This is a genomic window from Sphingomonas sp. SRS2, from assembly GCF_000971055.1.
Taxonomy (GTDB): domain Bacteria; phylum Pseudomonadota; class Alphaproteobacteria; order Sphingomonadales; family Sphingomonadaceae; genus Rhizorhabdus.
Genome location: NZ_LARW01000104.1, coordinates 1 through 57,671, shown reverse-complemented (window position 1 = coordinate 57,671; position 57,671 = coordinate 1). Strand labels below are relative to the sequence as shown.

48 protein-coding genes are annotated in these 57,671 nt (G+C 64.4%); 29 read left to right on the top strand and 19 right to left on the bottom strand.

What is annotated here, in order from left to right; genetic code table 11:
- The first annotated feature begins 317 nt into the window (after nucleotides 1-317).
- Nucleotides 318-1,508 carry a toxic anion resistance protein gene (locus WP12_RS15775; RefSeq protein WP_046194645.1) on the top strand — a complete coding sequence of 397 codons (1,191 nt, stop codon included), beginning with the start codon at nucleotides 318-320 and terminating at the stop codon, nucleotides 1,506-1,508.
- Entirely contained in the window at nucleotides 1,508-2,224 is a 717-nt protein-coding gene (locus tag WP12_RS15770; protein WP_046194637.1) for a hypothetical protein, read from the top strand. The genes WP12_RS15775 and WP12_RS15770 overlap by 1 nt, the downstream gene beginning before the upstream one ends.
- Nucleotides 2,225-2,309: 85 nt before the next feature.
- Here the strand turns inward: WP12_RS15770 and WP12_RS15765 are convergent, their stop codons facing one another.
- Nucleotides 2,310-3,149, bottom strand: a complete 840-nt coding sequence (locus WP12_RS15765) for an ABC transporter substrate-binding protein (RefSeq protein WP_046194636.1) — start codon at nucleotides 3,147-3,149, stop codon at nucleotides 2,310-2,312.
- A 44-nt stretch (nucleotides 3,150-3,193) separates the two neighbouring features.
- Between WP12_RS15765 and WP12_RS15760 the strand changes: the two genes are divergently transcribed.
- Together WP12_RS15760 and WP12_RS15755 are read left to right on the top strand one after the other, a co-directional pair.
- Entirely contained in the window at nucleotides 3,194-4,195 is a 1,002-nt protein-coding gene (locus tag WP12_RS15760) for a FecCD family ABC transporter permease (protein ID WP_046194635.1), read from the top strand.
- On the top strand, nucleotides 4,189-4,989 hold the full coding sequence (locus WP12_RS15755) for an ABC transporter ATP-binding protein (RefSeq protein ID WP_046194634.1): 801 nt from the start codon (nucleotides 4,189-4,191) through the stop codon (nucleotides 4,987-4,989). Before WP12_RS15760 ends, WP12_RS15755 begins: the two co-directional genes overlap by 7 nt.
- Here the strand turns inward: WP12_RS15755 and WP12_RS15750 are convergent.
- Both WP12_RS15750 and WP12_RS15745 read right to left on the bottom strand, forming a co-directional pair.
- Nucleotides 4,929-5,882: a glycosyltransferase family 2 protein gene (locus WP12_RS15750; protein WP_046194644.1), complete on the bottom strand. Its 954-nt coding sequence runs from the start codon at nucleotides 5,880-5,882 to the stop codon at nucleotides 4,929-4,931. The two genes, WP12_RS15755 and WP12_RS15750, sit on opposite strands and share 61 nt — an antisense overlap.
- A gap of 32 nt (nucleotides 5,883-5,914) precedes the next feature.
- Nucleotides 5,915-7,411 carry a hypothetical protein gene (locus tag WP12_RS15745; RefSeq protein ID WP_235399164.1) on the bottom strand — a complete coding sequence of 499 codons (1,497 nt, stop codon included), beginning with the start codon at nucleotides 7,409-7,411 and terminating at the stop codon, nucleotides 5,915-5,917.
- A gap of 80 nt (nucleotides 7,412-7,491) precedes the next feature.
- On the opposite strand from WP12_RS15745, the gene WP12_RS15740 reads away from it, so the two are divergent.
- Both WP12_RS15740 and mazG read left to right on the top strand, forming a co-directional pair.
- Nucleotides 7,492-8,382, top strand: coding sequence for a LysR family transcriptional regulator (locus WP12_RS15740; RefSeq protein ID WP_046194633.1), 891 nt, complete (start codon nucleotides 7,492-7,494; stop codon nucleotides 8,380-8,382).
- A gap of 5 nt (nucleotides 8,383-8,387) precedes the next feature.
- Nucleotides 8,388-9,122: a nucleoside triphosphate pyrophosphohydrolase gene (gene mazG, locus WP12_RS15735; protein WP_046194632.1), complete on the top strand. Its 735-nt coding sequence runs from the start codon at nucleotides 8,388-8,390 to the stop codon at nucleotides 9,120-9,122.
- A gap of 33 nt (nucleotides 9,123-9,155) precedes the next feature.
- Here the strand turns inward: mazG and hflX are convergent, their stop codons facing one another.
- The 7 genes from hflX to dusB all read right to left on the bottom strand — a co-directional run bounded on the left by hflX (nucleotide 9,156) and on the right by dusB (nucleotide 18,452).
- Nucleotides 9,156-10,472, bottom strand: coding sequence for a GTPase HflX (hflX, locus tag WP12_RS15730; RefSeq protein ID WP_046194631.1), 1,317 nt, complete (start codon nucleotides 10,470-10,472; stop codon nucleotides 9,156-9,158).
- Nucleotides 10,469-11,029: an RNA chaperone Hfq gene (gene hfq, locus WP12_RS15725; protein ID WP_268794737.1), complete on the bottom strand. Its 561-nt coding sequence runs from the start codon at nucleotides 11,027-11,029 to the stop codon at nucleotides 10,469-10,471. The genes hflX and hfq overlap by 4 nt, the downstream gene beginning before the upstream one ends.
- Nucleotides 11,030-11,108: 79 nt before the next feature.
- Complete coding sequence (gene ntrX / locus WP12_RS15720) at nucleotides 11,109-12,497, bottom strand: nitrogen assimilation response regulator NtrX (protein WP_046194629.1); 1,389 nt, start codon at nucleotides 12,495-12,497, stop codon at nucleotides 11,109-11,111.
- A 3-nt stretch (nucleotides 12,498-12,500) separates the two neighbouring features.
- Nucleotides 12,501-14,759, bottom strand: a complete 2,259-nt coding sequence (locus WP12_RS15715) for a sensor histidine kinase (RefSeq protein ID WP_443027881.1) — start codon at nucleotides 14,757-14,759, stop codon at nucleotides 12,501-12,503.
- Nucleotides 14,760-14,899: 140 nt separating this feature from the next.
- Nucleotides 14,900-16,357: a nitrogen regulation protein NR(I) gene (gene ntrC, locus WP12_RS15710; protein ID WP_046194627.1), complete on the bottom strand. Its 1,458-nt coding sequence runs from the start codon at nucleotides 16,355-16,357 to the stop codon at nucleotides 14,900-14,902.
- On the bottom strand, nucleotides 16,354-17,475 hold the full coding sequence (locus tag WP12_RS15705; protein ID WP_046194626.1) for a two-component system sensor histidine kinase NtrB: 1,122 nt from the start codon (nucleotides 17,473-17,475) through the stop codon (nucleotides 16,354-16,356). The genes ntrC and WP12_RS15705 overlap by 4 nt, the downstream gene beginning before the upstream one ends.
- Nucleotides 17,451-18,452 (bottom strand): tRNA dihydrouridine synthase DusB, encoded by a 1,002-nt coding sequence (gene dusB, locus WP12_RS15700; protein WP_046194625.1) that lies wholly within the window; start codon nucleotides 18,450-18,452, stop codon nucleotides 17,451-17,453. Before dusB ends, WP12_RS15705 begins: the two co-directional genes overlap by 25 nt.
- An 84-nt stretch (nucleotides 18,453-18,536) precedes the next feature.
- On the opposite strand from dusB, the gene WP12_RS15695 reads away from it, so the two are divergent.
- Nucleotides 18,537-19,685, top strand: a complete 1,149-nt coding sequence (locus WP12_RS15695; RefSeq protein ID WP_046194624.1) for a bifunctional 2-C-methyl-D-erythritol 4-phosphate cytidylyltransferase/2-C-methyl-D-erythritol 2,4-cyclodiphosphate synthase — start codon at nucleotides 18,537-18,539, stop codon at nucleotides 19,683-19,685.
- A 15-nt stretch (nucleotides 19,686-19,700) separates the two neighbouring features.
- A complete protein-coding gene (locus WP12_RS15690) occupies nucleotides 19,701-20,237 on the top strand; it encodes a CinA family protein (protein ID WP_046194623.1) in 537 nt (178 codons plus the stop codon).
- Here WP12_RS15690 and WP12_RS15685 read toward each other — a convergent pair.
- Both WP12_RS15685 and lipA read right to left on the bottom strand, forming a co-directional pair.
- On the bottom strand, nucleotides 20,174-20,659 hold the full coding sequence (locus WP12_RS15685; protein ID WP_046194622.1) for a type II toxin-antitoxin system RatA family toxin: 486 nt from the start codon (nucleotides 20,657-20,659) through the stop codon (nucleotides 20,174-20,176). The two genes, WP12_RS15690 and WP12_RS15685, sit on opposite strands and share 64 nt — an antisense overlap.
- On the bottom strand, nucleotides 20,659-21,597 hold the full coding sequence (gene lipA / locus WP12_RS15680; protein ID WP_046194621.1) for a lipoyl synthase: 939 nt from the start codon (nucleotides 21,595-21,597) through the stop codon (nucleotides 20,659-20,661). The genes WP12_RS15685 and lipA overlap by 1 nt, the downstream gene beginning before the upstream one ends.
- Before the next feature lie 67 nt (nucleotides 21,598-21,664).
- Here lipA and WP12_RS15675 point away from each other — a divergent pair, with 67 nt between their 5' ends.
- Both WP12_RS15675 and WP12_RS15670 read left to right on the top strand, forming a co-directional pair.
- On the top strand, nucleotides 21,665-22,297 hold the full coding sequence (locus WP12_RS15675; RefSeq protein ID WP_046194620.1) for a carbonic anhydrase: 633 nt from the start codon (nucleotides 21,665-21,667) through the stop codon (nucleotides 22,295-22,297).
- A 35-nt stretch (nucleotides 22,298-22,332) separates the two neighbouring features.
- On the top strand, nucleotides 22,333-22,749 hold the full coding sequence (locus WP12_RS15670; RefSeq protein WP_046194619.1) for a hypothetical protein: 417 nt from the start codon (nucleotides 22,333-22,335) through the stop codon (nucleotides 22,747-22,749).
- A gap of 118 nt (nucleotides 22,750-22,867) precedes the next feature.
- Here the strand turns inward: WP12_RS15670 and ettA are convergent, their stop codons facing one another.
- Nucleotides 22,868-24,547: an energy-dependent translational throttle protein EttA gene (gene ettA / locus WP12_RS15665; protein WP_046194618.1), complete on the bottom strand. Its 1,680-nt coding sequence runs from the start codon at nucleotides 24,545-24,547 to the stop codon at nucleotides 22,868-22,870.
- Between the two features lie 106 nt (nucleotides 24,548-24,653).
- On the opposite strand from ettA, the gene WP12_RS15660 reads away from it, so the two are divergent.
- Nucleotides 24,654-26,036: a M20/M25/M40 family metallo-hydrolase gene (locus WP12_RS15660; protein WP_152664025.1), complete on the top strand. Its 1,383-nt coding sequence runs from the start codon at nucleotides 24,654-24,656 to the stop codon at nucleotides 26,034-26,036.
- 5 nt (nucleotides 26,037-26,041) lie between these two features.
- Nucleotides 26,042-26,911: an alpha/beta hydrolase gene (locus WP12_RS15655; protein WP_084691188.1), complete on the top strand. Its 870-nt coding sequence runs from the start codon at nucleotides 26,042-26,044 to the stop codon at nucleotides 26,909-26,911.
- Here WP12_RS15655 and WP12_RS15650 read toward each other — a convergent pair.
- Both WP12_RS15650 and WP12_RS15645 read right to left on the bottom strand, forming a co-directional pair.
- Nucleotides 26,908-27,612 (bottom strand): glutathione S-transferase N-terminal domain-containing protein, encoded by a 705-nt coding sequence (locus tag WP12_RS15650; RefSeq protein WP_046194641.1) that lies wholly within the window; start codon nucleotides 27,610-27,612, stop codon nucleotides 26,908-26,910. The two genes, WP12_RS15655 and WP12_RS15650, sit on opposite strands and share 4 nt — an antisense overlap.
- A gap of 68 nt (nucleotides 27,613-27,680) precedes the next feature.
- Complete coding sequence (locus tag WP12_RS15645) at nucleotides 27,681-29,015, bottom strand: DNA recombination protein RmuC (protein ID WP_046194616.1); 1,335 nt, start codon at nucleotides 29,013-29,015, stop codon at nucleotides 27,681-27,683.
- 134 nt (nucleotides 29,016-29,149) lie between these two features.
- On the opposite strand from WP12_RS15645, the gene WP12_RS15640 reads away from it, so the two are divergent.
- The 9 genes from WP12_RS15640 (at nucleotide 29,150) to WP12_RS15600 (ending at nucleotide 46,763) form a co-directional block, all read left to right on the top strand.
- A complete protein-coding gene (locus WP12_RS15640; RefSeq protein ID WP_046194615.1) occupies nucleotides 29,150-31,195 on the top strand; it encodes an adenylate/guanylate cyclase domain-containing protein in 2,046 nt (681 codons plus the stop codon).
- Complete coding sequence (locus tag WP12_RS15635; protein WP_046194614.1) at nucleotides 31,179-31,937, top strand: hypothetical protein; 759 nt, start codon at nucleotides 31,179-31,181, stop codon at nucleotides 31,935-31,937. The genes WP12_RS15640 and WP12_RS15635 overlap by 17 nt, the downstream gene beginning before the upstream one ends.
- 115 nt (nucleotides 31,938-32,052) lie before the next feature.
- Nucleotides 32,053-33,585 carry a cysteine--tRNA ligase gene (gene cysS / locus WP12_RS15630; RefSeq protein ID WP_152664024.1) on the top strand — a complete coding sequence of 511 codons (1,533 nt, stop codon included), beginning with the start codon at nucleotides 32,053-32,055 and terminating at the stop codon, nucleotides 33,583-33,585.
- A 126-nt stretch (nucleotides 33,586-33,711) separates the two neighbouring features.
- Nucleotides 33,712-35,361 carry an acetolactate synthase large subunit gene (locus tag WP12_RS15625; RefSeq protein ID WP_046194612.1) on the top strand — a complete coding sequence of 550 codons (1,650 nt, stop codon included), beginning with the start codon at nucleotides 33,712-33,714 and terminating at the stop codon, nucleotides 35,359-35,361.
- A gap of 99 nt (nucleotides 35,362-35,460) precedes the next feature.
- A complete protein-coding gene (locus WP12_RS15620) occupies nucleotides 35,461-36,897 on the top strand; it encodes an aldehyde dehydrogenase family protein (RefSeq protein ID WP_046194611.1) in 1,437 nt (478 codons plus the stop codon).
- A gap of 116 nt (nucleotides 36,898-37,013) precedes the next feature.
- Nucleotides 37,014-38,417, top strand: a complete 1,404-nt coding sequence (locus WP12_RS15615; RefSeq protein ID WP_084691187.1) for a multiheme c-type cytochrome — start codon at nucleotides 37,014-37,016, stop codon at nucleotides 38,415-38,417.
- On the top strand, nucleotides 38,414-40,420 hold the full coding sequence (locus WP12_RS15610) for a heme-binding protein (protein WP_046194610.1): 2,007 nt from the start codon (nucleotides 38,414-38,416) through the stop codon (nucleotides 40,418-40,420). The genes WP12_RS15615 and WP12_RS15610 overlap by 4 nt, the downstream gene beginning before the upstream one ends.
- Complete coding sequence (locus WP12_RS15605) at nucleotides 40,420-42,669, top strand: hypothetical protein (protein ID WP_235399162.1); 2,250 nt, start codon at nucleotides 40,420-40,422, stop codon at nucleotides 42,667-42,669. Before WP12_RS15610 ends, WP12_RS15605 begins: the two co-directional genes overlap by 1 nt.
- Nucleotides 42,670-42,704: 35 nt before the next feature.
- Nucleotides 42,705-46,763 (top strand): hypothetical protein, encoded by a 4,059-nt coding sequence (locus WP12_RS15600; protein ID WP_443027882.1) that lies wholly within the window; start codon nucleotides 42,705-42,707, stop codon nucleotides 46,761-46,763.
- Between the two features lie 18 nt (nucleotides 46,764-46,781).
- Here WP12_RS15600 and WP12_RS15595 read toward each other — a convergent pair whose 3' ends face one another.
- The 4 genes from WP12_RS15595 to fsa form a co-directional block, all read right to left on the bottom strand.
- A complete protein-coding gene (locus tag WP12_RS15595; RefSeq protein ID WP_046194609.1) occupies nucleotides 46,782-47,297 on the bottom strand; it encodes a GNAT family N-acetyltransferase in 516 nt (171 codons plus the stop codon).
- Nucleotides 47,298-47,300: 3 nt separating this feature from the next.
- Nucleotides 47,301-48,227, bottom strand: coding sequence for a tyrosine recombinase XerC (locus tag WP12_RS15590; RefSeq protein ID WP_084691186.1), 927 nt, complete (start codon nucleotides 48,225-48,227; stop codon nucleotides 47,301-47,303).
- A complete protein-coding gene (locus tag WP12_RS15585) occupies nucleotides 48,212-48,772 on the bottom strand; it encodes a DUF484 family protein (RefSeq protein ID WP_046194607.1) in 561 nt (186 codons plus the stop codon). The genes WP12_RS15590 and WP12_RS15585 overlap by 16 nt, the downstream gene beginning before the upstream one ends.
- Nucleotides 48,773-48,910: 138 nt before the next feature.
- Nucleotides 48,911-49,564, bottom strand: a complete 654-nt coding sequence (gene fsa / locus WP12_RS15580; RefSeq protein ID WP_046194606.1) for a fructose-6-phosphate aldolase — start codon at nucleotides 49,562-49,564, stop codon at nucleotides 48,911-48,913.
- A gap of 144 nt (nucleotides 49,565-49,708) precedes the next feature.
- Here fsa and WP12_RS15575 point away from each other — a divergent pair, with 144 nt between their 5' ends.
- The 8 genes from WP12_RS15575 (at nucleotide 49,709) to WP12_RS15540 (ending at nucleotide 57,549) form a co-directional block, all read left to right on the top strand.
- The gene (locus WP12_RS15575; protein WP_046194605.1) at nucleotides 49,709-51,877 is read left to right on the top strand and encodes a primosomal protein N'; all 2,169 of its coding nucleotides are present in this window, start codon (nucleotides 49,709-49,711) and stop codon (nucleotides 51,875-51,877) included.
- Between the two features lie 178 nt (nucleotides 51,878-52,055).
- Nucleotides 52,056-52,805, top strand: coding sequence for a flagellar type III secretion system pore protein FliP (gene fliP / locus WP12_RS15570; RefSeq protein ID WP_443027880.1), 750 nt, complete (start codon nucleotides 52,056-52,058; stop codon nucleotides 52,803-52,805).
- 14 nt (nucleotides 52,806-52,819) lie between these two features.
- Nucleotides 52,820-53,101, top strand: a complete 282-nt coding sequence (gene fliQ, locus WP12_RS15565) for a flagellar biosynthesis protein FliQ (RefSeq protein ID WP_046194603.1) — start codon at nucleotides 52,820-52,822, stop codon at nucleotides 53,099-53,101.
- A 10-nt stretch (nucleotides 53,102-53,111) separates the two neighbouring features.
- The gene (fliR, locus tag WP12_RS15560) at nucleotides 53,112-53,894 is read left to right on the top strand and encodes a flagellar biosynthetic protein FliR (RefSeq protein ID WP_046194602.1); all 783 of its coding nucleotides are present in this window, start codon (nucleotides 53,112-53,114) and stop codon (nucleotides 53,892-53,894) included.
- A gap of 1 nt (nucleotide 53,895) precedes the next feature.
- Nucleotides 53,896-55,035, top strand: coding sequence for a flagellar type III secretion system protein FlhB (gene flhB, locus WP12_RS15555; protein WP_046194601.1), 1,140 nt, complete (start codon nucleotides 53,896-53,898; stop codon nucleotides 55,033-55,035).
- A gap of 126 nt (nucleotides 55,036-55,161) precedes the next feature.
- Nucleotides 55,162-56,790, top strand: a complete 1,629-nt coding sequence (gene fliD / locus WP12_RS15550) for a flagellar filament capping protein FliD (protein WP_046194600.1) — start codon at nucleotides 55,162-55,164, stop codon at nucleotides 56,788-56,790.
- A gap of 29 nt (nucleotides 56,791-56,819) precedes the next feature.
- Nucleotides 56,820-57,218, top strand: coding sequence for a flagellar export chaperone FliS (locus tag WP12_RS15545; protein WP_046194599.1), 399 nt, complete (start codon nucleotides 56,820-56,822; stop codon nucleotides 57,216-57,218).
- Nucleotides 57,219-57,273: 55 nt separating this feature from the next.
- Nucleotides 57,274-57,549: a hypothetical protein gene (locus WP12_RS15540; RefSeq protein WP_046194598.1), complete on the top strand. Its 276-nt coding sequence runs from the start codon at nucleotides 57,274-57,276 to the stop codon at nucleotides 57,547-57,549.
- Nucleotides 57,550-57,671: the final 122 nt, after the last annotated feature.

Genomic DNA, 57,671 nt, shown 5'->3' with positions numbered 1-57,671 from the left:
CGGAACATTCTGGCCAGCGCGAGCCGCAAAGCCCGGTATTGCGGCGCGGCCCAACGGCATCGGAGCAAAAAAAGGGGCCGGTTCGTGAGAACCAGCCCTTAAGTCATTAGGAGAGGATGCCTGAAAGGCCCGTCCCTATTGCGGCGCAGCGAACGATTCGACAAATGCTGATGAAGCAACGGCGGTTGCATTTATTGCAATCATTGCGTTTTGCGAATGCGCCAGCCAGCTAAATGTTGGAGCGCGCCGTATCGCTTGAATAATGCACCTCATGCGGCCATCTTCGGTGCCAGCAAAGCATAAGGGAGATGCCGGCCATGGCCAGCACGACGACGACCACCGAAGAACCTGGCCTGGTGCTGGAGGCGCCCGCGCCGGTGAAGGTGCTCGCCCCCGAAAAAGCTGCGGGCCTCGTCCCTCTCAAGGAGGAACAACGCAGCCAGCTTGACGACAAGGTCGACGGTTTCATCGCGGAATTGGTCGCACAGGACGTCAACAGCCCCGAATTCGGCAAACGCGTTGATTCGATCAGCAATATGGGCCGGCGCGAGATTGCCGAGGCCGCCGGCCAGTCGAACCGCTTTCTTGACCGGCCGGTACGGGCAATCGATGCCGACACCGGCGTGGGTGCCGACCTCGCCCATCTCCGGCGAACGATCGAGGATCTCGATCCCGGCAGCAAGGGCGACCTGTTCACCCGCAAGAAGCTGTTCGGCATCATCCCGTTCGGCAGCCGGATGCGCGACTATTTCGACAGCTACAAGTCGGCGCAGAGCCATATCTCGTCGATCCTGAGCAGTCTCGCCTCGGGCAAGGACGAGCTCATCAAGGACAATGCGGCGATCGACGTCGAGCGGCAGAATCTGTGGGCGGCGATGGGCCGGCTCGAGCAGATGATCCACCTGTCGAAGACACTCGACGAGCGGCTTGAGGCCAAAGCGCTCGAACTCGACAGCAGCGATCCCGAAAAGGCCGGCAAGATCCGGGAGACCGCACTCTTCTATGTCCGGCAGCGCACGCAGGACCTGCTCACGCAGATGGCGGTCACGGTGCAGGGCTATCTCGCGCTCGATCTGGTCAAGAAGAACAATGTCGAACTGGTAAAGGGCGTCGACCGCGCTTCGACCACGACCGTTGCGGCGCTGCGCACTGCCGTTACGGTCGCGCAGGCGCTCACCAACCAGAAGCTCGTCCTCGAACAGATCACCGCGCTCAACACGACGACCGCGAACATGATCGATTCGACCGGCGAGATGCTCAAGACGCAGACCGGCGAAATCCACAAGCAAGCTGCCTCCTCGACCATCCCGGTCGAGACGCTCCAGCGCGCCTTCCAGAATATCTACGACACGATGGACGCGATCGACCGCTTCAAGATCGAGGCACTGTCGTCGATGAAGCAGACCGTCGGCACTCTCACCACCGAGGTCGAGAAGTCGAAAGGCTATATCGCTCGGGCCGAGGGCGCGGCTCAGAGCCAGACCGAACCGTTCAAGGCGCTCGACTGATGGTCGACAGCCGCGCAACAATGGACCGAGCTGAGGAAATCCTCGATCGCGTCCGCGCGCGCACCAGCCCGCGCCAGATAAAGGCGCATCGCCGGCGCGTCGTGGGATTCTTCCGCCGGCTGAAATACGCGTTTTTTGCCGTGCTGGGGGTGATGCTGGCGGGTGGCCTGATCGGCACGTTCATCACCCCGCTCGGCATTGGCGGTTTCTTCCTGATGCTGGTGGCGATGGCGATCGTCTTCTTCGGCATTCTCGGCTGGCCTCAGGCACCCGAGCCGACGCCCGAACAGATCGCCAAGAGCGATCTGCCGCTGCTTCCGTCGCAGACCGAACGCTGGCTGGAAGGGCAGCGCCCCGCCCTGCCCGCGCCCGCCCAGCGGCTGGCCGACGAGATCGGCATCAAGCTGGAGGCCATCGGTCCGCAATTCGCCCAACTCAATCCGCGCGAGCCCGCCGCCCATGAGTTCCGCAAGCTGATGGCCGAAGAACTCCCCGAGCTTGTCGAGAATTACAAGCGCGTGCCCGAGGCGATGCGCCGCGATGCGCGGAATGGCGGGGCATCCCCCGACAAGCAGCTTGTCGAGGGGCTGCGCGTCGTCGATGAGGAACTGCTCCGTATGAGCGAACAGATTGCCTCAGGCGATCTCAACAAGCTCGCGACGCAGGGCCGCTATCTCGAACTGAAATATCGCGGCGAAGACGGCGAGACTCGCTAAATATTCGTCGCCCAGGCGAAAGCTGGAATCTCCCTTATCTTTGTCGTGAGAAGACAATGAGATTCCAGCTTCCGCGGAATGACGGTCAACGCTCGCCGTCGACTTTCCTGATGCCCGCCGCCATCGCCTCGATCGCATCGGGGTAGGACGGTCCGCCGCAGGTCGTCAGCGCCTCGGGAATATTGATCCGCCGCGATGCTGGCACGGTGCCCGCCAACAGAGGATGTTCAAGCATCTCGGTGCCCTTGTCGCGGATCTTGCCGCCATGATCGGTGATCAGGAAATCGGGCCGCGCGACCGCCATTGCCTCGATCGAAAGATAGGACAGCATCGGGCGGTTCAGCTTCGTCGCGAGGTTGATCAGCCCCCCCCGCCGCATCATCTCGTCGATCAGAGTGCCTTGACCGGTCAGATAGCCCCGCCGCTGATAATAGGCCGCTACCCGGCCCCGGCCCGGCGGCGTTCCCACCGCCGCTATCCGTCGCCGCATTGCGGCGATAAGCGCCTCGCCCCGTTGGGGGTGGCCAACAAGCGCCGCGACTTGCCGCGTCGTGCGCTCGATACTCTCGAAGCGATCGTCCCAGGGCAGGTCGACGACTTTCACCTTGCGGCTTCGAAGCACGGCTAACGCCGCAGGCGTACCAAAACCCGAGGTCAGGACAAGATCGGGCCTGAGCGTCAGCATTTCCTCCGCGCTGCCGCGAATACCGGGAAAGGCGCGCGCCTTGGCCACTCCCCACGACATCGCCGGATCGTGCGAGAAGCGATTGAGCGCAGCGATTTGCGACGGATCGGCCAGCGCCAGCAGATATTGATCGGCGCACAGGCTGAGCGAAACGATCCGTCTGGGGGGATCGGCAGCCGCGGGCGCGGCGGCGAGCAGCGCGAGGGTCAGGCCCAGCCAGCGATAATTTCGGAAGCGCATCGCTTCTCAATCGAAGATCGCCCGGCTAGGGTCAAGCGAGTGCAATGACATCCCCCCGCATCCCACGCATCCCGCTGATCGCGGGCCTCGCCCTGGCCGCGCTGCTGCTCGCCGCCGCATCGCTGCTAACCGGACCCACACAGTTCGGATCGCGTGAAATCGCCGATATATTGGCGGGCAGCGGCGATCCGGTGCTGCGCGCGGTCCTGCTCGAACTGCGCCTGCCGCGTGCGCTGCTCGGCCTCCTGGTCGGTGGCATGCTCGGGCTCGGCGGCGCGGTGCTCCAGGGCTATCTGCGCAATCCACTGGCCGAGCCATCGGTGCTCGGCATCTCGAACGCCGCCGCGCTTGGCGCGGTGATCGCGCTCTATTTCGGTCTGGCACAAGCCTGGCCGCTCGGCCTGCCATTGCTCGCGGTCGCAGGGGCGCTGTTCGGCCTCGCTCCGCTGATGCTGCTCGCCGGGCGCGCCGAGAGCCCCCTGTCGCTGATCCTCGCCGGGATCGCGGTCGGCACGCTTGCCGGCGCGGGAATCAGCCTCGCGCTCAATCTCGCGCCCAATCCCTTTGCCGCGATGGAAATCATGAGCTGGCTGATGGGATCGCTGGAAGACCGCAGCTTCACCCATGTCTGGCTGGCGCTGCCGTGTATCCTGCTTGGCGGCGGGTTGCTGCTGTGGAACGGGCGCGCGCTCGATGCTCTGACATTGGGCGAGGACGCGGCGCAGACGCTGGGCGTCGACCTACGCGCGCTGCGCTGGCGGATATTGGCCGGAACCGCGATCGGCGTCGGCGGCGCGGTCGCGATCTCTGGCGCGATCGGCTTTGTCGGGCTCATAGTTCCGCATTTGCTGCGCCCGCTGACCGATCGATCGCCATCGGCGCTCTTGCTGCCCTCGGCGCTCGGCGGCGCGGCGCTGCTCAGCGCAGCCGACATCGCGGTACGGCTGATCCCTACCGACAGCGAGCTGCGTCTTGGCGTCCTCACCGCGCTGCTAGGCGTGCCCATATTTCTCCACCATCTGATGCGCGAGCGGCGGCTATGGTGAGCCTATCGATCGATGGCCTTAGCGCGGCGCTGGGTGGCCGCATGGTACTGCATGGGATCGATGCGCGGATCGAGCCCGGCAAGCTCATCGGCGTCATCGGCCCCAACGGTGCGGGCAAATCGACCCTGGCGCGCGCGATCACCGGTCTGATCAGGCCGACAGCGGGTGAAGTGCTGCTCGACCGAACCTCTGTGTCGAGCCTGACCCGTACGGCGCTCGCGCGCCGTATCGCGTACCTGCCGCAAGGCCAGACGGTCCACTGGCCGCTCACGGCAGAGCGGTTGGTGGCGTTGGGGCGGCTGCCACATCTCGCGCCATTTTCCGCGCTGAGTGCGGACGATCTCGCGGCGATTGATCGCTCCATGAAGAGGTGCGAAGTCAACGACTTACGAGGTCGTATCACCACCGAGCTTTCAGGTGGCGAACGCGCCCGTGTTCTCATCGCCCGAGCTCTCGCCGTTCAGGCGCCCGCGCTGATCGTCGACGAGCCGCTCGCCGCGCTCGATCCCGGCCATCAATTACAGATTATGGATTTGCTCAGGGAGGAGGCCCGCGCCGGCGCGCTGGTCATTGCGGTGCTCCACGATCTCGCCATGGCGACGCGCTTCTGCGACCGTCTTTTGCTTATCCATGAAGGGCGTGTCGTCGCCGATGGCGCGCCATCGGAGGTTCTCACCGCCGAGAACCTCCATCACTGCTACGATATCCGGGCCTGGACCGGCTCGATCGAGGATCAGCCCGTCGTGCTGCCGCTCGCGCGGTCCTCACCGCCGGGGGCAGCGAAGCCCAGATAGGCGAGCCGGCGCACCTCGCGCCGCCCGCGCACTACGGTCGCAAGGATCAGCCCGCAAAACCAGTTGAGGAAGCCGAGGATCATAAGCCCGGTCGCGAGCAAAGCGGTGGGCAGGCGCGGCACCAGGCCGGTTTCGATATAGGTAACGCCCAGCGGGATCGCGAGAACGATCGCGGCCAGACCCAGCAGTCCCCCGGTCACGCCGAAGAAAAACACCGGCTTCTCGATCCGGAATAGCGTCATGATCGTCCACAAAATCCGCCATCCGTCGCGATAGGTCGACAGTTTGGAGACCGATCCTTCGGGTCGCGCGCCATATTGAGTGACGACCTCGCCGACCGGCATCTGCAGTTCGAGTGCATGGATGCTGATCTCGGTCTCGATCTCGAACCCTGCCGACAGCACCGGGAAACTTTTTACAAAGCGTCTGGAGAATACCCGGTAACCCGATAATATATCAGAGAAAGTTCGGCCAAAAAGTTGTGCCAATATGCCGGTCAGCATCTTGTTGCCCAGCCGGTGGCCGCGACGATAGGCTTCCTCGACCTCGGACTTGCGCGCACCCACCACCATGTCGAGCCGTTCGTCCAGCATCATCTGGATCAACGCGGGGGCGGCGGCGGAGTCATAGGTCGCGTCGCCGTCGGCCATCACATAGATGTCGGCCTCGACATCGGAGAACATCCGCCGGACGACATTGCCTTTGCCCTGCATCCGCTCGGTCCGGACGATCGCGCCGGCGGCGCGCGCGACCTCGACCGTCCGGTCCGCGCTGTTGTTGTCGAAGACATAGATCCGCGCCTGTGGCAGCGCCGCGCGAAAGCCCGCGATCGTCGCGCCGATCGCCGCCTCTTCGTTATAGCAGGGCAGGATGACGGCGATATCGGCTTGCATGGTGGCGGTGATAGCTTCGCTCCTCTCGCTTGTCATCCGGCGGCAGGCCCGGCGCGGCCACGGCGATACCAGACAAGCCCTGCGATCGTCGCCAGCAGGAGCAATAGCCACATCACCCGCGCCTGATAGCGCGGCTGAGGGTCCGATACGCCGCCGCCGAGTAATGCATTTCCCGCAAGGGCGACCGACAGAAGCACCAGCCAAAGGAAGATGTCGCCCGCCCCTTCCCGTCCCATTCGCGCGTCGGCGATAACCCACGCCAGCAACAGGACCAGCGACAGGCCGACGATCGTATAATGGACCGCCGCGATCGCATCTTGCGGCCACAGGTCGCGCCCGCCCGGGCTGGCGAGCAATGCCGACCGCTCGACGGGCGGCAGCGACGACCAGCAATCGGGCTTCCCCCTGCATTTATAATCGAGCAGATCGATGTCGAAGCGCAGCATCTGCCGCCAGCCATTCCGGAGGAGCCGCCCGCCCTGCTCGACCGGATAAGCCATGAGCACCGCCAGCGCGAAGCGGCTGTCCTCGGTCGACAAGGCCCGCCGCGTCGCGGTGTCGGCGATCATGTAGGCACCCTTGCCCGGCTCCAGCGACCAGAGGAACTCTCCGACGATGACCTCCTCACGGTCGCGATAGGCGCAGGCGGCGAACCCCGCAGCAGGACAATGACGGCGGACATAGTCCAGCCCGGTTCCATCGGCGAGGAAACGCGCGGTGAGCAACGGCACCAGCAGCGGCGCTCGCCCGAAGGTGCGCTCGACAACGGTTGCGGTGAACATCACTGACAGGACGCCGACCAGCGCGATCACGGAGCTACCGCCGATCAGCGGTGCGAACTGGCTGCGCCGCCAGCCCCGGAACAATGCCCAGGCGAACAGCGTGACCGCCAATGCCGAGATGATCAATATGTGGGTGATATGCGCGAGCGCCGAGACCAGCATCAGGGCATAGAGCGACCAGCGCTCGCCGCGACCGAGCCGTTTGCGCTCGATCGCGAGCAACAGGAAGGCGAGGATACCGAAGGCTGCGAGCAAATCGGGCATAAGTAGCGAGACGAAGAAAGGCAGTGAGGTCAGCAAGGCCAGCGCTGCCACGCTGGCCGCGACGATCAGCGGCTGCGCCAGATCGAAGAGCCGCAGTGTCACGCGGATCAGTGCATAGGCAACCGCCGCCTGCGCCAGCACGAAGAGCCAGAAGCGGGTGAATACATAGCTCAGCCAGAGCAGCGCCCCGAAATAGGGGGAACGTCCCGCCATCACGCTTTCGGTTCCGAGATCGTTGACGTTCGGACTCACATGACTGGCCTGGTTGCCGATCTTGCCGCCCGGATCGAGCGAGTGACGGTAGCGATCCGTCCATTCGGTGCTGATCCGATGGCCCGAGAAGATATAGGCGGCGCTATCGGCGGCGCGGGTATAGGTGGTAGTATCGGGAAAGTAGAAGGGCTGGCCGTTCACAAAGGCGGGCCAGGCCAGTGCGAGCACACAGGCGAGATGGAACAGCAATCGCTGGAACACGGCCCCCATAGCCACTCAACTCCACCCGTGCCCGTTACATCCGGGATTAGCAGTGGCATTGCAACCAGCGATCGGGTTAGCAAGCCGTGATGCACGAGGATTATGCGCTGTTCGTGGCGATCGTCGAAGCCGGCAGCCTCTCGGCGGCGGGCCGCCGGTTGCGCATTTCGCCGGCGATGGTGTCGAAACGGCTGGCACGGCTCGAAGCGCGGCTGGGCTCGACGCTGGTTCACCGCACCACGCGGCGGCTGGTGCTCAGCGACGTCGGCCAGGGTTTCTACGAGGATGTACGCCATATCCTGGAGACCACGCGCGCGGCCGAGGCGCGTGTGGCGGGCCGAATCGGTCAACCCGGCGGCGCGTTGCGCATATCGGCGCCTACCTCCTTCGGACGACTTCACATCGCCCCCTATCTCAAGGGCTTTCTCGACCGTTTTCCCCGTATAGACATCTCCCTCGATCTCGACGATGGCTTCGTCGATCTGCTCGACGAGCGGATCGACGTGGCCATCCGGATCGCCACCGAACCGACCGGGTCGCTCAGCGCGCACCGTCTGGCCGAGAATCACCGCATCCTCTGCGCAGCACCGGCCTATCTCGCCGGACATGGCGTCCCGACCACGATCGCCGATCTCGCCGATCATCGCCTGCTCGCGGCGGTCCATCAGCTACCGTGGCGGCTGGAAGGGCCCGACGGCCCCGTCAGCATCGAAGGCGAAAGTGCGGTGCGCACCAATTCGAGCGAGGTCGCCCGCGAACTGACCATCGCCGGTCTCGGCATCGCGCTGCGGTCGACCTGGGACATCGGGATGGCGCTGCGCGACGGCTCACTGGTCCGGATATTGCCCGATATTTGCGGCGCAACTGACGTCGCGATCTATGCGGTGCAGCCGCGCGGCGCCGAAAGCTCACCTAATGCGCGAGCCTTCGTCGATCATTTTCGCGCACTCTTCTCCCCTGTCGCGCCCTGGGATAGGTGACAGCAATGATCGAAGAACTCCGTGACATCATGGCCCGCTTGCGCGATCCCGAAACCGGGTGCTCATGGGATATCGAGCAGAATTTCCGCACGATCGCGCCCTATACGATCGAAGAAGCCTATGAAGTGGCCGACGCGATCGAGCGCGACGACATGGCGGCGCTGCGTGACGAACTGGGCGACCTTCAGCTTCAGGTCGTCTTCCACGCCCGCATCGCCGAGGAGAAAGGCGCGTTCGACCTGAAGGACGTGCTCGACGGCATCAGCGCGAAGATGATCCGACGCCATCCGCATGTCTTCGGTGACGGCGCGAGCCCTGGCTGGGAAGAGATCAAGGCCGCCGAGCGCGCGGGAAATCTGGACGATGGCAGCGCGCTGGCCGGCGTTGCATCGGCCCTGCCCGCCCTGCTTCGCGCCGAGAAGCTCCAGAAGCGGGCGGCAAGGACCGGCTTCGACTGGCCAGATCCGGCCGGCGCGCTCGCCAAGATCGAGGAGGAGATCGCCGAGGTCTCCGAAGCGAGTTCGGCAGAACATCAGGCCGAGGAGATGGGCGACCTTCTCTTCGCGGTGGTCAACTGGGCGCGCAAGCTCGGCATCGACCCCGAAGCGGCGCTACGCTCGGCCAATGCCAAGTTCGAGAAGCGCTTCCGGGCTATCGAGAACATGGCGGGCGACGCCTTCCAGGGCCTTTCGCTCGATGAGAAGGAAGCGCTTTGGGTGAAGGCGAAGCTCATCCCCTGATCGTCATTCCGGGGAAGGCCGGGATGCCAAAGCCTATCTGGCTTCGAACCGGGCCAGATCCTTGTCGGACAACCGCACTTCGACGACCATGCGCTCTCCCTCGACCTCCTGGCCGATCACCTCGCCATTGGCGTGGAGCCATGCCATCGCCGCGCCGTCGCTGGTCGACACCGCCAATGTCCGCACCCGATTACCGGTCGAGAGCCTTTCGGACACCACCCGGCGCAGCGTGTCGACGCCATCGCCGGTCAGTGCGGACAGGGTGACGACATCTTCGCGCCGTCCCGCCTCGGCATCGGTGGCGTCGCGCGTCTCCGGGTCGAGCATGTCGATCTTGTTCCAGACCTCGATGATCGGCGCGCCCTCCCCGGCTTCGCCTTCCGGCGCGCGCGGGCCGACACCGATTTCGCCGAGCACGCCAAGCACATCGGCGGCCTGCGCGTCGCTGTCGGGGTGAGCGATGTCGCGGACATGGAGGATGATGTCGGCGCCGGTCACTTCCTCCAGCGTCGCACGGAAGGCCGCGACCAGCTGGGTGGGCAGGTCCGAGACGAAGCCCACCGTGTCGGACAGGATCGCCTTGTCGATGCCGGGCAAGCCGATCTGCCGCATCGTCGGATCGAGCGTCGCGAACAGCAGATCTTCGGCCATTACCTTGGCGCCGGTCATCCGGTTGAACAGGGTCGACTTGCCGGCATTGGTGTAGCCGACCAGCGCGATCACGGGCCATGGCGCGCGTTGCCGCCGGGCACGGTGGAGGCCACGGGTGCGGCGGACCTGTTCGAGTTCGCGGCGCAGCTTGGCCATACGATCGCGGATCAGGCGGCGATCGGCCTCGATCTGGGTCTCGCCCGGGCCACCGAGAAAGCCGAAGCCGCCACGCTGCCGTTCGAGGTGGGTCCAGCTGCGCACGAGCCGCCCGGCCTGATAGTCGAGATGGGCGAGTTCGACCTGAAGTCGGCCCTCGGCGGTCGCTGCGCGCTCGCCGAAGATTTCGAGGATCAGGCCGGTGCGATCGATGACCTTGGCCTCGGTCGCCTTTTCCAGATTTCGCTGCTGGATCGGGGTCAGCGCCGCATCGACGATGATCAATTCCGCCTCGCCCATTCGTGCCGCCGTGGCAATCTGGTCGACCTGACCGGAGCCGAACAGCGTAGCAGGCTTGGGATCACGCAGTTTGAAGGCGAGTTTCTCGACGACATCGACGCCGATTGCGGCGGCGAGGCCCGCCGCTTCGTCGAGCCTCGCCTCCGCACTGCGCTGACTGTCGCCGGCGCGCTCGGGCAAAGCCACGAGCGCCCGTGCGCCGCGACTCAGTCCGTCGTCTTCGTCTCGGTTAAAAACGCTCAATCGTCTTCGTCTTCATCGTCATTATCGATCTCGGCCAGATTGATTGGGTGCGCAGGCTGCACCGTGGAGATTGCATGCTTGTAGACGAGCTGGCTCAGGCCATCCCGTCGCAGCAGCATGCAGAACAGGTCATAGGCCGCAATCTCGCCCTGGAGCATCACGCCGTTGACGAGAAACATTGTCACCGGCTCGCGCGCCTTGCGGACCGCCGACAGGAAAACTTCCTGCAGCAGGTGCGACTTCTTCTCCTCGAAACCCTTGTCGATCTCGGTCATGTCGATCGGATGCGCGGGCATCACCGTCGAGATCGCGTGCTTGTAGATCAGCTGCGACTGGCCATCGCGGCGGAGCAGCACCGAGAAATTGTCGAACCAGGTGATGATGCCCTGGAGCTTGACGCCCTTGACGAGAAACATCGTGACGGGGGTTTTCGTCTTCCGAACCGAGTTCAGGAAGATGTCCTGGAGGTTATTGACCTTATCGGCCATATTACCGTTCTCCGGTCTTGGCGGGTCATGGCCCGCTGATTGCGCCGTGCTTAGCGTCGTGCAGTCCACGCCTTATGCGGGACTGGGATCATGATATCGCAGCCAACCACCGACGTCCATCTCGCAGTTGCAGCATTTTTCTAACCTCTCATTCGATCTCGTCTTCGCGCGGATCGACGAGGCCCAGGGTCTTGAGCTTGCGGTGCAAGGCAGACCGTTCCATGCCGATGAACGTCGCAGTCCGGGAAATGTTGCCCGAGAAGCGGCGAATCTGGACGCGCAGATATTCGCGCTCGAAGGTCTCACGCGCCTCGCGAAGCGGGGTGCCCATGATCGAACGCGCCGCCTCCCCCGGCGCGAGCCGCGCCTGATCGCTCAGCACTTCGGGCGGCAGCATGTCGAGCTCGATCCGTCCGATGCGATCTCCCGGCGCCAGGATGATCGTCCGCTCAACGATATTGCGCAACTGACGGACATTCCCCGGCCAGTCGTAGGTCTGCAGCGCGCCGACCGCATCCTCGGTGACGGTGGGGGTCGGCACGCGGCGCTCGGAAGCGAAGCGGGCGACGAAATGTTCGACCAGCGCGGGAATATCCTCGCGCCGCTCGTTAAGCGCGGGAATATGCACCGGCACGACGTTGAGCCGATAATAGAGATCCTCGCGGAAGCGGCCGCCCTCGATCTCATCGGCCAGGTTCCGCGCGGTCGCCGACACGACACGGACGTCGACCTTCACGATGCGCTGCCCGCCGACGCGGTTGAACGCCTGTTCGGTAAGCACCCGCAATATCTTCGCCTGCGTGGTGAGCGGCATGTCGGCGATCTCGTCGAGGAACAGCGTGCCGCCATGCGCCTGTTCGAGCAGGCCGGGGCGCAGCAATTCGCCATTCTCCTCGACGCCGAACAGCTCCTCCTCGACACGCTCGGGCTCCATCCGCGCCGCGCTGACGACGATGAAGGGCGCCTGGGCGCGGTTGCTCCACAGATGGAGAAGGCGTGCGGCAACCTCCTTGCCGACGCCCGCCGGACCGCTGATCAGCACCCGGCTGCCGGTCGCTGCAACCCGCTTCAGCGTGGCGCGGATCGCGTTGATCGGGCCCGAATTACCGGTCAGTTCGTCTTCCTGGCCGATCTGGGCCTTCAGGGTGGCGTTCTCGCGCCGCAGGCGATCGGTCTCGGTCGCGCGGCCGACGAGCAGCAGCAACTGCTCCGCCTCGAATGGCTTTTCGATGAAATCGGTCGCGCCCCGCCGGATCGCGGCCACCGCCGTGTCGAGATTGCCGTGACCCGAGATCATCAGCACCGGCAGCGTCGGATCGCGGCGCTTGATCTCGTCGAGCAGGTCGAGCCCGTCGAGGCGGGAGCCCTGGAGCCAGACGTCGAGCAGGACCAGCGACGGCCGGCGCTCATCGAGCGCGGCGAGCGCGGCGTCGCTGTCCGCCGCCGTGCGCGCGGTATAGCCCTCATCCTCGAGTACCCCCGCCACCAGCTCGCGGATGTCCGCCTCGTCGTCGACAATCAGGATTTCCAGCGCCATGCCTCAACTTGTTCCAATTCTTGTGAGTTCGGGAATTTTTGCCTGTTCGGCGTCGTGTCCGTCGCCATCGCCCTGATCCGGGTCGAGGCTGCGCAGCGCTTCGAGATCGAAATCGAGTTCGACGAGGGTGCCCCCCCCCGGCCGATCGCGGAATGCCAGCGTGCCGAGATGGTCCTCGACGATCTTGCGGACGATCGCCAGCCCCAGCCCGGTGCCGCGCTTGCGCGTCGTCATATACGGCTCGGTGATCTGGTTGCGCTCGACCGGTAGACCGGGGCCGTTGTCGGCGAGGACGAGGCGCAGGCGCCGGCCATCGGCCCGGATCGTCATTGCGATCACCCCAGGAGCCTGCTGGTCGACATTCTCCTCGATCGCCTCGACCGCATTCTTGACGAGATTGGTGAGCGCCTGGCCAAGCTGGCGGCGATCGCAGACCATGACGGGCGCAAGCTCTTCGCTGTCGAGGCTGAAGCTGATCTTCGGATGTGCGACCTCGTGAAGGAATAGCGACTGCCGTGCGATATCGACGAGCGCCTCCTCACGGAAGGCAGGCTTCGGCATGCGTGCGAAGGAGGAGAATTCGTCGACGATGCGCCGCATGTCGCCCACCTGGCGGATGATCGTCGCGGTCAGCCGCTCGAACACGCCGGGATCGGAAGTAATCTCTTTCCCGTAGCGGCGCTGGAGCCGTTCGGCCGCCAGCTGTATCGGGGTCAGCGGATTTTTGATCTCGTGCGCGATCCGCCGCGCGACATCGGCCCAGGCTGCGCGACGCTGATCGGCGAGGCGCTGGGTGATGTCGTCGAACGTCAGAACATGTGCGCCTTCAGCCGCGACACAGCGCACCGCCAGCGTGCGCGGCTCGCCTTCGACGACGATCTGCACCACCACCTCGCGATCACCACTGTCGATGACATGATCGAGTTCGGCGGAGAGATCGGCGAGCGCAACGCCTTCCGCATTCTCCTCCAGCCAGAGCATCGCCCGCGCGGACGGATTGACCAGCGTGATCCGCCGTTCCCCATCGACCGAGATGATGCCGGCGGTGACACCCGACAGCACCGCTTCGATAAAAGCGCTGCGGCTTGCCAGCTGACTGTTGGCAGCGACAAGCGCTCCGGTCTGCTCGCCCAGCTTACGGGTCATGCGATTGAACGCGCTGCCGAGCGTGCCGATCTCGTCGGGAGTCGGTGCATTATGAACCCGCGCGGTGAGGTCGCCTGCCGCGACGCGCCGCGCGGCGGCCACCAGTTCGTTGACCGGACGGACCAGCCTGTCGGCCACCGTGATCGCTACCCAGATGGCGATGGCGAGGATCAGCAGCGAGATGACCATCAGGACGATGTTGAAGCGCAGCTGCAACGACCGCGCGCGCTCGATCGTCGCGACATAGTCGCCCAGCGCCGAACGCGCCCGCGCCGCCTGCGCCAGGATGTCGCGGTCGGACTGGCGCGAGATATAAAGATAGGTCTTGCTCGCGGCGTCGAGCAGAATCGTGCCCTCGATGCGATCTCCCGCCTCGGCGGTTATCCGCGGCTGCCCGCCCTTCAGAAATTGCAACGTCTCGAGCGGGAGACGCTTGTCGAGCGGCCGCTTGTCGAGATTGGCCAGCGCGATCAGCTGCGGGGTGCCGCTACTGTCGATATTGATGATCGCCGCTTCGGACAGGCCGCGATAGACAACCTGACGCGCGAAGAAGGGCGCGAAACGCGGATCATCGACGGTCGTCGCTGTAAGCGCGCCGCGCAAATCCCCTGACGTCGCCAATATGTCGCCGAGCAAGCGCTCCTTGCTCTCCTTCACATAAGCCTGCGCGACGGCCTCCGAACTCGCCAGCACCACGCGCGCCTTGTCCGAAAACCAGAATTCGGTGCCCACCTGGAACAGCAGCGACGCGAAAACCACGACCAGCAGGGTCGGGACGGTAGCGATCAGCGAGAAAAATGCGACCAGTCGGACATGGAGCCGCGCCTTGCCGCCCAATTCGGAGCGCGCGGCGCGCTGCTGCGCCACGCGCCGCGCCGCCAGCACCATCAGGCCCATGAAGGCGATGAGATTGGCGCCGAGCATCAGAGCCACGACCGACGGCGAGATAGGCACCTCGGGTCCGCCACTTGCCGTAACGATGCGATAGCTGACCACAACGATCAGCAATGCCGCGATCGGCACCAGAAATTCGAGCAAAGAGATCAGCCGGCGCGGTCGCCACGCTGTCGCCGCACGTCTTCGAAACCGCTTATATGCGAGACCTAAATCCGCCATCGTGGCTCGATTACCACAAGGGCGTGGCTTCTGGAACACAGTATCGGTGTAGCTTGGCGACGGTAAGCCCCGCATCGGCAGCTATTCCGGCATCGGTCAGGAAAAGTCAGGTCCGATCGGCGAGCGCGCGCGCCCGCGCTTCAATCCCCGCGCCGCGCCGCGCCTGCGTCGATTGAAAGGTCGGTCAGCTTCTTGCGCAAGGTGTTGCGGTTGATGCCGAGCAGGCGCGCCGCGCGCAGCTGGTTGCCCTTGGAGGCGGCCATGCTGAGTTCCAGCAGCGGCCGTTCGACCTCGGCGAGAACGCGATCGTACAGACCATCGGGCGGCAGATCACGGCCGAAGGTGGCGAAATAACGAGCCAGATGTTGCTCGACCGCATCAGCGAGCCCGCCACCCTGCCCGCTCGGCAGCGGCGCATTTTCCATCTGCACCGGCTGCTGGAACTGTTGCTCGACAATCGTCGCGGTAATCACGTCCTCGCGGCTCAGCACCGCGAGACGGCGCATCAGATTTTCAAGTTCGCGGACATTGCCCGGCCAGCCATATTGAATCAGCCTCGTGATGGCGCCGGCATCCAGAATCTTACGCGGCAGGCCATCGGCGGCGGCGCGATCGAGGAAGAAGCGCGCCAGTTCGCCGATGTCTTCGCCCCGCTGGCGCAGCGCTGGGAGCCGGATCGGCACGACGTTGAGCCGGTAATAGAGATCCTCGCGAAAGCCGCCATCGCCGATAAGGCGCGGCAGATCCTTGTGGGTCGCGGCGATGATGCGGACGTCCGCGCGGATCGAGCGGGTACCGCCCACCGTGGTGACCTCGCCCGCCTGCAGCACCCGCAGCAGCCGCGTCTGCGCCTCCATCGGCATGTCGCCGATCTCGTCGAGAAACAGCGTGCCGCCCTGCGCCTGCTCGAAGCGGCCGGCGGTGCGCGCCTGCGCTCCGGTGAAGGCGCCGCGCTCATGCCCGAACAGTTCGGACTCGATCAGCTCGCGCGGGATCGCCGCCATGTTTATCGCGACGAACGGCGCTGCGGCGCGCGGTCCGAAATCGTGGATCGCGCGCGCGACCAGCTCCTTGCCGGTACCCGATTCGCCCAGCACCAATACGGTCAGGTCGTTGGCGACGACGCGAGCGATCGTCCTGTACACCTCCTGCATCGGCGGCGAACGGCCGATCAGCGGCAGGTCCTCCGCGCTTTCGGGATCACGCACGGCACTGCCGCTGGCGGCGCGCGCGGCGAGTGCATCGGCGACCGCTCGAGTCAGCTCGCCGAGATCGAAGGGCTTGGGAAGATAGTCGAAAGCGCCCTGCTCCGTCGCACGCAGCGCTGTCGTGAAGGTATTCTGCGCCGACAGCACGATGATCGGCAGGCCAGGGCTCTTTTCGAGCACTTCGGGTATTATATCGAGGCCGTTGCCGTCGGGCAGCATGACGTCCGTGACCAGAACCTGCGGATCGAAACTGGCGAACAGCCGGCGCTGCTCCGCGACCGAGGCCGCCGTCTCGACGACATAGCCCGCGCGGCGCAGCGCCTCCCGCACGACGGTGCGGATCGCACCGTCATCGTCGACGACGAGGACGCGCCCACCCAATATGGTCATGCAGTCACCCTCGCCCTTGGCAGCAACAGACGGAAAACGGTCTTCGCCGGGCTCCCCTCGCGTGCATATTCGATGATCCCGCCCTGATCCGACACCAGCTTTTCGACCAGTGCGAGGCCGAGCCCGCTGCCCGTCCGCTTAGTGGTGACAAAGGGATCGAACAGGTGCCCCTCGATCTCTTCCGACGCGCCAGGGCCTTCATCGATCACGCATAGCTCGATTGGCAGCGGCTGGCGCGTGTCGCCATCGGCACGGCGCATCGACACGCCGTGCCGATAGGCGGTGGTCAGCGTGATCGTGCCAGGCTCCTCACCCATCGCCTCCGCGGCGTTCTTGAGCAGGTTGATCAGGATCTGGACGAGCGAATCGCGATGACCGAGCACCGCCGGCAACGAAGGATCGTAAATTTCGCGGATCGTCCGGCCGTGCGCGAAGCCCTTCAGTGCGACCTCGCGCGCATGCCCGAGGATCGCGTGGATATTCTGCGGGGTCATCTCGATAGGTCGGGTGTCGGTAAAGCCCTGCATCCGGTCGATCAGCGCGGTGACGCGATCGACCTCCTCGCGAATCAGCCGCGTCAGGCCGCGAGACTCATCGTCGCAGGTCGTTTCAAGCAGCTGCGCGGCGCCGCGCACCGCCGAAAGCGGGTTTTTCACCTCATGCGCCAGCATTGCCGCCGCCGCGACTGCGGTGCGCGTGCCACCCTCGCGATCGGTCGACCGCGCGCCCAACGCGCTGCGCGCATGGCCATGGATCGATACAACGCGCCAGCCAAGCCGGTCGGACAAGGGCGCGACCATCAGGTCGACCCGCATCGGCCGGCGCGCTGGCAGGAATATCTCGATATCATATGCGGCGAAGGGCGCGTCGCTCGGCATCGACGTCAGCGGATGGCCGATCGCGTCGAAGATCGCGCGGCCGACGATCTGGCTGCGGCTGAGATTGAACAGCGATTCGCAGGCGGCGTTGACCTCGACAACCTCGCCGTCCGGCGCGACCACCAGCAGGGCCGTTGCCATTGCCGCCATGATCTCGCTCGCCGACGGAGGATCAAGCGGCTTTTCAGCCGCGGCGCCCCGCCGGGCGAACCGGATCAGGCCGCCGCCCGAGAGAGCCATGGCTTGTAGAATTCGCGGAGCATCCCCAGCACGACATCGGCGTCGGGCTGTTGGTTGACGGTGTTGCGGAAATCGGCCGAGCCCGGCAGACCCTTGGTATACCAGCCGATGTGCTTGCGGGCCATATTGACCCCGACTTCCTTACCGTAGAGTTCGAGCATGGCGTTGTAATGCGCTGTAATCAGGTGATATTGCTCTTCCAGGCTCGGGTCGGGCCGTTGCTCGCCCGTCTCCAGATAATGCATCACCTGCGACAGCAGCCATGGGCGGCCATAGGCGCCCCGGCCGATCATCAACCCGTCGGCCCCCGACTGGTCCAATGCAGTGACGGCATCGTCGACCGAACAGATGTCGCCGTTGACGATCACCGGAATCGACACCGCGTCCTTCACCCGGCGAACGAATGCCCAGTCCGCCGAGCCCTTGTACATCTGACAGCGGGTGCGGCCATGCACCGTGATCATCTTGACCCCGACATCCTGGGCGATCCGCGCCAGTTCGGGCGCGTTGAGGCTGTCATGATCCCAGCCCATACGCATCTTGAGTGTAACCGGCACATCGACCGCCTTGACGGTGGCCTTGACGATCTCGACCGCGAGATCGGGCGTGCGCATCAGCGCCGAGCCCGCATCGCCATTCACGACCTTGCGGACCGGACACCCCATGTTGATGTCGATGATCGCGGCGCCCCGATCCTGGCTGAGCCTGGCGGCCTCACCCATTTCATAGGGCGTGCAGCCGACGAGCTGCATCGACACCGGCTCCTCGGCCGGGTCCCACAGCGCCTTCTGGATCGACTGGCGGGTCTCACGGATCGCGGCCTGGCTGGCGATCATCTCGGTGACGTTCAGACCCGATCCATAGCTCCGCACGACCTTGCGGAACGGCAGGTCGCTCACGCCGGTCATCGGCGCGAGAATCACGGGGGTGTCGATCCTTATGGGACCGATATCGATGGGACGCAGTCTGGGAGTCATGTCAGCCATTTTGCCTAAAAAAGCGGCACACCCCTAGCTGTAAAGCGGCTGGCGGGCAAGCACCGCCTCGGCTAAGCCGCCGCGATGCAGGGCAAGCCCAGAACAGCCGCGCTGATCGTCGCCGCCGGACAAGGCGCGCGCGCGGGTGGCGATCTGCCGAAGCAATATCGAACCGTGGCGGGCAAGCCAGTGCTGGCGCACGCGGTCGATGCGCTGACCAGCCATCCCGCCATAGATATCGTCCAGGTCGTCATCGGCGCGGGACAGCAGGCGCTGTACGATAGCGCAATCGGATCGCGCGCGTTGCCCGTAGCCGTAACCGGCGGTGCGCAGCGCCGCGATTCGGTCATTGCCGGCCTCGAGGCGGTCGATGCCGAGATTGTCCTCATTCACGATGCGGCGCGCCCTTTCCTGCCCGGTGGAGTCGTCGATCGACTGATCGACGCGCTCGCGAGTGCCGATGGCGCGGTCCCCGCGCTGCCGGTTGCCGATACGCTCGCGCGCGGCGATGGCCTTCTCGGCGACAGCGTGGCGCGCGACGGGGTGTTTCGTATCCAGACGCCACAGGCGTTCCGCCGCGACGCGATCCTCGCCGCGCATCGGACGTGGGACGCGTCCCGCGAAGCGACCGACGACGCGCAGGTCGCCCGCGCTTACGGTCTCGACGTCGCAATTGTCGAAGGGGATCCCGCGCTTGAAAAGCTCACCTTTTCCGCCGATTTCGCCAGGACCGATGGAATGCAGACGATGATCAGCCGCACCGCGATGGGATTCGACGTCCACGCCTTCGCCGAGGGCGAAGCGATCCATCTGGGCGGCATTCGTATCGCGCACGATCATGCACTCGCGGGGCATAGCGATGCCGATGTGGCGCTGCACGCACTGGTCGACGCGCTCCTCGGCACGATCGCGGCGGGCGACATCGGCAGCCATTTTCCGCCCAGCGACCCGCAATGGCGCGGCGCGAACTCGGCGATTTTCGTGGCCAGGGCGCATGAGCTGCTCGGCGAGGCCGGAGCAATCATCGATCATGTCGACCTGACCATCATTTGCGAAGCGCCGAAGATCGGGCCACACCGCGATGCCATCCGCACACGGATCGCTGAAATGCTAGGGCTTTCGATCGCGCAGGTCAGCGTCAAGGCAACCACTACCGAGCGGCTGGGTTTTACCGGTCGGCGCGAGGGTATCGCCGCGCAGGCGATCGCCACCGTGCGCGTGCCGCACATCTAGGAACAGGACATCATCGTGCCCGAACATCACGACAGCATCCTTCCCGCCGAACTGATCGACGCCGCCAGGCGCGTGATCGACGCCAATCGCGCCGCGGGGCGCAAGGTCGCGGTCGCCGAAAGCTGCACCGGCGGCCTGGTCGCCGCAGCGCTTACCGAGATTCCCGGGTCGTCGGATGTGCTGGGCTCGTCCTTCGTCACCTATTCGAACGAGGCCAAGGTCTCCATGCTCGGCGTCTCGCTGGAACTGATCGAGACGTTCGGCGCGGTCTCGATCGCCGTTGCCTGGGCTATGGCGCGGGGCGCGGTACAACGGAGCGACGCCGACATCGCGGTCGCGATCACCGGCGTCGCGGGGCCCGGTGGCGGGAGCGAGAAAAAACCGGTGGGAACGGTGGTGTTCGGGCTGGCGCTCAAGGGCGGCGACTCCGAGGATATCGCCGCGGACAAGCGTCATTTCGGCGATCTCGGACGCGGCGGCGTCCGTCTTCAGGCGGCGCTATGCGCGCTCGAACTGCTGATGCCCGGCGCGGCCTTGACCGACGACGCGTAGAGCTTAGCGGCGCGCTCTTCGAACGCGCCGATCATCATCCGCAAAGCGCGGTCGAATACCTGCCCGGCCACCATTTCGAACAGCCGCGACTTGAACTCGAACTCGATCGCGAAATCGACCAGCGTGCCGCCCTGCCCGTCGCTTTCGAAGCTCCAGTCATTGTGGAGATATTTCAGCGGGCCATCCACATAATCGACGTGGATTTCGGAGGGTCGGCGCTTGCTCACCTTCGAAGTAAATTTTTCTCGCAGCGCCTTGAAGCCGACCATCAGGTCCGCGACCATTTCGCTATCGTTATTGGACCTGATACGCACCGCCGACACCCAAGGCAGGAACTGATCATAAGACGCAACGTCCGCGACCAGATCGTACATCTGCTCGGGCGTATAGGGCAGTCGGCGGGTTTCGCTGTGGCGGGGCATCAGACGGTGACGATGGCTGCCTTGCGCGCCAGTTCGGCGTTGCGGGCATCGCGCAGCTTCGCGAAGTCGTCGCCGGCATGGTAGCTCGACCGGGTCAGCGGGGTCGCGGCGACCAGCAGGAAGCCCTTGGCGCGCGCGATAGCGGCATAGGCATCGAAGGTCTTCGGCGCGACGAAGTCGATCACCTTGGCGTGCTTGGGGGTCGGCTGCAGATATTGCCCCATCGTCAGGAAGTCGATCTGCGCGGAGCGCATGTCGTCCATCACCTGGTGCACCTCGAGCCGCTCCTCACCGAGGCCGACCATGATGCCCGACTTGGTGAAGATCGTCGGATCGAGCCGCTTCACGGTCTCCAGCAGCCGCAGCGACGCATAGTAACGCGCGCCGGGCCGAATCGTGGGATAGAGCCGCGGCACGGTTTCGAGATTGTGGTTGTAGACATCGGGCCGCGCCGCGACGATCGCCTCGATCGCGGCATCCGCCTTGTTGCGGAAATCCGGGGTCAGTATCTCGATAGTGGTCGACGGCGTAGTCCGGCGCAGCGCCTCGATGACCTTGACGAACTGGCTCGCGCCGCCATCGCGAAGATCGTCGCGATCGACCGAAGTGACGACGATATGCTCAAGCCCAAGTTCGGCAGCGGCGTCGGCGACATGCTGGGGTTCGGTCGTATCGACCGCGCGCGGCATCCCGGTCTTCACATTGCAGAAGGCGCAAGCCCGCGTGCAGGTGTCGCCCAGGATCATCACCGTCGCATGCTTCTTGGTCCAGCATTCGCCGATGTTCGGACAGGCGGCCTCCTCACACACCGTATTGAGGTTCAGCTTGCGCATCAGCGCCTTGGTATCGGTGAAGGCCTGACCCATCGGCGCCTTCACCCGAATCCAGTCGGGCTTGCGCGTGCGTTGCGGGGCGGGGTTCTGCAGGGCGTCGCTCATAGGGTGCCAGATAAGGCATCAGCGGCCCACTTGCCAGCCCCTCCCGTCAGGATTAGGGCCTCACGCCATGACCGACTTTTCCGGCCTCGTCGAAGGTTATCGCCGCTTCAAAGCTACTGGATGGCAACAGCAGCGCCAGCGCTGGAGCGAATTGGCGGAGGCGCAGCATCCCAAGCTCATGGTGATCGCGTGCTCGGACAGCCGGGTCGATCCGACGATCATCTTCGATACCTCGCCCGGCGAGATCTTCATGGTCCGCAACGTCGCCAATATGGTGCCCCCCTTCGAGACGAGCCCGGGCCATCACGGCGTGTCTGCCGCACTGGAGTTCGCCGTTACCCAGCTCGAAATCCCCGAGATCGTCGTGCTTGGCCATCAAAGCTGCGGTGGTTGCGCGGCAGCGCTGAGCCAGCGGTTCGACAACAAGGCCCCCGGCGAAGGCGGCTTCATTTCCGACTGGATGTCGCTGCTCGACGAGGCCCGCGAAAGGGTCGTCGCCGCGCATGGGACCGGCCCCGAAGCCGTGCATGCCCTCGAACTGGAAGCCGTCAGGGTATCGATCGCGAACCTGCGTACCTTCCCGTGCATTCCGATTCGCGAGAATGCCGGAAAACTGCGCATTCACGGCGCCTATTTCGGCGTTGCGGACGGCGTGCTCCATATCCTCGACGAAGGGGACGGAAACTTCCACCCGGCATGATCGTTAAGGCTCCAACCAGTTGAGAGGAGCTTATCATGTTCGCCCGTTCGATCCTCGCCATCACCGCGCTGATCGCCGTCGCCCCGCTGGCGGCGCAAAGCGCCGACAAGAACGACGCTGCGCATCAGGCCGCCGATGCTCATGAAGTGCCGCAGACGCAGTCGCTGAACAATCAGGTCGGCAGCGCCATCACCCAAGCGCAGACCAACAACGCGGTCGCGCAGGCGCAGAACGATATCAATCAGGAACAATATGCCGCCGACAAGGCTGCCTATGAGCAGGCACTGCGCGATCACCATCGCGAGGTATTGTCGACCGACGCCACCTTCATCCGGCAGCAGCAGGCCTATGCCCTGGCGATGCGCGACTGGCGAGCCCAGGTCGCGATGTGCAAGAAGGGTTACAAGAGCGCCTGCGACCTGCCCGCGCCCGACCCAATGAAATATATGTAAGAGGGCTCGTGGGCCCTCCTACATATGGTATGCCAGCGCGGGCTGGCATCTCATGAGGCGGTCACCAACCTCCTCTGAGATACCAGAATCCGCCAGTATGGCGTTGAATTAAATCAGTTTATCGTGTCAGCTTCTTGTAGGCGCTCGAACCCGGCCGACCGGCGGCATCGCCCAGGCGGCGGCGCTTGTCTTCCTCATAGCTCTCGAAATTGCCCTCGAACCATTCGACATGGCCGTCGCCCTCAAATGCCAGGATATGAGTGGCGAGGCGATCGAGGAAGAAGCGATCGTGGCTGATGACCACGGCGCAACCTGCGAAATTCTCCAGCGCATCTTCCAGCGCGCGTAGCGTCTCGACGTCGAGATCGTTGGTCGGTTCGTCGAGCAGCAGGACGTTGCCGCCCTTGCGAAGCATCTTAGCCATGTGGACGCGGTTGCGCTCACCACCCGAAAGCTGGCCGACCTTCTTCTGCTGGTCGGCGCCTTTGAAGTTGAACGCGCCGACATAGGCGCGTGTCGACATTTCGAACTTGCCCACGGTCATGATGTCATGGCCTTCGGACACTTCTTCCCAGACATTCTTCTTGGCATCGAGCGCATCGCGGCTCTGGTCGACGAAGCCCAGCTTAACGGTCGGGCCGATATCGATTGATCCGGAATCGGGCGTCTCCTGCCCGGTAATCAGCCGGAACAGCGTGGTCTTACCCGCGCCGTTCGGCCCGATCACGCCGACGATGCCGCCGGGCGGCAGCGTGAAGTCGAGACCGTCGAACAGCTTCTTGTCGCCATAGGATTTGCTCAGGCCTTCGGCCTGGATCACCTTGCCGCCGAGCCGCTCGGGGGTCTGGATGACGATCTGGGCCTTGCCCGGCGCGCGGTTGTTCTGCTTTTCGACCAGCTCGTCGAACGCACGGATACGCGCTTTCGATTTGGTCTGGCGCGCCTTGGGGCTCTGTCGGATCCACTCCAGCTCTTCCTTGATCGCCTTCTGGCGACCGGCGTCCTCGCGCTCTTCCTGATCCATCCGCTTCGACTTGGCATCGAGCCAGGACGAATAATTGCCCTCATATGGGATACCGCGGCCGCGATCGAGTTCGAGCACCCAACCTACGACATTGTCGAGGAAGTAGCGATCGTGGGTGACCAGGATGACGTTGCCGGCATAATCGATCAGATGCTGTTCGAGCCATGCGACGCTTTCGGCGTCGAGATGGTTGGTCGGCTCATCGAGCAGCAGGATATCGGGCTTTTCGAGCAGCAGACGGCACAAAGCGACGCGGCGGCGCTCACCGCCCGACAGGTCGGTGACAGGCAGGTCGCCGGCAGGGCAACGCAAGGCCTCCATCGCTATTTCAAGCTGATTGTCGAGCGTCCAGCCATCGACAGCGTCGATCTTCTCCTGGAGAACGCCCATTTCCTCCATGAGCGCGTCGAAGTCGGTATCGTCCTTGGGATCGCCCATCTCGGCCGAAATGGCATTGAACCGCTCGAGCATGTCGGCGACATCGCGGACGCCGTCCATGACGTTTTCCTTGACCGTCTTGTTCGGGTCGAGCTGCGGCTCCTGCGCCAGATAACCGACGGTCAGCCCCTCGGCGGCCCAGGCTTCACCGACATATTCGGTGTCCATGCCCGCCATGACCTTCATCAGCGTCGACTTACCGGCGCCGTTGACGCCGATGATCGCGATCTTGGTCCCCGGCAGGAACTGCAGGTGGATATTGTTGAACAGCGGCTTGTTGGCGCCGGGGAAGGTCTTGGTCAGACCTTTCATCACAAAACTATATTGCACGGCCATCGGGCGTGGACCTCTTGAGGCTGGATCGGGGCTGGAAATGTGCCGCCGCCACTAACGGACAGCCGGGCAATTGGCAAATGGCGAGCGAATGGATAGCTTCAACCCCATGTTGGAATTTTCAAAGTTCGCGCTTGTCGCCTCCGCTGCCCTTTCCTTCTCGCTTTCCGCTCAGATTGCGCCCCAGGAGGCCGCAAAATTGCGCGACGCCGCGCTGACCGACAGCCTCGCCTGGGAGATCACCGAAGGCCTGACCACCGAGATCGGTCCCCGCTTCGCGGGATCGGAGGCCGAGGCGCGCGCCCGTGACTGGGCGGTGGCGAAACTCAAGGCGCTCGGTTTCGCCAATGTCCGCATCGATGCTTTCGACGTTCCCTATTGGGAACGTGGCGAGGCGGCGGCGGAGATCGTAGCGCCCTTCCCTCAGCCGCTGACGCTGGCCGCGCTTGGCAATAGCGGTGCCACACCACCCAAAGGGCTGAAGGCGCAGGTAGTCGGTTTCGACAGCATCGAGGCGCTCCAGTCGGTCGACCCGGCCAGCATCAAGGGCAAGATCGTCTTCGTCACCCACCGCATGGCGGCTGCACAGGACGGATCGCATTATGGGCCGGTCGGCCTGATCCGCCGCTCCGGCCCCTCCATCGCATCGAAGCTCGGCGCGGCGGCGATACTGATCCGGTCGATCGGCACCGATAATCATCGGGTGCCGCACACGGGATCACAAAACTGGACCGATGGCGCGAGGCCGATCCCGGCGCTGGCGCTGTCAAATCCCGACGCCGATCAGCTCGAACGCGTCCTCAAGCGTGGTCAGCCCGTCACGATCGCCCTCAAGGTCACGGCGAAGACGGCCGGCACGCGTCCATCGGGCAATGTCATCGCGGAGGTGCCAGGGCGTGATCCGGCGGCGGGGATCGTCCTGGTCAGCGGACATCTCGACAGCTGGGACCTAGGCACCGGGGCGATCGACGATGCCGCCGGCGTCGCCGTGACCGCTGCCGCCGCCAAGCGGATCATGGATGCGGGTCAGCCCTTGCGCACTATCCGGGTCGTGTGGTTCGGCGCGGAGGAGATCGGCCTGCTCGGCGGCAAGGATTATGCGCTGAAGCACGGCGGCGAAAAGCATCATTTCCTCGCCGAATCGGATTTTGGCGCCGACCGGATATGGCGCTTCGAAACTTCGGTCGCCGAGTCTGCCCTGCCCCGGATGAAGGCCATCGGTACCGCGCTGGCCCCGCTCGGCGTCGTTCAGGGCGGCAAGAATGGGGACGCGAGCGGCTCGGATATTTCCGAGATCGCGAAGCTCGGCATGCCGGTGCTCGAACTGAGTCAGGACGGCACGCGCTATTTCGATTTGCACCACACCTCCGACGACACGCTCGACAAGATCGATCCCGTCCAGTTGCGCCAGAATGTCGCCGCCTGGACCGCGATGCTGGCGGTCGCGGCGAATGATCCGGTCGACTACGGGCCGGTGCCCCCGAAGAAATAGCGCGGATGATATCGCGGCCGCTCATCATCGTCGCGACGGTGGCGGCGGCGCTGGGGCTGATGGCCAGCTGGCATGTCGGGTCGCTCTGGATGACGGGCCAGCATAGCGCGGTTGCGCCTGCCAAATACCCCGCCCGCGATCTGAGGCTGCGGACGGCGGACGGCCTTGCCATCGCCGCCAGCTTTCGCCCCGGCCTGCACGATCGCGCGCCGGCCATTCTGCTGCTCCATCCCGCGCATGGCTCGCGCGCATCGACCGCCGACACCGCGGCCTGGCTGTCCCGGCTCGGCTATGCGACACTCGCCATCGATTTTCGCGGACATGGGGAATCGGATCAGGCGAACCGCACGTTTGGCGTTCGTGAAGCGCTCGATGCGCGGGCGGCTTTCGACTGGCTTAAACGGCATCAGCACGGCGCGCCGGTCGCGGTGATCGGCATCTCGCTGGGCGGCGCGGCCAGCCTGATCGGCGATGCCGGCCCCTTGCCCGCCGACGCCATGATCCTCCAGGCTGTCTATCCCGACATCAGACAAGCGGTCCGCAACCGCATCGCCCAACGCCTGTCAGCCGCGCCCGCTTATCTTCTCGAACCCTTGCTCAGCCTACAGCTTCCGCTGCGTTACGGCTTGTGGCCTTCCCGATTCTCGCCGCGCGAGGCGCTCGGGCGTTATCCCGGCCCGGTGCTCGTGATAGGCGGCTTACAGGATTCAGCGTCGACGCCCGCGGACAGCCGCGCCCTGGCAGCGGCAGCGGCGGGCCCGCACAGCCTGTGGCTCGTGCCGGTCGGCGATCATGCGGAAATGGTCAGCCTGAACAGTCCGGCCTATCGCCACCGGATCAGGACATTTCTCGAAAAGACGATGCCTCGTCCCTAGCCGCGAGCGGGTATCAGCAGTCCGCGCTGAACCGCCGGACGCGCGAGCCCCCGCTCAAGCCAGGCCGGCACATTCTTCAACGAGTCGAAATCGACCAGTTCACGTGCCTCGTAGAAGGTGATCAGGTTGCGCACCCAGCCCAGCGTAGAGATATCGGCGATGCCGTAGTCCGCACCCATGATCCAGTCGCGGCCTTCGAGCCGGCGATCGAGCACGCCGAGCAACCGCTTCGATTCGTCAACATAGCGCTGGAGCGGGCGCTTATCTTCGATCGCCTTGCCGGCGAACTTGTTGAAGAAGCCGATCTGCCCGAACATCGGTCCGATCCCTGCATTCTGGAAGAACACCCACTGGATCGCCTCATAGCGCGATGCGGGATCGGCGGGAACGAACTGCCCGGTCTTGTCCGACAGATATATCAGGATTGCGCCCGATTCGGACAGCGCGATTGGCTTGCCGCCGGGGCCGTCGGGATCGATGATCGCAGGTATCTTCCCATTCGGATTGAGTGAGAGGAACTCGGGTGTATGGCTTTGATTATCGGTGATATCTACCAGATGCGCTTCATAAGGCAGCCCGGTCTCCTCCAGCATGATCGAGGCCTTCACCCCATTCGGCGTGTTAAGCGAATAGAGCTGAATCCGGTCGGGATGCGCGGCGGGCCAGCGCTTCGTGATCGGGAATGCGGACAGGTCGGCCATGCTGTGCTCCATCTCGTTACGGTCGCATGGAATTGGGGATCGATATCCATTCCGGCAATAGCAGCCCATTAGTTGGGCAGGCTCTTGCCCTCCTCGGGCGCTACGAGCAGATCGACCACCGGCTCGCTGGCACGCGTCTCGATCGCGGCGGCTTCCTCGATCTCCTTGCCGCCGGTTTCGATGTTCAGGTCGCGGAATTTCCGCCCTGTGACCAGCACCCGCCCCTCGAAGCTCGCGACGAATTTGTTGTAATTCTCGACCGCGCTGTTGAGCCCGCCGCCGACGCGCTTGAGATGCGTCGCCGCGACCGAGAGACGCTCGAACATCTCCTTGCCAAGCTGGCCGATCTGGCGCGCCTCCTCCGCCATCTTCTCCTGCCGCCAGACGCTCGCCACGGTGCGGGCGAGCGCAACGAGGTTGATCGGACTCGCGATCAGCACGCGGCGCTCATGCGCCCAGTCCCACAACTCGGGGTCCTGCTCCATCGCGGCCGACAGGAAATGTTCGCCGGGAATATACATCACGACATAATCGGCGGCCTCGCCGAAGCGGTCCCAATAGCTTTTCTGGCCAAGCTGGGTGGCGTGAACGCGCAACGCCGCCGCATGCGCCTTGAGGAAGCCGAGCCGCGCGGCTTCATCAACCTCTTCGGTCGCGTCCATATAGGCGTTGAACGAGCATTTCGCGTCGATGATCAGCTTGCGGCCACCGGGCAGGCGCACGATCACGTCGGGACGGAGCCTGCCGTCCTCGGTATCCACCGATACTTCCGTCGCGAAGTCGGCATAGGGCGAGAGCCCCGCCAGTTCGAGGACATTGCGCAAGGATTGCTCGCCCCAGCGGCCCCGCGCCTTCGGGCTGGCGCGCAGGGCGTTGACGAGCTTGGCAGCCTCGTCGCGGACCTGCCCCTGCCCCACCCGCACCTGATCGACGGCTTCGCGCAGGCCGGCATAGCTGTCGACACGCTCCTTCTCGACGCGCTGAAGGCCTTCCTCATAGCGCTTGAGCGTAGACTCGACCGGGTTGAGCAGCGCCTTCAACTGCGCCTCGCTCTTCTCGCCCGCCTGGTGGAAGCGCTGGTCGGCGCGTTCGAGGAACTGGCGCTGCGCCTGATCAAGCAGCTTGCCGCCCACCTCGGCGAATTGGGCGGAAAGCTGTTCCTTGGCGTCCTGCAATTGCTTCAGCTGCGCCTCGAACGCCTCGTTGCGGGCCTGCCGCTCGCCGAGCAGCCCGGACTTCTCGATCTCGGCGCGGTTCAGGGCGTCGCGGGTCGCCTCGAGCGCCTTGCGCAAATCGGCCACCTCGCCAGCGCCAGCCGCCTGCATCCGGCCCCGGGCAAGCCAGCCCAGGATGAGCCCGAGCAACAGGCAAAATGGCAGGGCAATCGCAACGAGCGGTGACATCGAACAGGCTTTCCTAGGAACAGAAGGCGAACTGTGGCGGGCATGGGTTAAGTTTGCAAGCCCAACTCCGCGCTTCCCATCGCAGCGGTAAAGGCTAATATCGCCACGGGGTTCGTGAACGGGGGAAATAGGGGATGCCGGACAGCGTCGAGCGTGCGTCGATCGCGACGCGCCTGCGGGGGCTCGGCCCTCCGGTGCGCAAGACAATCAAGCAGATCGGCCCGACCCGGCTTGTCGTCACGGCGGTTTTCCTCGCCCTCGGCCTGCTCTTCGCCAAATATAGCTGGAACATCATGCTCGCCCGCGATGCCGAGCGGGCACTCTATGATGTCCGTGCGCTGCTGGCTGCAACGCTTGCCGAAACCGACCAGCGTATCGTGATGGTGACGTTCAACGAGGAGACGCTGCGGCTGACCGGCCGGCGATCGCCGCTCGATCGCGCGATGCTCGCCAGCGCGCTTATCCAGCTCGACAAGATGAAGCCCAAAGCGATCGGCATCGATATTCTGGTCGACCAGCCGACGCCCGAGGACCAGCAGCTGATCGATGCCTTCCGGACGATGCGGACCCCGACCTATCTGGGGCTGGCGACCAACGCGACGAACAAGGCGTTCATGACGCTCGATCAGGAAAATTTCCTGCGTGATTTCCAGAAGCAGACCGCCCCGGGCAACGTCCGTTTCACGAGCATTCGGGTACAGGCCGATCAGGACGACGTCATGCGCAGCTGGCCCGACCAGCCGCGCGTCCTCCCGCCGCTCATGGCCAACTCCCTGACCCAGGGCTTTCCCGAATATCGCGACCATCAAGGATCGATCCGCTACCGGCTTCCGGTCAATTTCGACCGGCCCGTCTTTGACAAGCTGCCGGTCGAACTCATCGCCAATCCCGATCTGGTCGAGGCGCTGAAGCCGCAGATCGAAGATCGCTATGTCCTGATCGGCGGCAATATCCCTGACGTCGATCAATTTCAGACCCCCGCCTCGCGCATGAAGGACCCCGTCACCGGCCTGGTAGGAGAGACCACGATCGGCCTCGAAATCCACGCCACCATGCTGGCCCAGATGCTCGACCATTTCATGTTCAAGCAGATTCCGGGATGGGGCCTGTGGCTGATCGCGATTGGCGTCGTCGTGCTGGGCGCGCTCACCGCGATGTCCAACATGAAGATCTGGAAGCTCAGCCTGATCCTGATCGTTCAGGCCGGCGCAGTCGTCGCGGTGCCCTTCATCTGGCAGTTCAACGGGGTCGATACGCAGGGACTGCCGGTATTCGGTTGGGCGATCGGCTGGATCTTCGCCTATTCCGCGGTGGGCACCGCCGCGCGCGGCATCGGCTCCGAGCAGCGCAACTTCGCAGCGTCGGCGTTGGGGAAATATCTGCCGCGCGACATCGCTGCGGACATCATGAAAAATCCCGAGCGGCTCCAGCTTCATGGCGAGAAGCGCGAGATTTTTGCGCTATTCAGCGATCTCGAGGGTTTCACCAAGCTCAGTCACCAGATCGAGCCGGAAATGGTCGCCTTCCTGCTCAACCATTATCTCGACGTGCTGTCGGAAACCGTCCTCGAATATGGCGGCACGATCGACAAGTTCGTCGGCGATGCGGTGGTCGCCTTCTGGGGGGCGCCGATCAGCCGCCCCGACGACGCGGACCGCGCTGTCAAATGCGCCGTCGCGATGTATGAAGCCGGCGAGAAGTTCCGCCGCGAGGCTCCCGAGGGTGTGCCGCCGATCGGCGTGACCCGGATCGGCGTCCATCGCGGCGAGGCTATCGTGGGCAATTTCGGTGGCGAGGGACGCATCCAGTACACCGCGCTCGGCGACTCGATGAACACCGCTGCGCGCCTCGAAGGCGCGAACAAATATCTCAAGACCAAGACGCTGGTCAGCGACACCGTCGTCGAGAAGTCGACTCTCGGCTATTTCCGGCCCATGGGTCGCATCGCGGTGTCGGGCAGATCGACACCGATGATTATCTACGAACCCGTCCCGGATTTTTCTGCAACGGCTGTGCAACAGTTCACAGACACGCTGCGTAGATTCGACGATGGGGACACCACTGCTTTGGCCGAGTTCGAACAAATGGCCGCTAATAATCCTGATGATAAGGCGCTCGCCAATCTGATAAAGCGCCTTCATGAGGTTGGACCGGGAGGTTATAGTGCTCTGGATAAATAAGCGCTCGTCGCAGGCGACAATTGCGGCACTCGCAGGACTGATGCTCGCCGGTACGGCCATGGCCGCACCGCTGGTCGTCCGTTCCGCGGGCCCTTCGGCGAAGTTGTACCCCGCCGGCAAGGCGGTTCCTGACAACACGAAGATCGTCCTGAAGGCCGGCGACACGATCGTCCTGCTGGACGGCAAGGGCACCCGCACGCTCAGCGGCCCCGGCAGCTTCAGCGCGACCGCCACGGCAACCGCGGCTGCTTCGACTGGTTCTACGCTCAACGCGCTCGTCTCGGGCGGCGGTGAGCGCCGCGCCCGCATCGGAGCCGTGCGCAGCGCCAGCGGCGTCGACAAGAACGCCGGCAAGAACCCCAACGTCTGGTATGTCGATATCGGACGTAGCTCGAACATGTGCATCGCCGACGCCTCGACGGTGACGGTGTGGCGTCCGGCCGCCGACAAGGCATCGACCGTTACGGTCAGCGGCCCGAACGGCGCCACTGGCACGATCGACCTTGCCGCCGGCCAGTCAGCCGCGCTGTGGCCGACGAGCCTGCCAGTGGTCGACGGCGGCGCCTATAAGTTGAGCTGGGACGGCGCCAAGGCCCCGACCGCACTCAAGTTCGTGGTGGTGAAGCCCACCACCGCCGGGCTCGAGGACATGGCGCAGTCGTTGATCAAGGCTGGCTGCACCGCGCAGCTCGATCTGCTGATCCAGACGGTGGCGTTGCCCGACGGCAATCCGAAGGGCTGATCGCGGCACAGCAGATGAAAAGGGGCCGGCGGGTATCTCGCCGGCTCTTTTCTTTTGCGCTCCGTACGACAAAATCCCTCTGGAGCCTTCGGCGATATCCCCTATGGAAGCGCGCATGACCGATGCAGCCCCCACCGGCGCCCCGTTGATGCTGTTCGACAGCCTGACCCGGGCGGCGCGCGCCTTCGAACCGATCGATCCCGCGATGGTGCGGCTCTACAGCTGCGGCCCGACCGTCTATAATTTCGCGCATCTCGGCAATCTGCGCGCCTATGTCTTCACCGACACGTTGCGCCGGACGCTCAACTGGAAGGGCTGGCCGGTCAATCATGTCATCAATATCACCGACGTCGGGCATCTGACCTCCGACGCCGATGAAGGTGATGACAAGATGGAGGCCGCCGCGGTCAAGGCAGCCAAGACGATCTGGGAGATCGCAGCCTTCTATACCGATGCGTTCAAAGGCGATCTGGCGGCGCTCAATATCCTGTCGCCGACGCTGTGGAGCGTCGCGACCGATCATATCCAGGACATGATCGCCTTCGCGCGGGAAATCGAAGCCGCCGGGGCGAGCTATGAGCTCGACAACGGCCTCTATTTCGACACGTCGAAGGTTCCCGACTATGGCCGCCTCGCCGGCGCTCGTGGCGATGAGGCCATGGGCCGCATTGCCGAGGTGGAGGGCAAGCGCAACCCGGCGGATTTCGCGCTTTGGCGACGATCTGCTCCGGGTGAGCAGCGGCAAATGGAATGGCTGTCGCCCTGGGGGCCGGGCGCGCCCGGCTGGCATCTCGAATGCTCGGTGATGAGCATGAAATATCTGGGGAGCCAGTTCGACATCCACACCGGTGGCATCGACCATCGCGAAATCCATCACTGTAACGAGATCGCCCAGAACCAGGCGTTCACCGGCACCGGCCAATCGGGCGCGAACTTCTGGATGCATAACAATTTCCTGGTCGCTCGCGGCGGCAAGATGTCGAAATCAAAGGGTGGCTTCGCGACCCTCGCCGGGGTGATCGCCAAGGGCGTGCATCCCTTGGCCTATCGACTGCTGTGCCTGTCGGCGCATTACCGCTCCGAACTCGAATTCTCACCAGAGGCGCTGGCCGCAGCGCTCACCCGGCTCACCCGCCTTGTCCTTGCCGCCGAACAGCTGCGCGACAAGGCCGGTACACCCGAATGGCTGCGGCTCTTTTCCGAAAGCCACGCCAGTAAGGGTGCATCGGTTGCCTATCAGCGCGCGGTTGTCGAATCCGGGCTCGGCGCGAAGGCGCAGGCGCTGCTCGCCGAGTTCGACGAGGCTCTGTCCGGCGATCTGATGGTTCCGCAGGCGCTGCCGCTGCTGGAACAGGCATTGTCGGACAAGGCGATCACCGCCGACGAGAAACTGCGCCTGCTTGCGACGATGGATCTGGCGCTGGGTCTCGATCTTCTCACCGTCCGGCGCATCGACCTGCGCCGCCGTCCATCCGACTCCACGATCACCGAGGACGCGATCGAAGCGGAGCTCGCCGCGCGCCAGGAAGCCCGCGCCGCCAAGGACTTTGCGGCATCCGACCGTATCCGTGACGCCCTTGCTGCACGCGGCGTCGCAGTGATGGATGGGGCCGGCAACATGCGCTGGGACTGGATTCTTGATATTTGAAACAAAAGTGCGGAATCAATCCGCAACAGATTGTAAAAAATCCTGTCCCCCGCTTCCGAAATGACATAGCAATCCCGCATCTTGCGAGGGCGCAGCAGGGGCGCGCCGCGACAGGGGGAGCATATCATGGGCACTAAGGCATCCGATCTCTTCATCCAGTGCCTGGAGGAAGAAGGCTGCGAATATATCTTCGGCGTTCCCGGCGAAGAAAATCTCGACATGCTGGACAGCCTGTCCCGCTCCAAGACGATCAAGCTGATCCTCACCCGCCACGAACAGGGCGCCGGCTTCATGGCCGCGACCTACGGCCGCCACACTGGCAAGACGGGCGTCTGCATGGCGACGCTCGGGCCGGGCGCGACCAATTTCGTCACCGCGGCGGCCTACGCCTATCTCGGCGGCATGCCGATCCTGATGGTGACCGGTCAGAAGCCGATCAAGAAGTCGAAGCAGGGCCGCTTTCAGATTCTGGACGTCGTCGACATGATGCGTCCGATCACGAAGTTCACCCACCAACTCGCCTCGGCGGACAATATCCCCAGCAAGGTTCGCGAAGCCTATCGCCTCGCCGAGGAAGAAAAGCCGGGCGCGACCCATATCGAATTCCCTGAGGATATCGCCGACGAGCATACTGACGAGGTGCCGCTGAAGCCCTCGCTGGCGCGCCGTCCGACGGCGGACACCAAGGCGGTCCGCGCTGCGGTCAAGATGATCGAGGAGGCCAAGTCGCCGATCCTCGTGATCGGCGCCGGCGGCAACCGCAAGCTCACTGGCCGGATGCTGCTCCAGTTCGTCGAGAAGACCGGCATTCCGTTCGTCACCACCCAGCTGGGCAAGGGCGTCGTCGACGAGACCCATCCGAAGTTCCTGGGCTGCGCGGCGCTCTCGGCCGGCGATTTCGTCCATCGCTCGATCGAGCATGCCGACCTCATCGTCAACATCGGCCATGACGTGATCGAAAAGCCGCCCTTCTTCATGAAGACCGGCGGCACCCCCGTGATCCACATCAGCACCAAGACCGCAGAGGTCGATCCGGTCTACTTCCCGCAGGTCGAGGTCATCGGCGATATCGCCAATGCGATCTGGCAGATGAAGGAAGACATCGTTCCTTCGGGCAAGTGGAACTTCGACTTCATGTTCAAGGCCCGCAAGGCCGAAGTCGAGCACACCGCATCGCTCGACGGTGACACCCGCTTCCCAATCTTCCCGCCGCATCTCGTCAAGGAAATCCGCAGCGCGATGCCGTCGGACGGCATCATCTGCCTGGACAACGGCGTCTATAAGATTTGGTTCGCCCGCAACTACAATGCACGCCAGGCGAACACCGTGCTGCTCGACAACGCGCTGGCGACGATGGGCGCGGGCCTGCCGTCGGCGATGGCCTCGGCGATGGTATATCCAGACCGCAAGGTCATGGCGATCTGCGGCGACGGCGGCTTCATGATGAACAGCCAGGAGATGGAGACCGCGGTTCGCCTCGGCCTCAACATCACCGTGCTGATCCTCAACGACAACTCCTACGGCATGATCCGGTGGAAGCAGGCGAACATGGGCTTCAAGGATTGGGGCCTGACCTATGGCAACCCCGATTTCGTCAAATATGCCGAAGCTTATGGCGCCTTCGGCCACCGCGTCGAGAGCGCGGATCACCTGACGAAGCTGCTCAAGCATTGCCTCGACACTCCCGGCGTTCACCTGATCGACTGCCCGGTCGACTATTCGGAAAACGACCAGATCCTGAACAAGGACATCAAGGACCTCAGCAAGAAGGTCTGATCACCCGTCACGCTCACGGAGGCGGGAATCGATGATTTCCGCCTTCGAGACTTTGGCTCGCCGCTGCGGCGGGGATGACGATAAAATGGACGGCAAGCGATGAAGCTCCAGGAAACCTACCCGCTCTATCTCGCCAATGAGGCGCAGCAGCCCAACACCGACCTGAAGGTGACCGACAAGTTCACCGGCGAGGTCGCGACGCTGGTCGCGCTGGCCGATGCCAAGACGATCGACAAGGGCATCGAATGGGCGGTCAAGGCCGCCGAACCGATGGCCAAGATGGCGAGCTATGAGCGGCAGGCGGTCCTGCAGCACTGCGTCGACCGTTTCACGGAGCGCAAGGACGAGCTGGCCTATGCGCTGTGCATCGAGGCGGGCAAACCGATCAACGATTCGCGCGGCGAGGTCGGCCGCCTGATCGACACCTTCCGCATCGCCGCCGAAGAATCGGTGCGCATGACCGGCGAGGTTCAGCCGCTCGATATCTCGCCGCGCGCCAAGGGCTATCAGGGCATGTGGAAGCGGGTGCCGATCGGCCCCTGCTCGTTCATCTCCCCATTCAACTTCCCGCTCAACCTGGCGGCGCACAAGATCGCACCGGCGATCGCGGTCGGCTGCCCCTTCGTCATGAAGCCGGCGAGCCGCACCCCACTGGGCGCAATCATCATGGGTGAAGTGCTCGCCGAGACCAACCTACCCAAGGGCGCCTTCTCGATCCTGCCGGCCGCGCGTGACGGCGCCGACCTGTTCACTACCGACGACCGGCTCAAGCTGCTGTCCTTCACCGGTTCGCCGGATGTGGGCTGGGACCTGAAGGCCCGCGCCGGCAAGAAGAAAGTCGTCCTCGAACTGGGCGGCAACGCCGCCGTGGTGATCGACGCCGACGCCGATCTCGATGACGCGGTCGCGCGCACCGTATTCGGAGCCTTCTACCAGTCGGGCCAGTCGTGCATCGGCGTGCAGCGCATCCTGGTCCATGACGCGGTCTACGATGCGTTCAAGGCCAAGCTGGTCGCGAAGACAAAGACGCTGATCGCCGGTAACCCACATGACGAAAAGACTTTCGTCGGCCCGATGATCGATGTGAAGGAGGCCGCGCGCCTCGACAACTGGATCCAGGAAGCCGTCGGCAAAGGCGCAAAGCTGCTCTGCGGCGGCAAGCGCGATGGCGCGATGCTCGAAGCCACCCTGCTCGAGGATGTCGATCCCGACACCAAGATCAATCGCGAGGAAGCATTCGGCCCTGCCGCCTTCCTGATCCGTTTCAGCGACTGGCACCAGGCGCTGAAGATCGTCAACGATTCCAAATTCGGCCTCCAGGCCGGCATCTTCACCCGCGATATCTTCAAGATTCTCGATGCGTGGGACGACCTCGACGTCGGCGGCGTCGTCGTGAACGATGTGCCCAGCTACCGCGTCGACAATATGCCATATGGCGGGGTCAAAGATTCCGGGCTTGGCCGCGAGGGCGTGAAGTTCGCGATGGAGGACATGACGGAGATTCGCAATCTCGTCATCCGTCGCCGAAGCGTCTGATAAGCTTTTTGAATGATTGCACTTCGCTCACTAAAGGGCGATAGGTGCAGTCATGGTAGCGGCATCGGGGCCAAGGCGTCGCTACTTGTGCGGATCGGCAGTTAGGGAGCGCCGAATTGGGGGGTAGAGTCTCGGGCAGGCTGTCCTTTGTCTGTGGCGTTCTGGGCGCCGCATTCCTGGGCTGCGCCCTCTTCTTCTTCGCTTTGACCAGCGGCGCCGAACGTGCCGTCGCGTCGTCGGCTTCCGCTACATCTTCCTATACTCATGTCGGGGTGGCCTCCTGCGCGGGCTCGACCTGCCATGGCCGCAGCGAGCCGACCGGCAAGGTCGTTCGCCAGGACGAAATTCTGCAATGGCAGAGCGCTTCGAGCCGCACTGGCGCGCACAGCCGTGCCTTCGCCGTGCTTGCCACGCCGCGCGGCCAGGCAATCGCCTCGAAACTCGGCATCGGATCCGCCACCTCGGCAGGCGAATGCCTCGGTTGTCACGCCGATCCGGCCTTCGCCGGCAAGGGACCACGCTGGCATGTCGAGGACGGCGTCGGCTGCGAATCCTGTCATGGCGGCGCGCAGCAATGGCTGAGCAGCCATTATGCGGTAGGCCAGACTCACGCGGCCAATGTCGCCCGGGGTCTCTATCCGCTCGAACAGCCCCGCGCCCGCGCCGAAAAATGCCTCGACTGCCATTTCGGCAGCGACAAGCCCGGCCAGTTCGTGTCGCATCGGATCATGGCCGCCGGTCATCCGCGCGTCGCCTTCGAAGTCGACCTCTTCTCGGCGCTCCAGCAGCATCATGACGAGGATGCCGACTATATTCGCCGCAAGGGCCGCACCAACAATGTCCAGCTCTGGGCAGTCGGCCAGGCCAGCGCGGTGAGCCGCGCGACGACATTGTTCGCCAATCCCCGCCTCGGCACCGACGGCATCTTTCCGGAAATCTACTTCTTCGATTGCCATACCTGCCATCGCCAGATCGTCGATGGCCCCAATGGCAAGGCTAACTGGGTGCCCAATCCGGGTCGGCCGATCCCGTCGGGCATGCCCGCGTTCAATGACGAGAACATGATCATGCTTTCGGCGGCCGCAAGGATCGCGGCGCCGGGCATGGCGGCGAAATTCGATGCGGATTCGAAGGCGTTCCACGCTGCGATGGCGAGAGACCGTGGCGCTGCCGTAGCGGCAGCCCGCAGGCTCGGCGCGTCGGCGGGTGCACTGGCCGATGCCATGGGTCGGGCATCGCTCGGCCGTGGCGAGACCTTCGCGATCATCGACAGCATCTCCAGCAGCGCGATCACTGCCCGCTTCACCGACTATGAAGGGTCGGCGCAGGCGGTGATGGCGATCGACACGCTGCTCAACGCGCTGGTTCGCCAGGGCCATGTCAGCCAGGATCGCGCCCGCAACGCACGCGGCGCGATCGATCGGGCCTATAAGGCGGTCGGCAACAGCAATGCCTATCGCCCAGCAGAATTCCGGGCGGCGCTGGGTCAGGCAGCGGCGTCGATAAGGGCGCTCAAATGATATTCTTCTCGCGTGCTGTAGCCGTACTTACCACGACTGCCTTCCTGCTCGCATCATGCGGCGGTGGCGGCGGTAGCTCGTCGACCCCGACGACTCCGACAACCCCCGCCCAGAATCCGGTCTTCGCGGTGCCCGCGCAGGAATCGTTGACCAGCACCGATGTTCAAAAGATCCTGTCGCAGACAGTCGAAGAAGCCGCCGCACGCAACAAGCCGGCGGTAATCGCCGTGGTCGACCGCGTCGGAAATGTCCTCGCCGTCTTCCAGATGAACGGCGCGCCGCCCACCCTTTCGCTGCGCACCACGCACCGCGCCGTAACCCCGACCGACGCCGAAGGCCTGGTCGTGGCAGGCTCGCCCGCGGCCAATCCGCTTGCGGCAGGCGCGATCGCCAAGGCGATTACCGGCGCTTATCTGTCGTCGTCCGGCAATGCCTTCTCGACCCGCACCGCGAGCTTCATCGTCCAGGAGCATTTTCCCGCCGGTGCCAACCAACTGCCGGGTGGCCCGCTGTTCGGCGTGCAGTTCAGCCAGCTGCCCTGTTCGGACTTCAACCAGCGCTATGCCGCTGCGGGCGGCGCCGGGGCCTTTACCGGACCCAAGCGCTCCCCGCTCGGGCTCGCGGCCGATCCGGGCGGTTTCCCACTTTATAAGAATGGCGTCGTCGTCGGCGGCATCGGCGTGATGGCTGATGGCCTTTATGGCTATGATCCCAATATCGACGACTTCGACAGCGACGATGACGAATTCATCGCCACCGCGGGCACCGTAGGCTTCGACGCGCCCGAGGCAATCCGCGCCAACAACATCCAGGCGGTCGTACAGCTGCGCTACAGCGATGCGACGGTCGCCGGCCTGCGCTCTGCCCCCGCCAGCGCCCGCGCCTTCTCCGCTCTTAACGGCACCGCCGGCTCGCTGGTCTCGATCCCAGGCTATTATGCGCAAGGCACTACGCCGACTGTTCTCGGCGGCAATGCCTATGGCAGCGAAGCTTCCGGCTACCGCGCCGCCACGGCTTCGGAGCGAAGCTCGAACAACACGATCGACAATGTCGACGCTTTCATCCTGACCAACGGATCGGGCGCCAACCGCTATCCGCTACGCGCCGGCACCGACGGCGCGCGCGTCTCGACCCCGCTGACCCAGGCTGAGGTCAAGGGGGTGCTCGAGGAAGCGTTCAAGATCATGAGCCGTACGCGCGCACAGATCCGCAAGCCGCTCGACAGCCCGGCACAGGTCACGATCTCGATCGTCGATACCGACGGCAGCATCCTCGGCGTCGCGCGCTCGCCCGATGCGCCGATTTTTGGCACCGACGTGTCGGTCCAGAAAGCACGAACCGCAGCCTTTTTCTCGGGACCAAATGCGGCAACCGACCTGCAGGGCAATCCGAGCGCCGACGTACAGGGCTTTGTCAGCCGGACCCGGACCTTCTTCAACGATCCCGCCGCGCTGACGGGCAAGAATGCCTTCGCCGCGCGCTCAATCGGCAATATCGCCCGTCCCTTCTTCCCCGACGGAGAAACCGCGCAGGCCAACGGTCCGTTGTCGCGCCCGTTCAACCAGTGGAGCCCCTTTTCAACCGGGCTCCAGACCGCGCTGATCGTGGGCAACATCGCCGAGCATCTCGGCTTCGTCCTTGGCGCATCGGCGACCGATACGCCGCAGCGCTGCACCAACAATCCCGACGTCGCCGGCAAGGCGCAGAACCGTCTCCAGAATGGCATCCAGATCTTCCCCGGCGGCGTGCCGATCTATCGCGGCAGCACGCTGATCGGGGCTGTAGGCGTGTCCGGCGACGGTATCGATCAGGATGACATGATCTCGTTCCTGGGCCTGTTCAACGGCGGCCAGCGCGTGAGCAGCGTCGCTCATGCGCCAACCGCGATCCGCGCCGATCAGCTCGTCGTCAATGTCGGCGCGGGGGTCCGCCTTCGCTACGTCAACTGCCCGTTCGCGCCGTTCCTCGACACCTCCGAACAAGTCGTGTGTGACAGAAAATAATGTCCGCACCGCTATCATCCCTTCTGCTGCACGCCGTCGCGCTGGCCTCCGCCGCCGCGGAAGAGGCACCGGTGACGAAGCCTGCGGCGACGCCGGTCGATGCTCCGGTCGCGAGCGATGTGACCGATGCGCAACTCGTCGCCGCCGCCCCTCCGCAGCCCATGGCGCCCGGGACGGTCGTGCCGCAGCCTGTCGCAGCCGCACCGCCAAGCTGGCTGCCGAATAAGAAGAAAGCTGCAAATCACCGGAAAGCGGTGATGGTACCGTCGATGGTCGCCCCGATATGGGTCGTCCCGGACGAACCGATCGTCGTGGCGACGGCGAGCACCGCAGGACAGGCCGCGGAACAGGCCGAGGCGCCCGTAGCGCCTGCGGCGACACCCGCCGCACCGCTCCCGACACAGGCCGCCGCAGCGCCGGTCGCACCGTCGGCGATCGAGACTGGAAACCCCGCCCTGCTCGCGGTGCCTTCCGCGATCGAACCCGGGGCCACGGTCGCCGATCCGATGATCGATGGCCGCCGTCGTCCCGGTTTTGTCGCCGAGCTTCCTGCGCCGGTCGTCCAGCACAATCCCGGTGCGGTGAACGCGCCGCCGCCCGAGGCGTTTCCGACCGATCAGTTTCCGATCCCCGACCGCTGGCGACTGGTCAAGGCGCTGTGCCCGGACAAGAACTTCACGGGCCTCCAGGCGGTCTGCCACTCAAAGCTGGATCCTTATCACCAGAATCCGCTCAAGGCGGACGTCCCTATTCAAATCGACAAGAAGCCCTTCTTCCTGCCGATCACCGGAGACGACTGGTTCTTCGGCATCAACGCGATCTCGGACTCGGTGCTGGAACCCCGCTCTTTCCCGACGCCGGTTGCGGACCAAACCAGCACCAATCCCGGCGCGATCGGCCAGTTCGGCCGGGACCGCAGCCTCGTCGCGGTGCAGACCTTCATCCTGGGCGCGGGTCTGACCAAGGGTTCGACCGCCTACAAGCCTCCGGATATCGAGTATCGCATCGCAGTCGCCTATCAGGTCAACTATGTGAATGTGCAGGAACGCCGCGTCCTGCACGTCGAATCGTCGCGCCCCACGCACCGCACCGACAGCTTCCTGGGTCTTCAGGAGCTGTTCGTCGATTATCACCTCGGCAACCGTTCCGATCGCTACGACTTCGATTCGATCCGCGTCGGCATCCAGCCTTTCCAGTTCGATTTCCGCGGCTTCCTGTTCCAGGATAATCAGCTCGGCTTCCGCTTCTTCGGCAACCGGGACAACAACCGCTATCAGTTCAACCTCCAGGCCATCTGGCGGCTCGAAAAGGATACCAATAGCGGCCTGAACGACGTCACTCGCAAACCTCGCGACGACTATGTGCTGCATGCGAACCTCTTCGCGCAGGATTTCCCGCTCGCCGGCCTCACGTCGCAGGCATCGGTCACGGTCAATCTGAACCGCGAGAAGGATCGCACGCTCGACCATAACGGTTTCCCGGTGCGCCCCGCGCTGCTGGGCGACCAGCGTCCGCGCGAATATGATGCCTATTATCTCGGCTACAGCCTCGACGGACGCGTCAAACGCTTCAACACGTCGACCAGCTTCTACGCCGTGCTCGGCCAGGACCGGAACAGCTTCTTCACCTCGAAGCCCGCCAAGATTCGTGCCTTCTTCGCCGCGAGCGAACTGAGCTACGATCTCGACTGGATCCGCGTGAAGCTGTCGGGCCTTTATGCGACCGGCGACAGCAATCCGAAGGACAACAAGGAAACCGGCTTCTCGGCGATTTTCGAGAATCCGATCTTCGCAGGCGCCGACACCAGCTACTGGATCCGTCAGGCCGTTCCCTTCGCGGGCGGCGGCATCAACGTCGCGATCGCGCCGCGCAACGGCATACTGAACGACCTGCGCACCTCTAAGGAGGAAGGCCAGTCCAACTTCAACAATCCGGGTACCATGCTGCTCGGCGTCGGCGCCGATTTCGATATCCTGCCGCAATTGCGGCTGTCGACGAACCTCAACCATCTGTGGTTCGAGAACACCGCCACGCTGCGCGAGCTGCGCAACGAGGGCAGCATCCCCAAGTCGATCGGCTGGGACCTGTCGGCGGCGCTGATATGGCGTCCGAGCATGGTGCAGAACGCCGTATTCCGCCTGTCCGGCGCGGCCTTCGATCCGGGTAAGGGCTTTTCGGACCTTTTTGCTAATTCTCGCGGGGACGACCGATATTATTCGGTCCTGTTCAACGCGATCCTGTCTTTCTGAGGACGTAGATGCGGGTTCTGGGTTCACTGATGACGATGCGATGGGCGGTTCGCAGCGCGCTGGCGCTGGCGGGCGCCGTCACCATCATCATGGCCGCCCCTACGCCGGCGCCGGCCGCGGGAGGCGAGAAACCCGTCGCGCGGACCTATCCGAAGTTCGCCGATGCGCCGCGCACACAGGAATGGGTCCAGGCCGACGAGAAGAGCGCCGGCTGCGTCTCCTGTCACACCGCGACCGATCGCAAGACGATGCACCAGACCGAGGCGGTCGTGCTCGGCTGCGTCGATTGCCATGGCGGCGACGCCACGGTCATGGTCGGTTCGCATCTGAAGATGACCGACAAGGCCTATGTCGCGACGCGCGACCGGGCGCATGTCCTGCCCAAATATCCGCAGAGCTGGCACTGGCCGTCCTCGGCCAATCCCAAGCGGAGCTACACGCTGCTCAACAAGGAAGCGCCTGAGTATATCCGCTTCGTGAACCCCTCGGACTATCGCGTCGCGCGCCAGGCGTGTGGCTCATGCCATATCGACATCATCCAGGCGGCCGAACGCTCGCTGATGGCGACGGGCGCCATGCTGTGGGGCGGCGGCGCCTATAATAACGGCATCGTTCCCTACAAGAATTATGTCTTCGGCGAGGCCTATACGTCGACGGGTCAGCCTGCGCAGATCAAGTCGCCGGGAGTCACGCCAGGAACCGTGACCCCCGAGCAGAAGGCACGCGGCGCCCTCCCAGTCATGTATCCGCTGCCGACCTGGCATGTCATCCCGCCTGGCGACGTCTTCCGGGTGTTCGAGCGTGGCGGCCGCAATATCAACAGCACCTTCGCCGAGATCGGCCTGCCCAACTCGCTCGGCGCCATCCAGCGCCTCGAGGAGCCTGGCCGTCCCGACCTGAAACAGTCCAACCGCGGCCCCGCCACGGGCCTGCGCGTCGCCATTCCGGTGCTCAACATCCACAAGACGCGCCTCAACGATCCGTTCATGTGGTTCATGGGCACCAACGATCAGCCCGGCGATTATCGCAACTCGGGCTGCGCCGGGTGCCATGTCGTCTATGCTAACGACCGCGAACCCAAGCACAGCCTGACCTACGCCAAATATGGGCGCGATGGTCAGACCGCGACGGTGGATCCGACGATCAAGGATAAGCTGGAGCCCACGGACGACGGCCATGGCGGTAGTCATGGCAAGTCAGCCGGCGGACATCCCTCGCCCGATCATGACGGACACGGCGTCGACAAGGCGGCCCATGGCGCGGAAGGCGTGCCGCAGCATCCGATCGGGGCGCAGAAGGAAAAGGGTCATCCGATCCAGCACGCCTTCACCAAGGCGATCCCGACCGCGCAGTGCATGAACTGCCACATGCATCAGCCCAACATCTTCCTGAACAGCTATCTCGGCTACACGATGTGGGATTATGAATCCGACGCGCCGCTGATGTGGCCCGAGAAGCAAAAATATCCGACGATCGCAGAGCGGCACGCCGTCCTCGATCGCAATCCCGAAGCGGCCGCCGCGATCGGCAAATGGAGCGACCTCGACTTCCTGCGTAATGTCGCCGACGATGTGAACCCGAAGGCCAAGGACACCCAGTTCGCCGACTATCACGGCCATGGCTGGAACTTCCGTGCGATCTACAAGCGTGACCGCGAGGGCAATCTGCTCGATGCCTCGGGCAACATCATTTCGCCCGACGATCCCGAGAAGTTTCGCAAGAACGGCACCGGCATGTTCGCGGAAGTCGGCGACCAGAAGGGCAAGGCTGTCCACATGATGGATATCCATGCCGAAAAAGGCCTGCAGTGCGCTGACTGCCATTTCTCGCAGGATAGCCACGGCAACGGCCTCATCTATGGCGAGGTCGCCAACGCGGTCGAGATCGGCTGCAAAGATTGCCACGGCACGCCCGACGCCTTCCCGACGCTGCGCACCTCCGGTCCCGCGGCGCCGCCGAACGGCACCGATCTGTCGCTGCTGCGCAATCAGGATGGCAAACGCCGGTTCGAGTGGACCGTCGACGCCGCCGGCGAACGCGTGCTGATCCAACGCTCGATCGTCGATCCCAAGCTCGAGTGGAAGGTCTCGCTGGTCAAGGAATCGGTCGATCGCACCAGCGCCTATTTCAATCCGCTGGCGGCGCGATCGAAGCTGATGGGCAAGATCGGCAAGGAAACCGGCAAATATGCCTGGGGCGCAGGCGTCGCCAAAGACGATCGCGCGCATAGCGACGAGAAGATGGCCTGCTTCACCTGCCATCTTTCCTGGACTACGTCGTGCGGCGGCTGCCATTTGCCGATCGAGGCGAACTGGAAGACCACGTCGCACAAATATGACGGGGCCGAGACCCGCAACTTCGCGTCCTACAACCCGCAGGTCGCGCGCGACGAGATGTATCAGCTCGGCATCCACCAGACGACCAAGGGCAATATCATCGCCCCGATCCGGTCGACCTCGGCGCTCGTCCTGTCCTCGACCAACCTCAACCGCGAGCGGATCTACATCCAGCAGCCGCCGATCTCATCGGCCGGCTTCTCCAGCCAGGCCTTCGCGCCGCATTTCCCCCACACGGTCCGCAAGACCGAGACGAAGAAGTGCACCGATTGCCACTTGTCGGACGAGGACGACAACAACGCCATCATGGCGCAGCTCAACCTGCTGGGCACCAACTTCGTCAACTTCGTCGGCATGAACGCCTGGACCGGCCTGGAAAAGGGCATCGAGGCGATCCGCGTCACCGAATGGGATGAGCCGCAGGCAGTGATCGGCTCCTACCTCCAGAAGTACGCCTACCCCGATTATTTCAAGGCGCATCTGGAGCATGGCCGGGAACTGATCGAATGGGTCCGCGGCAAGCGCTTCGACAAGAAGCTCTCCGGCGAGCCGCATTCGGTCGAGGAATTCGCGAACACGCACCACCCGACCGGTGGCGCCGCCCGCTGCCTCCAGCTTCGGGGCGAATATATGTATGTCGCCGAGGGCAAGGGCGGCTTCCAGATCTATGACGTCGCGTCGATCGCCAACAAGGGCACGTCGCAACGCATCATCACCGCGCCCTTCTCGCCGCTTGGCCATGACGCCAATGTCCAGAGCAGGAACGCGACCTGCGTGGCGATCCCGACCAACCAGTCGATCTCGACCGAGCGCAACGACCACATCGTCAAATATTATCCGGAGAACGAAGAGCAGAAGATGGGCGAGATCTATCGCTACGCCTTCGTGACGGACTCGGTTGAGGGCCTGATCGTCGTGAATGTCGAGACATTCTACGACGGCGAACCACGCAACAACTTCCTCAAGCGCACGGTGACCTGGAACGAGAATAACATCCTCGCCGGCGCACGCCACATCACGCTGGGCGGCAATTATGCCTACATCGCCGCCGATGCCGGTCTTGTCGTCGTGGACATCAGCGATCCCAAGCAGCCGCGCCTCACGGCGACGGTGCCGCTGCGCGACGCCCGCGCTTCGGCGCTCCAGTTCCGCTATCTGTGGGTCACGACGGCAGAAGGGCTCCAGCTCATCGATGTCACCCGGCTCGACAAGCCGGTGCTGGTGCCCGAGGCCACGCTGCCGATCGCCGATGCGCGACGCGTCTATCTCGCCCGCACCTATGCCTATGTCGCGGCGAAGCAGGACGGGCTGGTGATCGTCAACATCACCCGCCCGCTGAAGCCGGTGCTCTATCGCCGCGAAACCTTCGACGGCAGGATGAACGATGCCGAGGACGTGATTGTCGGTACCACCAACGCATCGCTATTCGCCTATGTCGCCGACGGCCGTAACGGTCTGAAAGTCGTCCAGCTTACCTCGCCCGACAGCCAGCCCAATTTCTACGGCTTCTCGCCCGCGCCGATGCCCGAGCTGATCGCCTGGGCAAAGACCCCCTCGCCCGCGCTGGCGCTGTCGAAGGGCCTCGATCGCGACCGCGGCGTTGACGAGAGCGGCAATCAGATCGCGGTCTTCGGCCGTATCGGCTCGCGCCCATTCAAGCGTAGCGAGATGGAGAGGCTGTTCCTCAACTCGAAAGGTCAGGTCTGGAAGGTCAACGACCGCCCGACCTTCACGGACTGGGTGCCGGCGAGGAAGTAGGCCGGATCGGGCGCCGGATTAGTCCAGCGGCTTCTCCAGCACCACCATCGTCAGCGGCGGATCGAGCTCGATCGGAAAAGCGCGGCGTTCGCCGGTCGGGCGATAGCCGCGCCGCTGATAATAAGCGATGAGTTCGGCACGCTGGTCGATGACGGTCATCTCCATCGAATGCGCCTCAAAGGCCGCGACCGCGATGTGTTCGGCCGCCTGAATAAGCCTTCTGCCCAAGCCGCCCGCCTGCATCAGCGGATCAACCGTCAGCAGCCCGAGATAGGCCGTGCCATGGCCCCGATCGCTGACCTGCACGCAGCCGATGATGCGGCCGCCATCAATCGCGGCCAGCAGCCGTTCATTGTCGTCGTCGATCGTGGCCGCGAGGATATCGTGGCTGGTGCGCTCACCCTCGCGAATGATGTCGGCCTCATGTGTCCAGCCAGACCTGGCCTCGTCGCCACGATAGGCCCGCTCGATGAGCGCGTGGAGCTCGGTCAGATCACCGTGCGTTACGCGGCGGATCGTAATATCCTCAGTCATTCGTCACGCCCTCGGATGCGCGTTGCGGTAGACGTCCATCAGATGCGCCGCATCGACGCCGGTGTAGACCTGGGTCGACGACAGGCTGGCATGGCCGAGCAGTTCCTGAAGCGAGCGCAGATCAGCGCCCCGCCCGAGCAAATGCGTCGCGAAACTGTGGCGCAGCGCATGCGGCGTGGTACGCTCACCAAGGCCAAGCCGTACCCGCGCGGCCTGCACGGCCCGACGGATCAGTTCGGGAGCCAGCGGGCCGCCCCGCGCACCCCGAAATAATATCTCGCCCGGCGACGCGCCATAAGGCGACAGCGCGACATAGCGGTCGATCGCCTCCCTGACCGGGCCGAGCATGGGCACCATACGGGTCTTGGCACGCTTGCCCGTGACGATCAGCGTGTCGCCCAGCGGCAATATGTCGCCGGTCAGCGCCATCGCCTCGCCGATCCGCAGGCCCGCGCCATAGAGCAGCAGCAACACCGCCTCGTCCCGCGCGGCGATCCATGGCTCGCTGGCGGATTCGGCGGCATCCTCGGCAATCGCGCTGATATCGTCGGGAGCGATCGGGCGTGGCACGCCCTTCTTGATACGCGGTCCCTTGACCTTGACCGGCTTGGCCGCGCCCTCATGTTCGGCGACATAGTCGAGGAAGGTGCGCACCGCCGAAAGCTCGCGCGCCGCCGACACATTGGTCAGTCCTTCGCCACGCCGCTCGGCGAGATAGCCGCGCAGATCGCCGCGATCGAGCTTCGACAGCAGCCGGCCATCGACCAGTTCGCCGCGATGCCGCCCGACGAAGGCGATCAGCCGATGCGCGGTGGCGAGATAAGCGCGGATAGTATGTTCGGAACGCCGCCGGTCGCGACGCAGATGACCGGCCCAATCGACCGCGAGGGTCCGGGCCGGATGATCATCCAAGTTCAGGGCAGTAACCACCGCCCTATCATGCGCGAAAGCATCGCGCCGAGGAACCCCAGCAATTCGGAGCCGGCGCGGGTCTCGAAACCCTGCGGCCGGCGCTGGCCCAGAGCGATGACGCCCCCCGGTAGCGGCGGTTCGGAGGGCAGCCGCACCAGTGCTTCGGCCCGGATCAGTTCCGACGCCGGACCGAACAGCGGATGGCCGCGTTCGACGCCACGCATCACCACGCCCTCAATATCGAGGATCGAGCGTTCGATGATCCGGCGCTCGACAAACTGCATACCCGAGGCATCGGCGCGCAAGCCCTGATCGCCCACGAACAGCGCGACCGACACGGCGTCGAGGCCGAGCAGATCGGGCCAGACCTGGGTGACGATATGGATGAGATGGTCGAGGCCGTCGGCCTCGGTCGCGGCCAGCACCGCGGCATGGATCGACGATACCGCACCGCTATGTCCGCGCGCGAAAGCGATCAGGTCCTGATTGGCTTCCTCGACTTCGGCCATCCGCCGCTTGAGCGTGGCCACCGCGCCGCCTTCGAAATCGATGACACTTCCCATGCCGCACAGTGTACGCCGCAATGGTTAACACACAATGGCGTAACGGTGTCCGCGATTGATATAGCGAGAAAATTCGGCTCGATGCCCGGCGCGGCGCAGACTTGGGGGTTGCCGCCCAGAACAGGGCGGCCGCCGCGATCAGAGGATGCTTTGCCCGGTCTTGGCCCAATCGGCCATGAAACCTTGTATGCCCTTCTCGGTGAGCGGATGATTGAACAGCGAGCGGATTACCGACGCCGGGGCGGTCATCACATCGGCGCCGATCTTGGCCGACTCGAGGACGTGGACCGGGTGGCGCACGCTGGCGACCAGGATTTCAGTGCCGAAGTCGTAATTATCATAGATCTGCCGGATGTCGGCGATCAGCCCCATCCCGTCGAAGCCGATATCGTCGTGCCGGCCGACGAACGGCGAAATGAAGGTCGCCCCCGCCTTGCCCGCGAGCAGGGCCTGGTTAGCCGAAAAGCACAGGGTGACGTTAACCATCGTGCCGTCGTCGCTGAGCGCCTTGCAGGTCTTGAGGCCGTCGATCGTCAGCGGCACCTTGATGCAGACATTGTCCGCGATCTTCCGAAGGATCTCGGCTTCCTTCATCATCGTTTCATGGTCCAGCGCGACCACCTCGGCCGAAACCGGACCATCCACCAGCCCGCAGATTTCGGCGATCACCTCGACGAATTTGCGTCCCGACTTCGCGATCAGCGATGGATTGGTGGTAACGCCATCGACCAGTCCGGTCGCGGCCATATCGGCGATTTCGGCGGTGTCGGCGGTGTCGACGAAGAATTTCATGAAGGCGTCCCTCAGATACGCAATTATCTGGCCCCGCCTATAACGAGGGCCGTCGCATCCGCCTAGGCACTGATGCGACGCGGACGAACAAAAGCCGCAGCCACGGCCATTGCGGCCCCCGGCCCCGCCCCCTAATCACATCGCATGGCCCGCGCCCATGTGCTCCTCCTCAACCCCGCCCTCGGGCCGCTTGATTATCGTGCCGACCGCGAGCATGCGATCGAGCCGGGCAGCATCGTCCTCGCTCCACTTGGCCCCCGCCAGATGGTTGGCGTGGTGTGGGAAGAGGAAACGCTGCCGTCCGCCGATCAGGTCGGCGACAACCGGCTGCGCCCGCTGCTCGAAGTCTATGACGTTCCGCCGATCGCGGCGCCGCTGCGCCGGCTGATCGAATGGACTTCGGACTATTATCTCGCGCCGCCCGCCGCAGTGTTGCGGATGACTCTGCCATCCTCCAGCGCGCTGGATGGCGCGCGCACGATCACCGAATATCGCGCGACCGGCGAGCGGCCTGGCCGCATGACTCCACAGCGCGAGCAGGCGCTCGACCGGATCGGCCAGCGCCAGGGGCTGATCCGCGAACTGGCGACGATTGCCGACGTTTCGGACGCGGTGATCCGCGGACTCGTCAAATCAGGTGCGATCGAGGCGGTGACGGTGTCGATCGACACCCCCTGGCCATCACCCGATCCGGATCATGCGGCCCCCGAGTTGTCCGACGAGCAGAAGCTTGCGGGCGGGGTGCTGGCCGATGCGGTGCGCGAGCAGGCCTTCCATCCCTTCCTGCTCGACGGCGTGACCGGATCGGGCAAGACCGAAGTCTATTTCGAGGCGATCGCCGAGGCATTGCGGATGGATCGCCAGACGCTGGTGCTGCTCCCGGAGATCGCGCTGACCGAGCCCTTCCTCAAACGTTTCGAGGCGCGTTTCGGCCATCTTCCCGTGGTCTGGCACAGCGAGCTGCGCCAGTCGCAGCGGCGGCGCGCATGGCGCGGCATCGCCCATGGCGAGGCGCGGGTGGTCGTGGGCGCGCGATCGGCGCTGTTCCTGCCGTATCGCAATCTCGGCCTGATCATCGTCGACGAAGCGCATGAGACGAGTTTCAAACAGGAGGACGGCGTCCTCTATCATGCCCGCGACGTCGCGGTGATGCGGGCGAAGCTCGAGGAGATACCGATCGCCCTCGCGACCGCCACTCCGGCGATCGAGACGCGCCAGCAGGCGGCGATCGGGCGCTATACCGAACTGAAGCTGACCGCGCGTCACGGTGGCGCGGAAATGCCTGCGATCGAGGCGATCGACCTGCTCGCCGATCCGCCGCCGCGCGGGCGCTGGATCGCGCCCGATCTGGTCAAGGCGATCGAGGACCGGCTGGAAAAGAAGGAGCAGAGCCTGCTCTTCCTCAACCGGCGCGGCTATGCGCCGCTGACTCTGTGCCGCACCTGCGGCCACCGTTTCCAATGTCCCAATTGCACCGCATGGATGGTGGAACACCGCCTGCTGAGCCGGTTGCAATGCCATCATTGCGGCCACAGCATGCCCCCGCCCGCCACTTGTCCCGAATGCAAGGACGAGGACAGCCTGGTGGCCTGCGGCCCCGGCGTCGAGCGGATCGCCGACGAGGTCACGGCGCTGTTTCCCGATGCGCGGATCGCCATCGCGACGTCGGACACCCTGTCCACGCCCGCGCGCGCCGCCGAGTTCGTCGAGCGGATGGAGGCAGGCGATATCGACGTCGTCGTCGGCACCCAGCTCGTCACCAAGGGCTACCATTTTCCCGAGCTTACCCTGGTCGGGGTGATCGATGCAGATCTCGGCCTCGCAGGCGGCGACCTGCGCGCCGCCGAGCGCAGCTTCCAGCAGATCGCCCAGGTCGCCGGACGCGCCGGGCGGGGGGCGAAGCCGGGCCATGTCTATATCCAGACCCATGCTCCCAAGGCGCCGGTGATTCAGGCGCTGCTCTCGGGCGATGCGCAGAGCTTCTACGCCGCCGAGACCGAGGCCCGTAAGTTGGCCGACGCGCCGCCCTTCGGCCGCTACGCCGCCATCATCATCTCGTCGGAAAAGCTGGAGGAGGCCGTCTCGACCGCGCGGATGATCGGCCGCACTTCGCCTGCGATCGACGGGATGCAGGTATATGGTCCCGCACCTGCCCCGCTGGCGATGCTGCGCGGCCGGCATAGGCAAAGACTGCTGGTCCATGCGCGGCGCTCGCTCGACGTCCAGCAGGTGATCCGCGGCTGGCTCGGCCCGCTCGAATGGCCGCGCGGCGTCCGCGTCGCGGTCGATGTCGACCCCTACAGCTTCCTGTGAACGTGGCTCCGGCACGTCGCTCAGCCGGTAAAATCTGGGGATAAGTAGCAGCTATCGACAATAGCGGCCCCGGCCCTCGTTGGGGTGACGCCCGGTTGGCAGGAAGGCGCTTGAAGTTAACCTGTCCAAGTGCTGAAACCCGATCATGACGGCTCAGCGCATTCGATCGATTCTGTCTATGGCGGCCATGCTGCTGCTGACTCTCCTGATCACAGAACCCGCGCTGGCCTCGACCGCCGGGCCGGCCCAGACCGCCGCGCTCGACCGCGCGATGGGGACGATCTCGGGCGATGGCCGCCCGCTCTCGCTGTCGTTGCAGATTCTGGTGATGATGAGCCTGTTGACGGTGCTGCCGTCATTGGTGCTGATGATGACCAGTTTCACCCGGATCATCATCGTATTGTCGCTGCTGCGCCAAGCGCTCGGCCTGCAACAGACGCCACCCAACCAGGTGCTGGTCGGCCTCGCGCTGTTCCTGTCGCTGTTCGTGATGAAGCCGTCGATCGACCAGATCAACGCCAACGCCTTCAAACCCTATGGCGCCGGACAGATCACGATCGAAGAGGCGGTGACGCGCAGCGGCACCGTGCTCCACCGCTTCATGGTCCTCCAGACGCGCCAGACCGATCTCAAGCTGTTCGCCGATCTCGCCAAGGCCCCCCGCTTCGCCCGTGCGTCGGATATTCCCTTTTCCATCCTCCTGCCGGCCTTCGTGACCAGCGAACTCAAGACCGCATTTCAGATCGGTTTCCTGATCTTCCTGCCCTTCCTCGTCATCGATCTCGTCGTCGCATCGACGCTGATGTCGCTTGGCATGATGATGTTGTCGCCTGCCATTATATCGATGCCTTTCAAGCTCTTACTGTTCGTTCTTGTAGACGGATGGGCACTGACCATGGGCTCTCTCGCGGGCAGTTTCGCGACATGACGGGGCGCTGAACCGTGGAAAGCGCCGGATCGCCCGACTATTTCATCGGCGTCGCCCAGCAGGCGATGTGGATTCTCGCGCTCGCCTCTGCGCCGATCCTGATACCGGCGCTGATCGCCGGCATCATCCTCGGCATGATCCAGGCGGCGACTTCGATCAACGAACAGACGTTGAGCTTCGTCCCAAAGCTGATCGTCGTCGGCATCGCACTGGCGCTGTTCGGCAGCGCGATCATGATGCTGCTCGCCGATTTCACCCGCGACATCTTCGCGCGCATTCCGGACATGCTCCGATGATGCGCGCCCGATGATCCCGCAGGGCCTGGCCGGGCTGGAAACCCAGCTCTGGCTCTGGATGATCGCGATGATCCGGCCCGGTGCCGCCTTCATCGCCGCCCCCGTCTTCGGCGCGCCGCAGGTGCCGCTCCAGCTTCGCGCGGTCATCGCGCTGGCGATCGGCATCCCGGCGCTGGCCAACACGCCCTTCGTGATGCCCGTCGACGGGGTCGTCTCGGTGACGGGCTTCCTGCTCGTGACCGGCGAGGTGCTGGCGGGACTTGCCATCGGCTTCGCGGTACAGATCGGTTTTTCCGCCGCGCTCGTCGCGGGCGAGGTGATCGGCAACGCCATGGGGCTGGGCTTCGCCGGCATGATGGATCCCGCGACGGGCTCCCCTTCCCCCGCGATCAGCCAATATCTGTCGCTGATGGCGATCTTCCTCTTCCTGGCGACCGGCGGCCATCTTCAGCTCGCCGCGATCATCGTCGAAAGCTATCGCGCGCTGCCGCCGGGCGAGGCCTGGATGGGCGCCAAAAGTATTCAGGGGCTCGTCCTGTTCGGGGGCGACCTGTTCGCGGCGGGGCTCGCCATTGCCCTTCCGGTGGGCTTCGCCGTCATTCTCGTCCAGCTCGTCATGGCGATGCTGGCGCGGTCGGCGCCGCAGATGAACATCTTTTCGGTCGGCCTGCCCGCTACATTGATGGCCGGGCTCGTGCTATTGGCGATCGCGGCGCCCGTGATGGGCGACGGCGTAACCGCGGCGCTTCAACGCGGCCTCGCCGAAGCGCGCCAGATAGCATTGGGACGCTGAAATGGCCGAAGGTCCGGAGGACGACGAAAAGACCGAAGCCCCGACGGCCAAGCGTCGGCAGGACGCGGTCGAAAAAGGCGATGTCCTTCAATCGAAGGAGCTCGGCACCGCACTGGTGATGATCGTCGGTGCGGGGTGGATCGCCATCGCTGGGCCATGGGCTATCGCGACGCTCAAGCGGATGCTGTCCAACGCCTTGTCCTTCGACAGCAGCGCCATCGAACGCTTCGACCCCGCTTCGGCGATCCTGACGACGTTGATGACGGTCGCGCTGCCGATCGCCCTGCTCTTCCTGCTGACCTTCGCCGCATCGATCGCGGCCCCCGCAATGCTCGGATCGCTCGGCTTCCGCTGGTCGGCGATCGCCTTCAAGGGCAACAAGCTCAACCCGCTGGCGGGGCTCAAACGCATCTTCGGGATGCAGGGGCTGATCGAACTCGGCAAGTCGTTGCTGAAGATCGTCGCGCTCGGCGCGGTCGGCTACTGGCTGCTGATGGACCAGATCGCCTCGATCGTGACGCTGGGCCAGCAAGACCTGAAGACAGCGCTCGACAGCCTCGGCGCATCGTTCATCTTCGCGGTGCTGGTGATGACGCTGGCGCTGGCGCTGGTCGCGGGCGCCGACGTCCCGGCGCAGATTTTCCAGCGCGGCAAACGGCTGCGCATGTCGAAACAGGAAATCAAGGACGAGAGCAAGCAGACCGAAGGTTCGCCCGAGCTCAAGGCCGCAATCCGGCAGAAGCAGATGCAGGTCGCCAGAGGCTCTGCGCGCAAGGCCGTGCTCGAATCGACTGTCGTGCTGACCAACCCGACCCACTTCGCGGTCGCCCTGCGCTACAAGCCCGGATATGACGTTGCGCCGATCGTCCTCGCCCGCGGCCGGGGCGCGACCGCCCAGGCGATCCGCGAACTTGCGACCGAAAATGCGGTGCCCATGCTGCAATATCCGCAGCTCACCCGCGCCATTTACTATACGAGCCAATCGGGTCAGCTGATCCGCGACGACCTGTTCATCGCGGTGGCCGCGATCCTCGCCTTCGTCTTCAATCTCGACCGCGCCATGGCCGAAGGAATAGTCCAGCCCGACGTCGACGTCCCCGCCGGCGCGCGGTTCGACGAAGATGGCAAAACGGTGCGTTAAGCCTCGCCGGCGCGCCGGGAACCGAGAGCAAGAAACATCCTTAGCGCGCGTTAGGGAATTAAAAGGACTTAGCGGGCTAAACACCGCCTTCGATGCGCCGTTACCGGCAGCAATGAGGTGGTGATAATGGTTACGTCGATTGGTTCTTCGATTCTCACGGCGCTGGGCGCGTCGAGCATCGATACGGCGTCGCTCGTCGATCAGCTCGCGACCGCGACGATCGCCAGCAAGAAGGACTCGCTGACCACCCGTCAGACCAGCAACACCAGCAAGATTTCCGACCTCGCCACGGCGGTCAGCTCGATCAGCGGCTTCTCCTCGGCATTGTCGAGCCTGATATCGGGCGGCACGCTCTATACCCAGCCCACCACATCGAACAGTTCGATCGTCAATGTCAGCGCACTCGCCGGCGCACGGCTCAAGGGCCTGTCGGCGACAATCCAGGTCGGCCAGCTCGCCACTGCCCAGACGCTGACGGCAGCCCCGCTCGCCTCGGCAGCCACCGCGGTTGGCGAAGGCACAATGACGTTGACCGTGGGCAGCCAGACCAAGACGATCACGATCGACGCGTCGAATAATTCGCTGGCGGGCCTCGCCAAGGCCATCAAGGATTCAGGACTCGGCGTCACCGCCAGCACCGTGACCGACTCGACCGGCACCCGGCTGGTGATCAAGGGCTCGACCGGGACGGCCAATGCTTTTTCGCTGACCCAGGCAACCGGTGATCCGGCGGGGCTCGGCCGCTTTGCGTTCGATCCGACTACCTATGATCCCGACAATATCACGGGGATGACCCGGCAGCAGGAAGCCCAGAATGCCGAACTGATCGTCGACGGCGTCGCGGTCAGCAAGGCGACCAACAGCTTCAGCGACGTGATCGAGGGCGTGAAGATCGACCTTGTCTCGGCCTCGCCCGGCACGACCATATCGATCGGATCGAGCCAGCCCGTCGACGCGATCAAGACCGCCGTGAGCGATTTCGTGGCAGCGTTTAACGAGATGAAGTCGACACTCGCGACGATGACCGGCACCGAAGGCTCGTTGCGGAGCGACTCCGGTATCCGCTCGCTTGTCCAGCGGCTCGGCGCGCTTACCTCGACCAAATTGACCTTTGCCACCGACGGCAGCCCGACGACGCTCGCCGAAATCGGCGTATCGACCAACCGTGACGGTACGCTGAGCCTCGACGCCGCCAAGCTGTCATCCGTGATGATATCCAACCCGGACGCGGTCGAAGCGATGTTCAACCCGGGCCAGCGCAGCAGCAATGCGCTGATCCAGATCACCAGCCAGGTCGGCAAGGTGAAGGGCGGGATCTACACTGTCACCAACGCCGTTCCCGGCAATGGAACGGTGGGCGCTTCGGCGACCCTCGACGGCGGCTATACGCTCCCGGTGGGCGCGACGGGCGTCTCCGCTTCCTACCTGTCCGCAGCCTCCGGCCTGTCCTTCGACGTGCTCGGGCCCGTCACCAGCGCGACGATCACCATCGATCTTGGTCTTCAGGGCGCGCTGGATGCGATCAAGAACGAACTGACGGCGAGCGCCGGCCCCCTCACCTCTTCGCAGAAGAAGCTTGAGGTCGAGAAGGAAGCCATCTCCAAGGAGCAGGAGAAGCTCACCGCGAAGGACACCGCCTATCGCGCGCAGCTCTCCCTACAGTTCACCCGGATGCAGGGCGCCCTGCTCGCCTATAGTTCGACGCAGAGCTACCTGACCCAGCAGGTCAAGCTGTGGACGAACGAAGGCAGTTAATTTCACCCCCGCAGACAAGAGGGAAAGTCATGTTCCAGAGCAACGGCTACGGCGCCATGGGCGGCGCCAAGATGCGCTATCAGACGGTCGACGTCGCCAGCCAGGTCGAGGGCGCTTCGCCGCATCGGCTGGTCGGCATCCTGTTCGAGGAGCTGATGAAGGCCACCGAAATCATGCTGGCCGCGATGCGCGCCGGCAATCGCGCCAAGATGATCGACAAGCAGGCCCGTGCCGCGAACATCCTGCTCGCGCTCGAAACCAGCCTCGATTTCCGCAATGGCGGCGAGATCGCCCTCAACCTGGCCCGGGTCTACCGCGAATCGCGCCGGCTGGTGCAGCTGGGCGGCCGCACCAATGATCCGGCGCAGGTCGAAACCGCGCGCGGCTATCTCAGCGAGATCGTCGACGCCTGGGAGCAGATCGGCTGATTTTAAGACAGTCTTAACGCTGCCCGACGCATCATCGCCCGACAGGAGGCCTTCCATGGCGTTGAAGCACAAGACCGAGATCGAAGCCGTCGCGTTCAGGGAACGGCGCACCAAGGGCCGCCTCGTCGCGTTCAACGCGGATATCGTCGCCGAGCATGTCCCCTCGCCTGCCCATGCGCTTCAGCAGATGCTGGCAGAGCGTACCTCCGACGGCTTTATCGCCGGCCCGACAGAGCGCCGCCGCGCGCTGGTCCGTTTTCTGGGCACCGCGCTTCTGCTGTGGGGCGGCAGCGCCGCCGCCCTCGCCACGATGATGGCGTTCGCGCGCTAGAGTTTGTTTCACTTACGTGGAAGCGGTACCGGCCCGCTCCCCCACCCAACCTCCCGATATATTACGCTGGATCGGGAGGTTGGGTGGGGGAGCGGGCCGGTACCGCCGTTTCAGCTTCGCTG

Bases quoted from the DNA above. Each gene is read 5' to 3' on its own strand.
- WP12_RS15715 (WP_443027881.1), bottom strand. From the start codon at position 14,759: ATGGCGGATTTAGGTCTCGCATATAAGCGGTTTCGAAGACGTGCGGCG.
- WP12_RS15675 (WP_046194620.1), top strand. From the start codon at position 21,665: ATGACCGACTTTTCCGGCCTCGTCGAAGGTTATCGCCGCTTCAAAGCT.
- WP12_RS15645 (WP_046194616.1), bottom strand. From the start codon at position 29,015: ATGTCACCGCTCGTTGCGATTGCCCTGCCATTTTGCCTGTTGCTCGGG.
- fsa (WP_046194606.1), bottom strand. From the start codon at position 49,564: ATGAAATTCTTCGTCGACACCGCCGACACCGCCGAAATCGCCGATATG.
- WP12_RS15765 (WP_046194636.1), bottom strand. From the start codon at position 3,149: ATGCGCTTCCGAAATTATCGCTGGCTGGGCCTGACCCTCGCGCTGCTC.
- WP12_RS15610 (WP_046194610.1), top strand. From the start codon at position 38,414: ATGATATTCTTCTCGCGTGCTGTAGCCGTACTTACCACGACTGCCTTC.
- WP12_RS15760 (WP_046194635.1), top strand. From the start codon at position 3,194: ATGACATCCCCCCGCATCCCACGCATCCCGCTGATCGCGGGCCTCGCC.
- fliR (WP_046194602.1), top strand. From the start codon at position 53,112: ATGATCCCGCAGGGCCTGGCCGGGCTGGAAACCCAGCTCTGGCTCTGG.
- WP12_RS15540 (WP_046194598.1), top strand. From the start codon at position 57,274: ATGGCGTTGAAGCACAAGACCGAGATCGAAGCCGTCGCGTTCAGGGAA.
- mazG (WP_046194632.1), top strand. From the start codon at position 8,388: ATGATCGAAGAACTCCGTGACATCATGGCCCGCTTGCGCGATCCCGAA.
- WP12_RS15545 (WP_046194599.1), top strand. From the start codon at position 56,820: ATGTTCCAGAGCAACGGCTACGGCGCCATGGGCGGCGCCAAGATGCGC.
- WP12_RS15650 (WP_046194641.1), bottom strand. From the start codon at position 27,612: ATGGCCGACCTGTCCGCATTCCCGATCACGAAGCGCTGGCCCGCCGCG.
- WP12_RS15670 (WP_046194619.1), top strand. From the start codon at position 22,333: ATGTTCGCCCGTTCGATCCTCGCCATCACCGCGCTGATCGCCGTCGCC.
- WP12_RS15605 (WP_235399162.1), top strand. From the start codon at position 40,420: ATGTCCGCACCGCTATCATCCCTTCTGCTGCACGCCGTCGCGCTGGCC.
- WP12_RS15655 (WP_084691188.1), top strand. From the start codon at position 26,042: ATGATATCGCGGCCGCTCATCATCGTCGCGACGGTGGCGGCGGCGCTG.
- ntrX (WP_046194629.1), bottom strand. From the start codon at position 12,497: ATGGCGCTGGAAATCCTGATTGTCGACGACGAGGCGGACATCCGCGAG.
- WP12_RS15745 (WP_235399164.1), bottom strand. From the start codon at position 7,411: ATGGGGGCCGTGTTCCAGCGATTGCTGTTCCATCTCGCCTGTGTGCTC.
- WP12_RS15585 (WP_046194607.1), bottom strand. From the start codon at position 48,772: ATGGGAAGTGTCATCGATTTCGAAGGCGGCGCGGTGGCCACGCTCAAG.
- WP12_RS15685 (WP_046194622.1), bottom strand. From the start codon at position 20,659: ATGCCCCGCCACAGCGAAACCCGCCGACTGCCCTATACGCCCGAGCAG.
- WP12_RS15695 (WP_046194624.1), top strand. From the start codon at position 18,537: ATGCAGGGCAAGCCCAGAACAGCCGCGCTGATCGTCGCCGCCGGACAA.
- WP12_RS15660 (WP_152664025.1), top strand. From the start codon at position 24,654: ATGTTGGAATTTTCAAAGTTCGCGCTTGTCGCCTCCGCTGCCCTTTCC.
- WP12_RS15775 (WP_046194645.1), top strand. From the start codon at position 318: ATGGCCAGCACGACGACGACCACCGAAGAACCTGGCCTGGTGCTGGAG.
- WP12_RS15600 (WP_443027882.1), top strand. From the start codon at position 42,705: ATGCGATGGGCGGTTCGCAGCGCGCTGGCGCTGGCGGGCGCCGTCACC.
- WP12_RS15755 (WP_046194634.1), top strand. From the start codon at position 4,189: ATGGTGAGCCTATCGATCGATGGCCTTAGCGCGGCGCTGGGTGGCCGC.
- WP12_RS15625 (WP_046194612.1), top strand. From the start codon at position 33,712: ATGGGCACTAAGGCATCCGATCTCTTCATCCAGTGCCTGGAGGAAGAA.
- fliD (WP_046194600.1), top strand. From the start codon at position 55,162: ATGGTTACGTCGATTGGTTCTTCGATTCTCACGGCGCTGGGCGCGTCG.
- WP12_RS15750 (WP_046194644.1), bottom strand. From the start codon at position 5,882: ATGCAAGCCGATATCGCCGTCATCCTGCCCTGCTATAACGAAGAGGCG.
- dusB (WP_046194625.1), bottom strand. From the start codon at position 18,452: ATGACTCCCAGACTGCGTCCCATCGATATCGGTCCCATAAGGATCGAC.
- WP12_RS15620 (WP_046194611.1), top strand. From the start codon at position 35,461: ATGAAGCTCCAGGAAACCTACCCGCTCTATCTCGCCAATGAGGCGCAG.
- fliP (WP_443027880.1), top strand. From the start codon at position 52,056: ATGGCGGCCATGCTGCTGCTGACTCTCCTGATCACAGAACCCGCGCTG.
- ettA (WP_046194618.1), bottom strand. From the start codon at position 24,547: ATGGCCGTGCAATATAGTTTTGTGATGAAAGGTCTGACCAAGACCTTC.
- lipA (WP_046194621.1), bottom strand. From the start codon at position 21,597: ATGAGCGACGCCCTGCAGAACCCCGCCCCGCAACGCACGCGCAAGCCC.
- WP12_RS15595 (WP_046194609.1), bottom strand. From the start codon at position 47,297: ATGACTGAGGATATTACGATCCGCCGCGTAACGCACGGTGATCTGACC.
- ntrC (WP_046194627.1), bottom strand. From the start codon at position 16,357: ATGACCATATTGGGTGGGCGCGTCCTCGTCGTCGACGATGACGGTGCG.
- WP12_RS15640 (WP_046194615.1), top strand. From the start codon at position 29,150: ATGCCGGACAGCGTCGAGCGTGCGTCGATCGCGACGCGCCTGCGGGGG.
- WP12_RS15705 (WP_046194626.1), bottom strand. From the start codon at position 17,475: ATGGCTCTCTCGGGCGGCGGCCTGATCCGGTTCGCCCGGCGGGGCGCC.
- WP12_RS15740 (WP_046194633.1), top strand. From the start codon at position 7,492: ATGCACGAGGATTATGCGCTGTTCGTGGCGATCGTCGAAGCCGGCAGC.
- WP12_RS15575 (WP_046194605.1), top strand. From the start codon at position 49,709: ATGGCCCGCGCCCATGTGCTCCTCCTCAACCCCGCCCTCGGGCCGCTT.
- cysS (WP_152664024.1), top strand. From the start codon at position 32,053: ATGACCGATGCAGCCCCCACCGGCGCCCCGTTGATGCTGTTCGACAGC.
- WP12_RS15770 (WP_046194637.1), top strand. From the start codon at position 1,508: ATGGTCGACAGCCGCGCAACAATGGACCGAGCTGAGGAAATCCTCGAT.
- flhB (WP_046194601.1), top strand. From the start codon at position 53,896: ATGGCCGAAGGTCCGGAGGACGACGAAAAGACCGAAGCCCCGACGGCC.